Annotated in this window: 51 protein-coding genes, 1 other RNA gene, 5 pseudogenes and 1 riboswitch (1 of these 58 running past the window's edge); of the genes and pseudogenes, 35 read left to right on the plus strand and 22 right to left on the minus strand. The window is 40.4% G+C overall.

Features of this window, described 5'->3' with window-relative positions; all coding sequences use genetic code 11:
- Positions 1–257 precede the first annotated feature (257 nt).
- The 6 genes and pseudogenes from MFLO_RS10555 to MFLO_RS10575 all read left to right on the plus strand — a co-directional run bounded on the left by MFLO_RS10555 (position 258) and on the right by MFLO_RS10575 (position 6,032).
- Positions 258–1,005 (plus strand): annotated as a pseudogene (locus tag MFLO_RS10555) (alpha/beta hydrolase).
- A 31-nt stretch (positions 1,006–1,036) separates the two neighbouring features.
- Positions 1,037–3,439 (plus strand): ribonuclease R, encoded by a 2,403-nt coding sequence (gene rnr, locus MFLO_RS10560; protein WP_036097941.1) that lies wholly within the window; start codon positions 1,037–1,039, stop codon positions 3,437–3,439.
- On the plus strand, positions 3,439–3,903 hold the full coding sequence (gene smpB, locus MFLO_RS10565; RefSeq protein ID WP_036097942.1) for an SsrA-binding protein SmpB: 465 nt from the start codon (positions 3,439–3,441) through the stop codon (positions 3,901–3,903). The genes rnr and smpB overlap by 1 nt, the downstream gene beginning before the upstream one ends.
- A gap of 89 nt (positions 3,904–3,992) precedes the next feature.
- Positions 3,993–4,359, plus strand: a transfer-messenger RNA (tmRNA) gene (ssrA, locus tag MFLO_RS15115).
- An 807-nt stretch (positions 4,360–5,166) separates the two neighbouring features.
- Complete coding sequence (locus tag MFLO_RS16490) at positions 5,167–5,358, plus strand: hypothetical protein (RefSeq protein ID WP_036097944.1); 192 nt, start codon at positions 5,167–5,169, stop codon at positions 5,356–5,358.
- 341 nt (positions 5,359–5,699) lie between these two features.
- Entirely contained in the window at positions 5,700–6,032 is a 333-nt protein-coding gene (locus MFLO_RS10575) for an arsenic metallochaperone ArsD family protein (protein ID WP_036097945.1), read from the plus strand.
- A gap of 278 nt (positions 6,033–6,310) precedes the next feature.
- Here MFLO_RS10575 and MFLO_RS10580 read toward each other — a convergent pair whose 3' ends face one another.
- From MFLO_RS10580 to MFLO_RS10590, 3 genes are all read right to left on the minus strand, one after another.
- Positions 6,311–6,607, minus strand: coding sequence for a WXG100 family type VII secretion target (locus MFLO_RS10580; RefSeq protein ID WP_036097946.1), 297 nt, complete (start codon positions 6,605–6,607; stop codon positions 6,311–6,313).
- A gap of 174 nt (positions 6,608–6,781) precedes the next feature.
- Positions 6,782–8,167, minus strand: a complete 1,386-nt coding sequence (locus MFLO_RS10585; protein ID WP_036097947.1) for an ATP-binding protein — start codon at positions 8,165–8,167, stop codon at positions 6,782–6,784.
- Positions 8,154–8,816 (minus strand): response regulator transcription factor, encoded by a 663-nt coding sequence (locus tag MFLO_RS10590; RefSeq protein WP_036097949.1) that lies wholly within the window; start codon positions 8,814–8,816, stop codon positions 8,154–8,156. The genes MFLO_RS10585 and MFLO_RS10590 overlap by 14 nt, the downstream gene beginning before the upstream one ends.
- A 572-nt stretch (positions 8,817–9,388) precedes the next feature.
- On the opposite strand from MFLO_RS10590, the gene MFLO_RS10595 reads away from it, so the two are divergent.
- The 6 genes from MFLO_RS10595 to MFLO_RS10610 all read left to right on the plus strand — a co-directional run bounded on the left by MFLO_RS10595 (position 9,389) and on the right by MFLO_RS10610 (position 14,043).
- Positions 9,389–10,303, plus strand: a complete 915-nt coding sequence (locus MFLO_RS10595; protein WP_051993609.1) for an L-type lectin-domain containing protein — start codon at positions 9,389–9,391, stop codon at positions 10,301–10,303.
- Positions 10,287–11,270 carry a hypothetical protein gene (locus tag MFLO_RS14745; protein WP_051993610.1) on the plus strand — a complete coding sequence of 328 codons (984 nt, stop codon included), beginning with the start codon at positions 10,287–10,289 and terminating at the stop codon, positions 11,268–11,270. The genes MFLO_RS10595 and MFLO_RS14745 overlap by 17 nt, the downstream gene beginning before the upstream one ends.
- Before the next feature lie 210 nt (positions 11,271–11,480).
- Positions 11,481–11,600, plus strand: a complete 120-nt coding sequence (locus MFLO_RS17250) for an LPXTG cell wall anchor domain-containing protein (protein ID WP_420912534.1) — start codon at positions 11,481–11,483, stop codon at positions 11,598–11,600.
- Positions 11,587–12,240 carry a WxL domain-containing protein gene (locus MFLO_RS10600; protein WP_036097951.1) on the plus strand — a complete coding sequence of 218 codons (654 nt, stop codon included), beginning with the start codon at positions 11,587–11,589 and terminating at the stop codon, positions 12,238–12,240. The genes MFLO_RS17250 and MFLO_RS10600 overlap by 14 nt, the downstream gene beginning before the upstream one ends.
- A gap of 25 nt (positions 12,241–12,265) precedes the next feature.
- The gene (locus tag MFLO_RS10605; RefSeq protein ID WP_036097953.1) at positions 12,266–12,967 is read left to right on the plus strand and encodes a WxL domain-containing protein; all 702 of its coding nucleotides are present in this window, start codon (positions 12,266–12,268) and stop codon (positions 12,965–12,967) included.
- Between the two features lie 62 nt (positions 12,968–13,029).
- Entirely contained in the window at positions 13,030–14,043 is a 1,014-nt protein-coding gene (locus MFLO_RS10610; protein WP_206538332.1) for a WxLIP family cell surface protein, read from the plus strand.
- Positions 14,044–14,098: 55 nt separating this feature from the next.
- On the opposite strand, the gene MFLO_RS10615 is transcribed toward MFLO_RS10610, so the two are convergent.
- The 8 genes and pseudogenes from MFLO_RS10615 to MFLO_RS10650 all read right to left on the minus strand — a co-directional run bounded on the left by MFLO_RS10615 (position 14,099) and on the right by MFLO_RS10650 (position 23,494).
- Entirely contained in the window at positions 14,099–15,154 is a 1,056-nt protein-coding gene (locus MFLO_RS10615; protein ID WP_036097955.1) for a type I restriction endonuclease, read from the minus strand.
- Between the two features lie 127 nt (positions 15,155–15,281).
- Positions 15,282–15,587 carry a helix-turn-helix domain-containing protein gene (locus tag MFLO_RS10620; protein ID WP_149023028.1) on the minus strand — a complete coding sequence of 102 codons (306 nt, stop codon included), beginning with the start codon at positions 15,585–15,587 and terminating at the stop codon, positions 15,282–15,284.
- 189 nt (positions 15,588–15,776) lie between these two features.
- Positions 15,777–16,445, minus strand: a complete 669-nt coding sequence (locus MFLO_RS10625) for a tyrosine-protein kinase family protein (protein ID WP_036097958.1) — start codon at positions 16,443–16,445, stop codon at positions 15,777–15,779.
- On the minus strand, positions 16,442–17,113 hold the full coding sequence (locus MFLO_RS14750) for a YveK family protein (RefSeq protein WP_338151522.1): 672 nt from the start codon (positions 17,111–17,113) through the stop codon (positions 16,442–16,444). The genes MFLO_RS10625 and MFLO_RS14750 overlap by 4 nt, the downstream gene beginning before the upstream one ends.
- A 493-nt stretch (positions 17,114–17,606) precedes the next feature.
- Positions 17,607–18,932, minus strand: coding sequence for an APC family permease (locus tag MFLO_RS10635; protein WP_036097960.1), 1,326 nt, complete (start codon positions 18,930–18,932; stop codon positions 17,607–17,609).
- Between the two features lie 94 nt (positions 18,933–19,026).
- A pseudogene (locus MFLO_RS10640) lies at positions 19,027–19,993 on the minus strand (L-threonine 3-dehydrogenase).
- 140 nt (positions 19,994–20,133) lie between these two features.
- Positions 20,134–21,327: a glycine C-acetyltransferase gene (locus MFLO_RS10645; protein ID WP_036097961.1), complete on the minus strand. Its 1,194-nt coding sequence runs from the start codon at positions 21,325–21,327 to the stop codon at positions 20,134–20,136.
- A gap of 61 nt (positions 21,328–21,388) precedes the next feature.
- Positions 21,389–23,494, minus strand: a complete 2,106-nt coding sequence (locus MFLO_RS10650; RefSeq protein ID WP_036097962.1) for a BglG family transcription antiterminator — start codon at positions 23,492–23,494, stop codon at positions 21,389–21,391.
- Between the two features lie 505 nt (positions 23,495–23,999).
- Here MFLO_RS10650 and MFLO_RS10655 point away from each other — a divergent pair.
- The gene (locus MFLO_RS10655) at positions 24,000–24,464 is read left to right on the plus strand and encodes a hypothetical protein (protein ID WP_036097964.1); all 465 of its coding nucleotides are present in this window, start codon (positions 24,000–24,002) and stop codon (positions 24,462–24,464) included.
- Between the two features lie 57 nt (positions 24,465–24,521).
- Here MFLO_RS10655 and MFLO_RS10660 read toward each other — a convergent pair whose 3' ends face one another.
- The 3 genes from MFLO_RS10660 to MFLO_RS15590 all read right to left on the minus strand — a co-directional run bounded on the left by MFLO_RS10660 (position 24,522) and on the right by MFLO_RS15590 (position 25,674).
- Positions 24,522–25,004, minus strand: coding sequence for a ClbS/DfsB family four-helix bundle protein (locus tag MFLO_RS10660; protein WP_036097965.1), 483 nt, complete (start codon positions 25,002–25,004; stop codon positions 24,522–24,524).
- 46 nt (positions 25,005–25,050) lie between these two features.
- Positions 25,051–25,452, minus strand: coding sequence for a VOC family protein (locus MFLO_RS10665; RefSeq protein ID WP_036097966.1), 402 nt, complete (start codon positions 25,450–25,452; stop codon positions 25,051–25,053).
- Positions 25,453–25,521: 69 nt separating this feature from the next.
- Complete coding sequence (locus tag MFLO_RS15590; protein WP_156065853.1) at positions 25,522–25,674, minus strand: hypothetical protein; 153 nt, start codon at positions 25,672–25,674, stop codon at positions 25,522–25,524.
- Positions 25,675–25,970: 296 nt separating this feature from the next.
- On the opposite strand from MFLO_RS15590, the gene licT reads away from it, so the two are divergent.
- The 6 genes from licT (at position 25,971) to MFLO_RS10695 (ending at position 30,393) form a co-directional block, all read left to right on the plus strand.
- Entirely contained in the window at positions 25,971–26,801 is an 831-nt protein-coding gene (gene licT, locus MFLO_RS10670; RefSeq protein WP_036097967.1) for a BglG family transcription antiterminator LicT, read from the plus strand.
- 574 nt (positions 26,802–27,375) lie between these two features.
- On the plus strand, positions 27,376–27,660 hold the full coding sequence (locus MFLO_RS10675) for a TIGR04197 family type VII secretion effector (RefSeq protein WP_036097968.1): 285 nt from the start codon (positions 27,376–27,378) through the stop codon (positions 27,658–27,660).
- A gap of 20 nt (positions 27,661–27,680) precedes the next feature.
- Complete coding sequence (locus tag MFLO_RS10680; protein ID WP_036097969.1) at positions 27,681–28,010, plus strand: hypothetical protein; 330 nt, start codon at positions 27,681–27,683, stop codon at positions 28,008–28,010.
- A gap of 3 nt (positions 28,011–28,013) precedes the next feature.
- Positions 28,014–29,447, plus strand: coding sequence for a T7SS effector LXG polymorphic toxin (locus tag MFLO_RS14755; protein ID WP_051993612.1), 1,434 nt, complete (start codon positions 28,014–28,016; stop codon positions 29,445–29,447).
- 20 nt (positions 29,448–29,467) lie between these two features.
- Positions 29,468–30,067, plus strand: coding sequence for a DUF443 family protein (locus MFLO_RS10690; protein WP_277619788.1), 600 nt, complete (start codon positions 29,468–29,470; stop codon positions 30,065–30,067).
- 38 nt (positions 30,068–30,105) lie between these two features.
- The gene (locus MFLO_RS10695; protein WP_036097972.1) at positions 30,106–30,393 is read left to right on the plus strand and encodes a DUF4176 domain-containing protein; all 288 of its coding nucleotides are present in this window, start codon (positions 30,106–30,108) and stop codon (positions 30,391–30,393) included.
- 80 nt (positions 30,394–30,473) lie between these two features.
- On the opposite strand, the gene MFLO_RS10700 is transcribed toward MFLO_RS10695, so the two are convergent.
- The 7 genes from MFLO_RS10700 to MFLO_RS16495 all read right to left on the minus strand — a co-directional run bounded on the left by MFLO_RS10700 (position 30,474) and on the right by MFLO_RS16495 (position 36,523).
- Positions 30,474–31,661, minus strand: coding sequence for an amidohydrolase (locus MFLO_RS10700; protein ID WP_036097973.1), 1,188 nt, complete (start codon positions 31,659–31,661; stop codon positions 30,474–30,476).
- Positions 31,662–31,680: 19 nt separating this feature from the next.
- Positions 31,681–33,102, minus strand: a complete 1,422-nt coding sequence (locus tag MFLO_RS10705) for an MFS transporter (RefSeq protein ID WP_036097974.1) — start codon at positions 33,100–33,102, stop codon at positions 31,681–31,683.
- Positions 33,102–34,292 carry a M20 family metallopeptidase gene (locus MFLO_RS10710; RefSeq protein WP_149023029.1) on the minus strand — a complete coding sequence of 397 codons (1,191 nt, stop codon included), beginning with the start codon at positions 34,290–34,292 and terminating at the stop codon, positions 33,102–33,104. Before MFLO_RS10710 ends, MFLO_RS10705 begins: the two co-directional genes overlap by 1 nt.
- Positions 34,293–34,546: 254 nt before the next feature.
- Complete coding sequence (locus MFLO_RS15135) at positions 34,547–34,837, minus strand: helix-turn-helix domain-containing protein (protein WP_162148157.1); 291 nt, start codon at positions 34,835–34,837, stop codon at positions 34,547–34,549.
- Entirely contained in the window at positions 34,815–35,255 is a 441-nt protein-coding gene (locus tag MFLO_RS15420; RefSeq protein ID WP_036097975.1) for a hypothetical protein, read from the minus strand. Before MFLO_RS15420 ends, MFLO_RS15135 begins: the two co-directional genes overlap by 23 nt.
- A 109-nt stretch (positions 35,256–35,364) precedes the next feature.
- Positions 35,365–36,306 (minus strand): ROK family protein, encoded by a 942-nt coding sequence (locus tag MFLO_RS10720; protein ID WP_241433627.1) that lies wholly within the window; start codon positions 36,304–36,306, stop codon positions 35,365–35,367.
- Between the two features lie 64 nt (positions 36,307–36,370).
- Complete coding sequence (locus MFLO_RS16495; RefSeq protein ID WP_241433628.1) at positions 36,371–36,523, minus strand: hypothetical protein; 153 nt, start codon at positions 36,521–36,523, stop codon at positions 36,371–36,373.
- A 149-nt stretch (positions 36,524–36,672) separates the two neighbouring features.
- Here MFLO_RS16495 and xylA point away from each other — a divergent pair, with 149 nt between their 5' ends.
- The 6 genes and pseudogenes from xylA (at position 36,673) to MFLO_RS10750 (ending at position 45,808) form a co-directional block, all read left to right on the plus strand.
- Positions 36,673–37,980, plus strand: a complete 1,308-nt coding sequence (gene xylA, locus MFLO_RS10725) for a xylose isomerase (protein WP_036097976.1) — start codon at positions 36,673–36,675, stop codon at positions 37,978–37,980.
- A 31-nt stretch (positions 37,981–38,011) separates the two neighbouring features.
- Positions 38,012–39,506, plus strand: a pseudogene (xylB, locus tag MFLO_RS10730) (xylulokinase).
- A 38-nt stretch (positions 39,507–39,544) separates the two neighbouring features.
- Positions 39,545–41,011 (plus strand): glycoside-pentoside-hexuronide (GPH):cation symporter, encoded by a 1,467-nt coding sequence (locus MFLO_RS10735; protein WP_077913221.1) that lies wholly within the window; start codon positions 39,545–39,547, stop codon positions 41,009–41,011.
- Between the two features lie 24 nt (positions 41,012–41,035).
- Positions 41,036–43,276 (plus strand): alpha-xylosidase, encoded by a 2,241-nt coding sequence (yicI, locus tag MFLO_RS10740; RefSeq protein WP_051993613.1) that lies wholly within the window; start codon positions 41,036–41,038, stop codon positions 43,274–43,276.
- Between the two features lie 187 nt (positions 43,277–43,463).
- Positions 43,464–44,504: pseudogene (locus MFLO_RS10745) on the plus strand (bifunctional transcriptional activator/DNA repair enzyme AdaA); the annotation flags it as partial.
- A 314-nt stretch (positions 44,505–44,818) separates the two neighbouring features.
- Positions 44,819–45,808, plus strand: a complete 990-nt coding sequence (locus MFLO_RS10750) for a hypothetical protein (RefSeq protein ID WP_051993615.1) — start codon at positions 44,819–44,821, stop codon at positions 45,806–45,808.
- Here MFLO_RS10750 and MFLO_RS10755 read toward each other — a convergent pair.
- Positions 45,796–47,258: pseudogene (locus MFLO_RS10755) on the minus strand (amino acid permease). The gene MFLO_RS10750 and the pseudogene MFLO_RS10755 overlap by 13 nt on opposite strands.
- 118 nt (positions 47,259–47,376) lie before the next feature.
- Positions 47,377–47,564, minus strand: a riboswitch (Lysine riboswitch).
- Positions 47,565–48,020: 456 nt separating this feature from the next.
- On the opposite strand from MFLO_RS10755, the gene MFLO_RS10760 reads away from it, so the two are divergent.
- The 10 genes from MFLO_RS10760 to MFLO_RS10805 form a co-directional block, all read left to right on the plus strand.
- Positions 48,021–49,916 (plus strand): endonuclease MutS2, encoded by a 1,896-nt coding sequence (locus MFLO_RS10760; RefSeq protein ID WP_036097977.1) that lies wholly within the window; start codon positions 48,021–48,023, stop codon positions 49,914–49,916.
- A 224-nt stretch (positions 49,917–50,140) separates the two neighbouring features.
- A complete protein-coding gene (locus MFLO_RS10765) occupies positions 50,141–51,139 on the plus strand; it encodes a YeiH family protein (RefSeq protein WP_036097979.1) in 999 nt (332 codons plus the stop codon).
- A 15-nt stretch (positions 51,140–51,154) separates the two neighbouring features.
- Positions 51,155–51,976: a LysR family transcriptional regulator gene (locus tag MFLO_RS10770; protein WP_036097981.1), complete on the plus strand. Its 822-nt coding sequence runs from the start codon at positions 51,155–51,157 to the stop codon at positions 51,974–51,976.
- 97 nt (positions 51,977–52,073) lie between these two features.
- Complete coding sequence (locus MFLO_RS10775; RefSeq protein WP_036097982.1) at positions 52,074–52,442, plus strand: winged helix-turn-helix transcriptional regulator; 369 nt, start codon at positions 52,074–52,076, stop codon at positions 52,440–52,442.
- 50 nt (positions 52,443–52,492) lie between these two features.
- A complete protein-coding gene (locus MFLO_RS10780) occupies positions 52,493–53,140 on the plus strand; it encodes an endonuclease III domain-containing protein (protein ID WP_036098011.1) in 648 nt (215 codons plus the stop codon).
- Positions 53,141–53,236: 96 nt separating this feature from the next.
- Positions 53,237–53,767 carry a YbhB/YbcL family Raf kinase inhibitor-like protein gene (locus MFLO_RS10785; protein ID WP_036097983.1) on the plus strand — a complete coding sequence of 177 codons (531 nt, stop codon included), beginning with the start codon at positions 53,237–53,239 and terminating at the stop codon, positions 53,765–53,767.
- Positions 53,768–53,788: 21 nt separating this feature from the next.
- Positions 53,789–54,877, plus strand: a complete 1,089-nt coding sequence (locus tag MFLO_RS10790) for an L-dopachrome tautomerase-related protein (protein ID WP_036097984.1) — start codon at positions 53,789–53,791, stop codon at positions 54,875–54,877.
- Positions 54,878–54,934: 57 nt separating this feature from the next.
- Positions 54,935–55,984 (plus strand): zinc-binding alcohol dehydrogenase family protein, encoded by a 1,050-nt coding sequence (locus MFLO_RS10795; protein ID WP_036097985.1) that lies wholly within the window; start codon positions 54,935–54,937, stop codon positions 55,982–55,984.
- A 257-nt stretch (positions 55,985–56,241) separates the two neighbouring features.
- The gene (locus MFLO_RS10800) at positions 56,242–56,880 is read left to right on the plus strand and encodes a GTP pyrophosphokinase (protein ID WP_036097987.1); all 639 of its coding nucleotides are present in this window, start codon (positions 56,242–56,244) and stop codon (positions 56,878–56,880) included.
- 86 nt (positions 56,881–56,966) lie between these two features.
- Positions 56,967–57,671 carry the beginning of a Na+/H+ antiporter gene (locus MFLO_RS10805; protein ID WP_036097989.1) on the plus strand. Its footprint extends 1,344 nt past the window's final position, so only the first 705 of its 2,049 coding nucleotides appear in the window; it begins with the start codon at positions 56,967–56,969; its stop codon lies beyond the right edge, outside the window.

A 57,671-nucleotide genomic window follows, 5' to 3' on the forward strand; every position in this document is an offset into this window, starting at 1 on the left:
CTGCCATGAACCTGAAAAAACTAGCTTTATGGACGTGGAAGAAGTTCTTGTTCTTCTTCGAGTTTTTTTCATTCTGAGAGCTTAAAAACGACAATCCCGTCTTTTTTTCATTTTGGAATTGTCGTTTTTCAACAGTCTGAAGCATTCCCAGTTTTGGGAATGCTTTTTTGATTCGTGGAAACTTTTTTTAATTGCTAGATGGTCGGTTTTCTCGTAAACTAGAAGAGAAACAAATGTAGTAAGGAGCGTTTTAATAGATGAAATTTACACCACCAAAGCCTTTTTTATTTGAAACGGGCAAACGTGCGGTTCTCTTGCTTCACGGTTTTACGGGAAGTTCTGCAGATGTAAGAATGCTTGGACGCTTTTTGCAAGATCACAATTACACGGCCTATGCGCCGCAATATAAAGGCCACGGTGTTTCACCGGATCTGCTTCTTAAGACAGGGCCGACTGATTGGTGGCAAGACGCCTTAGACGCGTATCAGCATCTCCAAGATTTGGGGTACAGGGAAATCGCGGTTTGCGGGCTCTCGCTTGGCGCACTTTTTTCACTAAAAATGGGTTTTACAAAGCCGGTTAAGGGAATTGTTTCGATGAGTGCACCAACACGAATGGACAGCTCGTCGCCAATTATCGCCGGATATATGGAGTATGTCCGCAATTATAAGCGACTCGAAGGAAAAACGCCCAGAGCAGATTGAAACGGAGATAGTGGAGTATGCGCACAAATCGACTGATCAAATTGCAAAACTAAAGGATGAAATTAATTCGGTGATGCAAGATATTGATATGATTTATGCACCGATTTTTGTGGTGCAAGGGAAACTGGACGATATGGTAGATGTTTCCGGCGCTGACTGGATTTATGAGACGGTGCAGTCGAATGATAAGCATATTAAATATTACGACCATTCTGGGCATGTCATTACGATTGATAAGGAGCGAAAGATTTTGCAAGATGACATCCTGCGTTTTCTTAATCAACTTGACTGGCAAGAATAGGAGCAGAAGGAATAGAAAGGAGGGGTTCTAGGTGAATGTTAAGGAAATAGAAGCACGGCTGCTAGAGATTTTAGGGGGAAACAAGGATAAGGCGTATTCGCTCGATGATCTTGAACTTGAGTTTAAACCGCATGATGCGGAGGACTTCAAGGAAATGGTGAAGGCACTTGTGCGGCTTGAGGATAAGGGGCAAATTGTGCGGACGAAACGAAACCGCTATACGCTTCCGGCTCAGTCTGATACCATTGAAGGGACGTTTCGAGCGCATGAGCGCGGCTTCGGTTTTGTCTTGCCGGATAATAAGGAACTGGATGATATTTTTATTCCGCCGAATGAAGTGGGCGATGCGATGAACGGCGATACTGTTCTTGCGGAGATCACAAAACGCAAAGGCGACAATTTGGCGGAAGGGATTATTCATAAGATTGTAGAACGCAAGACGTCTCAAGTTGTCGGGACTTATATGGAAGATTTGACGGGTGAAGGGGTTGTGATCCCAGATGATAAACGAATTTCTGGGGAAATTGATGTCGACTTGGATGACGGCTTAAAACCGGTTGATGGACATAAGGTTATTGTCGAACTGACGGCGTATCCACATTCGCATGAACGGGCGCGAGGAATTGTCAAGATGATCATCGGGCACCGGAATGATCCTGGGGTCGATATTTTGTCGATTATTCATAAGCTCGATATTCCGATGACGTTTTCTGAGGATGTCATGAAGGAAGCGGCGGCTGCGCCAAGTGAGGTTGATGCAAGTGATATTGGGAGCCGCCGCGATTTGCGCGATCAGATGATCATTACGATTGATGGGGCAGATGCGAAGGATTTGGATGATGCGGTTACGGTTCGCGAACTTCCGAATGGAAACTTTGAACTCGGTGTACATATTGCGGATGTGTCGCATTATGTGACGGAAGATTCGGCGCTCGATAAGGAAGCTTTGGAACGAGGTACGAGTGTCTATTTGGTGGATCGGGTTATTCCGATGCTGCCGCATAAACTGTCAAACGGAATTTGTTCGCTTAATCCAAAAGTGGATCGGTTTACGCTTAGCTGTGTGATGGAAATTGATGAAACTGGGCATGTTGTGAATCATGAAATTTTTGAAAGTATCATTAAGACGACGGAACGGATGACGTATTCGGATGTTAATGATATTTTAGTGGAACAAAATGCGGCGCTTAGAGAAAAATATGCGAACATTGTGCCGATGCTTGAAGATATGCTGAAACTCTCGAAGCAGCTTCATGAAAAGCGTGAAAAACGCGGTGCGATTGATTTTGATGCCAAAGAGGCGCGTGTTGTCGTTGATGAAAATGGTCATCCGGAAAAAGTGGTTCTTAGAGAACGTTCAGCTGGGGAGCGCTTAATTGAAGAGTTTATGCTCGCTGCGAATGAAACTGTGGCTGAACATTTTCACTGGATGGATGTTCCGTTTATTTACCGGATTCATGAAGACCCAAAGGAAGACAAATTGGCTCGTTTTTTCGAGTTCATCACGAACTTCGGTATTGTGGTGAAAGGGACGTCGAATCAGATTCATCCGGCGGCTTTGCAGCAAGTGCTTCTGGATATTAAAGGAAAGCCTGAGGAAATGGTGATTTCAACGGTGATGCTCCGCTCGATGCAGCAAGCGAAATATGACACGGTTTCGGCAGGGCACTTTGGGCTAGCGACGGACTTTTATACGCATTTCACTTCGCCGATTAGGCGTTACCCGGATTTGATGGTGCACCGCTTAATTCGCGAGTATTTGATTGATGGGGATGTCAGCGAGGCAACGATTGAAAAACGTGCGGAACAACTGCCTGATGTGGCGGAACATGCTTCGAAGATGGAACGCCGTGCGATTGAAGCAGAACGTGAAACGGATGAACTGAAGAAAACGGAATTCATGGTCGATAAGGTCGGCGAGAAATTTGAAGGGATTATTAGTTCTGTAACGAATTTTGGCTTATTTATTGAACTTCCGAATACGATTGAAGGGCTTGTTCATGTTAGCGCAATGAAGGATGACTTTTATCAGTTCCATCAAAATCTGCTTGCGATGATTGGTGAACGGACGGGGCGTGTTTACCGAATCGGCGACGAGGTTGAGGTCGAAGTAACGAAGGTCGATGTGGATGCCCGAGCGATTGACTTTAAGCTGCTCAGTGAAGGTAAGGAAATTGAACGGCCGGCAAAAGGCGGCAGACAGCGCCAAAAACCGATTGATAAAACGCGCGGTTATAAGAGTACAAATAAGAAAAATAAGGATAAAAAACCAGCTCAAAAGAGCAAGAAACGTGAAGCTGAGGACGACTGGTCTACGAAACCGAAGAAGAAAAAGAAGAAAAAAACATTTTATGAGGGTGTCGCTAAAAAAGGGCAGCCGAAAAATAAGAAAAAAGAAAAAAACGGTAATGAAGCAGAAAGGAGGCGGCGGTAATGCCTAAAGGAGAAGGGAATTTAGTTGCTCAGAACAAAAAAGCCCGTCATGATTATGCGATTGAAGAAACTTTTGAAGCGGGCATTGTGCTTCAAGGAACGGAAATCAAATCGGTTCGGAATGCGCGTGTGAATTTGAAGGACGCTTATGCACGCGTTGAACGAGGCGAGGTATTTCTGCACAACATGCACATTAGCCCCTACGAGCAAGGCAATCGTTACAATCATGAGCCGCTTCGGACGCGGAAACTTTTGCTGCATAAAAAACAAATCAGCCGCTTGATCGGTGAGACGAAGGAAGCCGGTTATTCGATTGTGCCGCTTAAAATGTATATCAAAGATGGCTATGCCAAGGTTTTGATTGGTGTTGCGAAAGGTAAGAAGAAATACGATAAGCGGGAAGATTTGAAACGCAAAGAAGCGAAACGCGATATTGAACGGGCGTTTAAGGAAAGGCAGCGTTAATTTGCTAGGGAGTTCAGGATTAATTTTAGTGTCAATCTGGCTGGGCTCTCTTGCTAGAGCTATGTTTTTTTAGTATAATGGTTAAGTTCGGGGCTGTTACGGATTCGACAGGGATAGTTCGAGCTCTGGTTGCGCGTCGGGGGTGTCGTCCTCGTTATCAACGCAAAAGCCAATAATAACTGGCAAAGAAAACAAATCTTTAGCTTTCGCTGCGTAATAGTAGCTTAAGCTGATCCTCCGTGCATCGCCCATGTGCTACGGTAAGGGTCTTACTCTAAGTGGGGTACGCTTTTAGGCTTACGTTTGGAGTCGGAAAGAAGAGATGAATCAAGCTAGCTCGAGGGAAGCCTGTTGCAGGGCTGAACTTCAAGCGAAATTCTAATACTGCGACTACACGCGTAGAAGCTGGAGTGCCGATGTTTCTGGACGCGGGTTCGACTCCCGCCAGCTCCATATTTTAAAACAGGATAAATACTGTTTGAACTTCTGAATGGTTGGTATAAAGCCGTTTAGAAGTTTTTTGATTTGCTTAGAATTAGTAAAAAATACATTGTTTTAGATTTTTTTTGCCACCGATTTGCCACCAATTTTATATAACTCCATAAATTTCGTACATTACATTGTCTGCTTCTCTCGCCTCTTTTTGCTCTAACTCGTCAACAATATGCTTGTAAGTTTCTAAAATGGTAATAAGTGTATTGTGACCTAAACGGCGAGAAACATTTTTAATATTTAAACCTCGATAAAGTAGGATTGATTGAGAAAAGTATAGAAACTTTTATAATGGGGCTTGAAATTTATAATAAACCAGCCTGTTTAAGAACTGAAGGTTGGTCTTTTCTATGTTTGAAAGACTAAAGTTATAACAAAAAAAGATTTAATATTCTTACTAAAATGTGAAAAAACATAAAATTTATTGATTTCTAATCATTCACGACAAGAAACAGACGTTTCATTACTTTTTTGGTTTTTCAGAATATTTTTATGGTACAATTTGAAAATTAATAGAAAGGGGATGGATTATGAAAAAATCTAAATTATATTTTGGACTTTTTTAGTGCTATGCTTAACGGTGATGGTATTCCCGATAGCTCATGCAAATGAAATGGGGAGGATCGTCAAAGAAAGTAAAAAAACAGATTTCGCGAAATTAGATAAACAAACACAAGCATTTTTCAGATCAAATGGGTTTGATAGAAAAAATGATCACTATCAATCAACAATTATCGAAAATAATTAAGACATCAAAAGAAGGGAAATCTCATGAAAAAAATAACTACTTTGTTCTTAGGCTTAATGATTGCGATTATTTTATTACCACAAGATTCTGTTTTTGCTTCTGGAAGTTCAGCTACAGAAAAAGTTAATTTTGAAAATCTTTCGAGTGTAGAAAAAAACTTTTTTTTTAAAAAGAAGGTTTTGATGATAATCAAGAATATTACACTACCGCTGTAATTGATATGTCACAAAACGGAGTTGCTGCCACAAGATCTGTTAATGTGATTTGGTATACAGCATCAACAAAAAAAAATTAATAATACAACAGGATACACTACTTATATAATTACTGCGACAAAATCAGGTTTTTATGAATTAAATACGATGTTGACTTATGGTTCAAAATCTAAAAAGTCATCGGTACTTCCTTATAAGTCTCCTAAAAGTTGTGGCGGGGGAATTTATTTTAATCATTATGGTAAGAAAAGATATCTTGCATGTAGTGCTAGTACACAATATTGAACACGAATGGGACTGGGAACAGCTAGTTTAAAAGCAGGAGGAGTAACTCTAGGAAAATGATAAAATTAGAATACTTTTGCTATAAAAATGATAAAAAGTATGAAGTTGAGATGGAAGTTTTCAGAAGCTTAATGAATGAACAATTTCGAGATACATATCTCTCTATGAAAGGGGTAGAAACAGAAATAACCTTGTATTTCTATGAGAAAGACAGCTATGTTTTTCAGCATAGAAAAATCATCAAAAATCAGATTGAGAGTAATGGTCTTAACATGTTACCAATTGTAGTGCTAAACGGTAAGATAATTAAACAAGGCCGCTTACTAACTAATGAAGAATTAGAAGAGATTTTCGAAATCGGACTAGATGTTCAAATCGATGGTCAATAATCTGTTTTAGAGGTATGTTATTTTGTTATTTTTGAACGATCATAAAAAATACCCTCAGCTCTCGCTGGGGGGCGTTTTTTTAATATTTTACGACGCTCACTAATATAAATTGCTCAAACTCTTCTAAGTCTTCATTAGTTGCTTGCTTACGGATAAATGAGCGCAGTTACAGGGATTCAAATGGTGATGGAGATAGTTAGAAATAGAAGGAATGATATACGCGATTCAATGAAAAAGCAGTTCGTTTTTTTAACGAACTGCTTTTTCAATTTCATTATTTAATTTAAACCAAAATTTTGTGATAAAGCTTGATCTTGTTCTTCCACCGCAGTAGCAGTTTTAGTAAGTTGCGCTTCGATTTGATCCATCAAATGTGCAAATTCTGTTACTTTTGGTTTCAATTGGTTGAATTGATCGTCAAAACGTTGGAACGCTTGACCTTCCCATTCGCTTCTCAATTGTTCTTGTAATTGGGAAAGGCGTTGTAAAAGTTGTTCGATTTCTCGACCGCTTTGTCCGTAAGTTTTCGCACGTGAGCGAAGTTCCTCAGGACTCATTCTGATTTGTCCAGCCATTTCTTCATCTCCTTTAATATGTATACTTACACGTCTAGTATACCATACAGAAGCTCAAATATTTATGAACGTTTTGTGAAGGTTTTCTGGCTTTTTCGTCAATAAATGCCCCATTTAACCAAAAAACCACTAAAACAGATGTCTATTTCTGCTCTAGCGGTTTAAGCAAAATTCTTAGCGTTCTTGTGTTAAATAAATGATGAATGAAAAATGAGCCTTTTCCTGACGTATTTCATAGAGATACTCGTAATTACTCAAAATATTGTCAACGACGAACAAGCCGAGGCCATGACTTTGAAACTCTTCACTCGATTGATCTTGGGTGTGGAAAGGCCGGATAATTTCTTTTACATCCAACTGAACGGAACTTGCCATTTTGTTTCGGATATAGAAAACAAGCGGGTTCGCCCCGTAGCCGATTTCAATGGTCGAATCGTGCGGCGAATACTTCAAAGCATTGCTAACTAAGTTGGAGCAAACTTTTTTCAAGTGTTTACCCGGAATATTAATGATGGTATCCGGATTCGAATTTTGAAGGCTGATGGTCACATTTTGATCGAGAATAATTGGTTCAAAAAGATCAACTGTGTTTTGGATGGTTGTTGTTAAATTAGAAGAGCCTTCAACGAAATCTACTTCAAGCCGAGAAGCGTCCATAATTTCATTGACTAAGTTTTTCATTTCATCGAGTTTTTTTATTGAAACATGTAAAAAGTATTCTTTATCTTCATATTCTGGATAGTTGTATAACATGCCTTCAAGAATCAGTCGAAGCGACATGATCGGTGTTTTCAGTTCGTGATTGCTGCCGCGAATGAAATCAATGCGATCTTTTTGCTGTTTTTGTTCTTTGGCATACTGCGCTTCAAGCTTTTTAGAAGTTTGATCGAGCTTCGTGAAAACATCGGAAATATTGGTTTCAAGCGCTTTAAATTCTGTATTAAGCGTCCGCTGTTTTGGCGCCTTGGATTCAGGCGTATCGGTAAACGACTCGATAAAGGTATTGACTTGGTTAAATTGTTTGCGCATATTTCGTGAGTAAATGACGGAGAGGATGAAGGAGACAATCAAGCCGAGAATGGAGCCGTATAAAATTAATTTTTTAGTTAGTTGGAAGATTGCTCGTGGTGAAAGGTCATTAATAGTAGAAACAAAAATGTGATAGCTACCGTTTTTGTTTTCGTAGCTGAGATAGTCTGAGTTCAAATGGTTGAAGTATTTTTGTTTGTAGACCGAGGCTGTAAGTTCTTGACCGTGTTGGTCTTTATGGATATTTAAGTTCGAGTACTCAAGTTGTCCATTCTTGAAAATGAAGATTGTATAATCTTGTTTCGTTGACATATCATCCGTGGATGCGTTAAATTCCTTTTTTTTATAGGAAGCAAATATTTGATCCGCCTGCTTCTTAAAAACAGCGCGCTGATGCTCCTGAATGCTTGCAATCAAAATAAGTGCGGTGACGATGAAAAAGAGAAATAAAGTGATACCAATACTTATAAACATGACAAACCAGTTGCGGTAGAATAAATTCAGTTTTTGCGTCCACTTAATTTCTTTCAATGCGATAGCCAACTCCTTTTACTGTAGCAATCAGTTCTGGGAATAGCTTCTTACGTATATTTTTGATGTGCATATCGATAGTCCGTGTGTCGCCAAGGTAGTCATAACCCCAAATAAGGTCGATTAATTCTTCACGCGTGTAGATTTTCCCTTTTCCAAGCAGCAGCGTTTGAAGTAACTCAAATTCTTTAGCTGTTAAATCTACAAGTTCACCATGATAGAACACTTCATAGTTATTGACAATTAAACGAATATCTTTGTATTCAATTTCAGTTAAAGCTTCAGTGTATGTACGGCGAATGATGGCTTCAATTTTGTAAATTAAAATATTCATTGAAAAAGGCTTACTGACATAGTCATCAATTTTATATTCATAGGCATTGATTTGAAACATTTCATCTGTAAGTGCGCTGATGACGATGATGGGAATGTCGCTTTCGGCTCTAATTTTTTTTATAAGTTCTTCGCCTGACAATCCGGGAAGCATCATATCCGTTAAAATAACGTGAAACTCCTCTGTTTGAAAGCTTTCCCACGCTTCCTCTCCAGTTGCAACAGAAACGACGTCGTAGCCTGAGCGCGTAATGAACGCTTGAATGGCTGTACGAATGTCCGATTGATCTTCCACTACTAAAACCCGATATTTCAAAAAAATCCCCTCCAGATGTATCTTTTTATCTTGAAAGTTTCCGTTAGAAAATTTGTGACTCCCCGTTTTGCAATACTAACGTGCTTGATGTGAACAAAAGTTTTTGAGCAGTTCACTGGGATAAAAATGAAAACAAAATCATGCTGCTTTTAGTTATAATACCGCACTATGAGGCTTTTTACAAAGAAATCGCGGATAAAAATACATTTGAAAATAAAAAATAAAGATACATTATTGCTGGTTATAAAAATGCTTGGTTGGCTATTGAAAAGCGCTATTAGGTTGGGGATTCCCTTGAGTTTATTCATATTAAAGTAAAATTATTTTGTCTTTGATTTTATAAGAATATACTTTTTATCCAAAACTTTACACAAATTATATATTAAGGTCATTCATAGATCACAAGCAACTGGCAAAATAATGACTGTAGCAATCAACAGGCAAGAAACGACACACAGGAATCAAAAATACACAGGGAGGTGTAATGGTGAAACAAGTTTGGATGTTTTTTTTTATTTGTATGTTCCTTCAGTTTCTTACTACCGCTGACAGCCTATGCAAATGAGGAAAGCATGCCGCCTGCTGGAATTAAGCTGACAGATGTTTTTCAAGTGCCAAGCGGTGCAAACAGTTCAGTCATTGAATCAGATGACTTGGATATTGTAGAAATTACAGCTGACAGAAAAAACCAAGCAGGTGCGATCTGGAACACAGATGGCAACATGATGGATTTGACGAAAGATTTTAAAACGTCGATGTACCTTTATTTTGGGGATAGAGGAGAAAAGGCGGCTGACGGCATGGCATTCGTTATGCAGGCAGATAAGAATAAAAATAAAGCTTTCAGAACAGGTGAAGGAGCACGTCTCGGGGTTTGGGATTCAGCGAGTTATAAGGACTTCGGAATGGCGATCATGAACTCTTTCGCAGTCGAGTTTGATACACATTATAATAGTGAGTTTGATGCAGCAATTCCAAAAGGAAAAAATCACATTGCATGGGGATATCCGGGAAAGAAGTCAACTTATCATGATGAATGGAAATTAATTGGCTCTTACCGGTGGCTCAATCATGAAGATCCGATTTTTCCAAAAAATAACTATCTATCTGATGGAAAATGGCATCATTTTGTAGTGAAGTGGGATGCTGAGCGATCAACGCTCACGTATCAATTCGATACAATGAGAACGATCAGTATTCCGATTGATGTGAAGGATGTATTTGGAACTTCGCAAGTTTACTGGGGTTTTACAGGTTCAACAGGAAGTGATTATGCGAATAACCGCGTTGTTTTCGAAGAAATTCCAGAACTTTTGGAAGGTGAAACCAAAGAAAAAATTGTTGATCAACGAGACGGCAAAAGCATTGAAGGCAAAGAAGTTCATGCAGAGGATGTGTTGACTTACGAAATTGATACGCAGTATTTGAAGGGTAAGACTGCTTGGAAGGATGTTTTTCTAAAAAAAAAGATTGAATCCTTACGTTAAGCATCTTCCTGGTTCGCTTCGTGCGGTGGATCAAGATGGTAATGAAACAGGGTTAGATGAAAGTTTTTTTACTGGCGAAGTTTTAAATCTTCCGTTTGGCGACTTGACTGAGAAATCTGGGATTAAAAAGATTCGTTTTGAAGCTCGGGTAAATAAAGTGGATATGGATCAAGAGGTAACTGAAAAGTCGGCTTCTGTCGGCAAAAACTTAATAACAAATTCAGACCCCATTGACTTTACGATTGCAAGTAATCGCCCGCCAGTTGTTGAACTGATGGATTCTGGAAAGATTGTTGGACTTGAGACTCCGAATGCACCAAGTATTCGAATTCCGGGAAGTTGGCGCGACCATGACAGCGGTTGGGTAGAACTTTACTACCAAATTGATAATGGAACTCCGCAGAAGTTTCTTGGGAAGCAAGAGAATAATCCAACAAATGTGAACTATAATTTCAATCTATATGTAAAACCTGAAACTTTAGAACTGGGTAAACATCGCGTGAATGTTTATGCGATGGACGCGGAAGGGGCTAAATCGAATGTCGATTATGTCGATCTATTAGTGGAAGGAAGATTGAGTTTTTCTGAGATTTCAGATTTTGAGTTTGGTTTGCAAGAAATCCCAACGGAAAATACGCTTATTTTTGCAAATAAGAATAGGGGTATTACGATTTCAGATACACGAGGAGCTGGAGGCTCATGGTCGCTTAAAGCACGTCTTAAAAAGCCACTTGTTTCAAAAGAAGGAAATCAGCTTAACGGTTTGGTTTTTGTAGATGAAAAAGGGAATTCGCAACCGCTTGATACTGAAAATCTTATTCAAATTAAATCAGGTGAAACAGGTACTGAAAAACTTCAAAAAATTGAATGGAATGAAAAGCAAGGACTTGGCATTGAACTGCTACCTTCTTCTTACGTTGGAGAATATAGTGGAGCGGTTGAATGGGTTCTTGAAGACACGCCTTGAGTAAAGGAAGGTTAAAGATGAAAAAAGTAATAGGTGTAATGATTTTTACTGGTTATCTCTTTTGTTTTTCCTTCGGTAAGTTCTCTTGCGGCGACTAATCAGTTTGAAAGCAGCGGACACATTCGTTTTGTTGAAGGAAATGCTCAAGAAGAAGAAAAAACGATTTCTTCTAAGAGCAAGGAAAGTGATAGGAAAACAAAGTTTGAGAAAATCCCGCAAACGGGCGATCAAGCGAATGAAACTTTTATTGTGCTGACAGGCGCTCTTGCACTGGCAGCTGCATATATACTATTAAAACAAGAAAAGAGGAAAAGAAATGAAAATGAATAAATTAGTAATCGGAACGGTAGCAGCAGCAACACTGCTTACTTTTGGAGCGAAAACAGGATTTGCAGCAGAGGCTGACAATGCAACATCGAAAGCAAACGTCAAACTTCAACAAGGTGAAAAGAAAGATCCAGTTAAACCAATCGAGCCAGGTGAACCAGGCGGAGAAACAGGAAATGTCGGACCGCTTACGATTGATAATGTAACACCATTTAATTTTGGAATGCACGATATTGATTCAGCTACACAAACGTATACGATCTCAGCAAAAAATGCGAATATCCAAGTATCAGACCGTCGCGGAGAAGGCCAAGGATGGATGCTGCAAGTAGGTTTATCTGCTTTTGCTGAAGCGAAAGATAAAGAAAAGGTATTAAAAGGAGCTTCGCTTACAATTCCACAAGGTCAAATGAAAACGACGGCAGGAAATGTTTCTGTAGCACCAAACAACTTTGGAATTAAACTTGAAGCTGACGGCGAAGGAGCTGCTACTTTGATGCAAGCAGATGAAAAAACAGGGATGGGTTCTTGGGCTGATGTGCTAAACAGCGATGAAGTTAAATTGACAGTACCTGCCGGTAACTTTGCAGGTGAATATAATGCAACGCTAAGCTGGAGTCTTGTAGACGCACCAACTAAATAATGTTTAAAAAGGGAGAAAAGAAATTATGAATAAAATTAAATTTGCCACACTTACTTGTGCTTTTGCAGTGACGCTTACAGGAACTGCGCAAACTGCTTTTGCAGCATTAGCTGATTCTGCTGAGTCTAACAATCACATTTCATTTGAAGCGGGGGAAGATCCGACTAAACCACTTAACCCAAGGAACCCTAACGACCCTAAACCGAGTGATCCTGCTGATCCAGAAGATCCAACGAACTCTGGTACTGGGAATGAGGGGCCACTTACTGTCGACTTTGTATCGAATATCGAGTTTGGTACGAAAAAAATCTCGGCTGATACAACGATTTATAATGCAAAAAATGCAGATCCGTTTGTTCAAGTTACTGACACTCGCGGAACTGGTGCAGGATGGACACTGACAGCTAAGGCTTCTGAATTTAAAAGTAAAGATGGTACTGCAATATTAAAGGGTGCTGAACTTTCTTTTACAGATGGCGAACTGAAGACACAAACGGCAAATATTTCGAAGGCACCTAAAGCTTTTGATGTTAAGTTTGATAATACAGATTCAAAAATGATTCTTCGTGCTGATGAAAATACAGGTCGTGGTACATGGCTCGACGTATTTAATGGTAAACAAGGCGATAACCAAAAAGTACAATTGAAAGTTCTTCCAGGAACGGCAGAAGCAAATGTGGATTATACAGCTAAAATCAGTTGGGAATTAACAGACGCACCGATGTAAAAACAGAATGGCAATTAGTCTTGCGAGATTAATTGCCATTTCAAAAAGAAAGGAAATGGACGATGAAATTAAAAACAATGATTGTCGGATTGACGGCAAGTGCAGCTCTTATTTTAGGAATGCCGCTTAACGGTGAAGCAAGTGATATGAAATATAGTGTGAAAGCAAATATTCCAGAGAACCAAGTGGACAAAACGAAGACATATTTTGATTTGCGTGTTAAACCTGGCGCGGTTCAAACAATTTCGCTTACTCTACAAAATAATGCAGCGGAAGAAGCTGTTATTGAAGTAGAACCAAATAGAGCGACAACCAATCGCAACGGGGTAATTAATTACGGGAAATCAATTGACAAAAAAGATAAGACACTTAAGGCAGACTTTGAAGAAATGGTTTCAAAAAAACAAGAAGTCGTGCTAAAACCGAATGAAGAAAAACAAGTGAAATTCACGCTTACAATGCCGAAAGAGGCGTTTAAAGGAACGGTTTTGGGTGGGTTTTATGTGCACAAAAAGGAATCAGATAAGGAAGCAAAGCAAGAAAAAGATGTACAAATTAAAAATGACTATTCTTATATTATCGGCGTAAAGCTGACCGAATCAGATGAAAAGGTGGAACCAAATTTACAGCTTGGTCAAGTCAAACCCGGCTTACAAAATTATCATACAATCGTTTCAGCGAATTTAGAAAATACGGCGGCTACGATTATTTCTGGTATGACGGTGGAATCCAAGGTGTATAAAAAAGGGAAAACGAAGGTTTTGCATGAAGCAAAGGTTGAAAATCAAATGATGGCACCGAACTCGAACTATGATTTGCCGATTTCGTGGAACGATCAGGTTCTTGAACCAGGGAAATATACGTTAGAGCTGAAGGCGCAAGATATGGATGGGCATAAGTGGAAGTTCACAAAGGATTTCGAAATTCGGAATCATGACAAAAAATATAATGATGAAGCTGTCGGTTTGGAAGAGGGAAATGATTTAGTTCAAAATAGTGTGGTTGCGGCATTATTTACTGTCTTAATTGCTTTATTGATCTTTGCATTTGAACGCTATCGCAGAAAAAGACAATAAGAGAAAATAGAAAGAAGCGCGAACCTCGTTCGTGCTTCTTTCTATTTGGACAGGTTTATATAAATCTTTCTGCTATCGGTATGATTTTTTCTTTATAATTGAAAATATCAGTTACGCTCACGATTTCAATTTCGGTCTTTTCCTCGTCATTTAAAATAATGAATTTTCTTGTATTGTTAACATAAAGCCGTAAAATCCATCTGCGGATATTATTGTCAATGATAATGTTGAAATAAGACTTGTTATCACGATAAAAAATCCGCTCTAGATCTATCGTGTTTTTTAAAATGAGTTTTGTTGTAGCAAAGGCTTCAATTTCTTCCTCAGTAGTAACAATTTGTTGCTCATCTTCCACATGAACAACACTTTCTTCTTCTTTACTAGAGGTTACAGATGAATTAAGCGCGGCGGTTAGCTTGCTGTTAACTTGTTCAGAGATAAATTGGCGAAAGCCTCGCTTAACTACAGGAGTAAATTTATCAATAACAGTTTTAGTTTTACTTCCTTCATAAATTTCAGTAATGACAAATTTTACAAACTCTTCACTGGGATCGTTTAATTGAATGGTTAAAAATTCTTTAATGAAGCCCAAGTATTTAAGGTCTGAAGCAGCTTTAGAAATATTGTTTAAGTCAAAGTTTATTTTGTGAAATTTAAAAATTTCAGTAGCTTGTCCATCTTTAAGTTCTGTTAAGTGAAATGAAAAGAAGGGAGTGCTATCCATTTTGTTCGGCTCATCAAGGTCAGTGTAAAATCGGTATTCATTACCGTTAGTGAGGATTCCAATTTTAGCTGAAGTTGTTCCAAAGTATCTAAACAGTTGTGAGTCATGCTTATTTAGCCGTTCAGTGATTGATTTAGCTTCGACTAGTATAAGAGGACACCCATCTTCAAGAACAGCATAATCAACTTTTTCTCCTTTTTTAATACCAACATCTGCAGTAAATTCTGGTGAAAATTCTAGTGGATTAAAAATGTCATAACCAAGAACTTGAAAAAAAGGCATGATTAAAGATGTTTTGGTGGCTTCTTCGGTTGTAATGTTTTCTGTTAGTTGCTCAACTCGGTTACTAAGAGTTTTCAATGATTTCGAAAATTGTTCAAATTCCATGATGTTCATCTCCCGTTTTTGAAATATGTATTAATATTGATAAATTCACGCTTTTCAGTCGATAGATCAAATCATTTGCTTGATGTTCTCGCTTTTCTATTACTTATGGGACCCAACAATAGAATCCTTAAAAAGGGGACTGCTTTTTTTTTATTTCTGCCGATGACAGTCTTTTTGCGTCCTCCTTTCGGTCTAACTGTGCAGTAAACGACTCTTCTTTGTTAGCATTAATACTTCTAATATTTCTATCTAACAAAAAATCAGTCGATACCTGAAAATGATCAGCAATCTTGGTTAGGGTAGCAAAATCCGGTTCTCTTCTGCCGATTTCATAATTTGCTAGTGTGTTACGTGTGACTCCAATTTTTTCAGCTAGTTGTTTCTGAGTAAGATTTTCGATTTTCCGAAGATTTTTTATCTTATTTGCAAACAAAATCATTCACTCCTCTCTTCATCCTCATTTTAAGTGACAATGAGTCACTTATCAATCTAAAAATGTGAGGTTGACGAAAAGTCACATAAACAGAACTTGAAACTGAAAAATATGAATGTAAAAGGGTAAATAAAAAAGATGTAAAATAGATAAATTATTTTTACATCTTCTCAAATAAATAATTTCTAACTAACTCCCATAATAATCATATCGTCTTTTATCGTATTTACTATTATTCAACACAGCCCCAATTGCACGAACGCCTGAATCAGCTAGGAAGTTGCGCGCTTGAATGAAATCGTCTTCCATCGTTTTGCCGCTATTCACAACGAGGATACCTAGATCAGATAATGCTGCGTAAATTCGAGCATCTGTGAAAATTGTGATTGGGGGACAGTCAAAGATAATCATTTCATAGCGTGTCAGTGCATCTTGAATCAGGCCGCTTAGATCGTGTGTTTTAATCAGTTCAAGCGGGTTTGGCGGAATCACTCCAGTTGGAATCAAGTCAAGATAGTCATCAAGCGGCTGAGCTGCCTCTTCAAAAGTTGCATCGCCGATTAAATAGTTGGAAAGCCCTTTGGATGTTGTAGCATAGTTTTCACGCGACAGTTTCGGTGAATAAAAATCTGTATCCACCAAAAGAGTTTTTTGCTTAAACTGAGCATAAGTAGACGCGAAATTTGAACTGAAAAAGGTTTTGCCTTCTCCTTTACTAGCAGAAGTGACAGTTATTGTCTGCACGTTTTGACCATTTGCACGCATGAACTGGATATTGGTTTGGATGGAACTGAATTTTTCATTTGCAACTTCATTACTTTGAATGATGGACGATTTCTTGCTACGCTGTAATTTCATGAGTTTTCTCCTCTAGCTTTAACATGTACTTCTTCAATCCGAGGAATATCGCCGATGTATGTGACGCCAAGGTCAATAAGCTGTTCTTTCGTTTTTATGCTCCGGTCTTTCATGCAGAGGATAAGCAAAGAAATAAATGAAAACAGTAAAGTAATCAAGAAGACTAAGATATAGTTCGTGAAGCCAAGTTTTACTTTGGCCGTAGTCGGCTGATCAAGAATGGTAGCTGTATTATTTGGAAACAATGCCGGAAAATCCTTTTGAATAACCGTGATGTAAGCTTGGCTGATTTTGTCGGCTTCTTTTTTATCTGTCGTTTCATAAGTGAAATGGAAGGCAAGTGAGTTTGTATCAGAAGTCACCGTAAGCTTTTTCGCAATGGCTTCAGTTGTTAATTGAACGTTTGCTTCATTTTTAACATCCGACAAAATTTTTTCACTTGTTAAAACAGAAGAATACGTGTTTAAAAGTTGAATATTGCTTTGGACTTCACTTTGCGAACTAGCAGTATTTGAATTTTCCTTGTTACTGAGGAGTATGCCAAAGTTTGCTTGATATTTTGTGTCCGCTATAAAATTTTGATAGATATAAACACATGCCTGACCAAGCAAAATAAGCGCCAGAATCCAAATTATTTTTTGCTTAAACATTGTCCAAATATTTACGATCGTTTAAATTTTTTATATTCATTTTTTCCACCTATCATTTGTAAGATCTTATGAGGCCATGGGCAACAATAACAGTTTAGCAGGATTACTCGATGCGAATAAACCCTCGTTCTTTACTTTGAAGCAGGCTTTTCCATCTTTTTAGAGGTTTTATTAGTTTAATTTTTTGAAAATTAAACATAAATAACAGCCTAAAAAGTCATCAATGACAGTATACCATGAAAAAAAATTTGCTTCTACTTTTTTTTGAAAAAGGTATACTGAAAAAAACAATTAATTTAGAGGCAGTGGGAGATACGTTTGAGAAAACAAAAGTTTTTTAAAACAGAAAAAACCGGAACTCTGAGAAGAAATAGAGATCCGGTTTTTCTGCAGCTATTTATGTTTTTTTTTGTTCATCGAGCTCTGCGAAAATAAGTACGATCAAGACGAGGGCGATGAGGAGCCCCCAAAGTATCGTGGACATATCTTTCACTCCCGAGTGTGGTTGTTTTTAGTCGTCTGTCATGTGCCCCTTGCTTTTCTTGTAGAAGTAAATCGGTAAACCGATTGCTGTAAGAAGCAGGCCAACACCGGCATTAAGCGGTTGCGTAAATAGCGTATTGAGTACAATGAAAACCCCGCCGAGAATCGCGATAAGCGGAATGATCGGATAAAGTGGTACTTTATACGGACGAACAAGTTCCGGCTCGCGTTTTCTGAGAATAAAGACAGCGATAAAGATCATCGTGTAGAAAATCCAAATTACGAAGATCAACATGTCGGTCAACTGGTTGAATTGTCCAGAGAAGATCATGATAATCGAGATAATTAAAATAACGATTCCGCTGTTATAAGGAACGGCAGTTTTTCCAAGTTTGCGGAACCAACCGCTGAATGGAAGTTGATTTTGCAGTGACATTGCGTAAGGAATACGAATACCAGTCATCGTATATCCATTGATTGTTCCGAATACAGAAATTAAGATACCGATTGTAATTAATTTACCACCGATGGAACCGAAGATCACACTTGCAACATCAGCAGCTGGTGTTGCAGTTGCAGCAAGAGCCGCAGCTGGCATAACCATTAGATAAGCAATGTTAATTAAAAGATAAACGCCCATTACGATTGACAAACCAAGCACGATTGCTTTTGGTAAGTCTTTTTTAGGGTTTTTCATTTCGCCGGCAATATTTCCAACGTGAATCCAGCCGTCATAGGCGAACATTGTTGCAACTAGTCCTGAACCAAGGCTTGTTAGAAACGGATGATCTTCAACGCTCATTGGGAACAAGCGGAAAGCAACATCTCCTTGGTGGAATAAACCGAAAACAATAATAAGTGCTAAAGGAATAAGTTTACAAACGGTTGTAATTGCTTGGAATGATCCGGCAGCTTTTGCCCCAAGGAAGTTCATCAGCATGATGAATACTGCTGCAGCAATTGCAACTGGGATAATCACTGCGTCGCTTGTACCGAATAAGTTTGCGACTTGCGTTCCGAAGATGATCGAAAGCGCTGCGATGTTAGCTGGGAAATAAATAACGGTTTGCGCCCAGCCAAGCATGTATGAAGCTAATTTGCCATAGGTTTTGCGAAGATAAACAATCATGCCACCAGTTTCTGGGATAGCTGCTGATAGTTCTGCTGCTGTCAGTCCGCCGCAAATCGTGATGACGCCCCCAAGAACCCATGCGAGGAGACCAAGGCCGGCAGTTCCTGTTGCAGAGAAGACGGCTTCGGGTTTAAAGAATACCCCCGAGCCGATAACCGTTCCGATAACGACGGTTAAGGCAGTGAAAAAGCCAATCTCTTTTTTCAATTTTTGATTTTCCATGTTTTTCCCCTTACTGCCCAGAAAGGAAGAACAAATTTGTTCACCCTTTCTAGACCCTTTTTTGTTGATTCAAAATGCTGTTTCAAAAAACAAATTATTTAGCTACACTTTTATTTTCCAGTTTTTCTGCTAATTTAGCAAGCATGTCTTTTGTCATTTTATCTAGGTCATATTGAGGATCGAAGTCCCATTCTTCTTTCGCACAAGTCACATCAAGTGAATCTGGCCAAGAGTCGGCAATGGCTTGACGAACAGGGTCAACATCATAGGACATCGTGAAGTCAGGAATTTCTTTTTGAATGGATGCTGCGATTTGTTCAGGGTCAAAACTCATAGCTGTAATATTGAAGGCGTTACGGTGTACAAGACGCTTTGGATCAGCTTCGAGCAGCTTAACAATCGCATCAATCGCATCTGGCATATACATCATATCCATATAAGTGCCTTTACCAATAAACGAATCATAATGTTTATTTTTTAATGCTTCATAATAAATATCCACTGCATAGTCCGTTGTTCCTCCGCCAGGTAAAGTTGTGTAGGAAATTAGACCTGGGAAACGAACGCCTCGCGTATCGACACCAAACTTCGTGAAATAATAGTCACATAGAAGTTCTCCGGCCACTTTTGTGACACCGTACATCGTTGTTGGACGTTGAAGTGTATCTTGCGGTGTGTTTTTTGCAGGAGTTCCAGGACCAAATGATCCGATTGAGCTTGGAGTGAAGAATTTCAAATTAAGTTCGCGAGCCACTTCAAGGGCATTAACAAGACCACCCATGTTGAGGTCCCAAGCCAGTTGTGGCTTAGCTTCGGCAACAGCAGAAAGAAGTGCAGCCAAGTGAATTAACGTATCTACTTCATGTTTTTTAGCGAGATCGAGCATTTTTTTCTTTATCCATTACATCTAAAATTTCGAATAAGCCTTCATCGCAAACAGGTCCATCTACATGACGAATATCTGTAGCAATTACGTTGTCGACACCATAATCTTTGCGAAGACGCATTGTGAGTTCAGAACCAATTTGACCTAAGCAGCCAGTAATAAGAATTTTTTTCATTAGAAAACCCTCCATAAAATGAATTAGTTTCGTTCGCTTTTTTTTTGTTTCCATGATAGAATAGAAGTATTAATAATTTCTTGAGCGGCTGAACTCATTTTTGCGGATGAGCGTTCAGCCCGCTTTTTTTTATGCCAAAATCAGCTGATCACGTTTAGTTCTTTGCCGACTTTTTCATACACTTTAAGTACTTCATCAAGCATTTCCTTCGTGTGCACGGCTGTTGGCATGTTGCGGACACGCCCAGTTCCTTTAGGCACAGTAGGGAAGACGATTGATTTTGCATAAACGCCTTCTTCGAGTAAACGACGCGAGAATTTTTGTGTTAAGTTTTCGTCGCCGATGATACAAGGTGTGATCGGTGTTTCTGAATGACCAATATCGAATCCTAGATCTTTAAGACCCGCTTTTAAGTAGGTTCCGTTTTCCCAAAGTTTTTCAATGGTTTCCGGATGACTGTCCATCACATCAATTGCTTCAATACAAGCAGCGGCTGCGCCTGGAGTTAAGGAAGTCGAGAATAAGAACGGCCGAGCACGTACTTTCAACCAATCAATTAATTCCTGTGAACCGGCTACATATCCACCAACTACGCCGATTGCTTTTGATAACGTCCCGATTTGGAAATCAATTCTATCGGACAAGCCAAAATGTTTCACTGTTCCGGCTCCTTTACCCATAACGCCAGAACCGTGCGCATCATCGACATAAGTAATTAAACCGAATTCCTCTGCAATTTCCACAATCTCAGGAATTTTTGCTACATCGCCGTCCATCGAGAAAACGCCGTCGCAAATGTACATTACTTTTTCATATTCGCCGCTCGTTGTAGCTTCTTTTGCAAGTTCGCGAAGGTGATCCATATCTTGATGGCGCGCACGGATAATCTTAGCACCTGATAAGCGACAGCCGTCGATGATTGATGCGTGATTCAGTTCATCTGAAATAATGGCATCTTTTTTTGTCATAACGGCTGAGATTGCGCCCATGTTACAGTTGAATCCAGATTGGAAAGCAATCGCTGCTTCCGTGTGCTTGAATTCAGCAATGCGTTTTTCAAGCTCATCGTGGATTTTCATTGTGCCGTTAATCGTACGAACAGCTCCTGCACCAACACCGTATTCTTCAGTGGCTTGGATACTTTTGGCTTTTAAGCGGGCATCATTTGAAAAGCCAAGATAGTTATTTGATGAAAGGTTAATCAAAGTTTGACCGTTAATCTTGATTTTTGGACCATTTGGACCTTCGATTGAATCGATGACATTATAGAGACCTTGTTCACGAAGCGCCTCTAATTGCGGTTGTAAAAATTCATGTAAAACTTTGCTGGACATAATGTTGATTCCTCCTAAAAGTTTTTATATTATCACGCGTCAATGCGCGGTAATGACAAGGTTAAGGTAAAAATGGATAGCCGTTTTCGCTGTAAGGATTTTTCTGCGCAAGAAATTCACGCAAGCTGATGGCAAAAAGCGACTCGATTTTCTTTTTATCGCCCGATTCGGCGAGTAAAATTAGTGCATCGTCTTCTGTCAGAACATTGAGCAGATAAGTGACAATTTCGAGCTCTTCCGCACTGAGTTCATAGGGAAGCAAGATGACCATGACCGTTGAAACACCGGTTTTGATACCTGCTTCGATTTGGAAGTCGATCAAATGCGTCAAAGTGAAAATATGCGCTGAAGCATGATCCACATTCTCATTCACAACAAAAATGCCGGTACTCGTTCCGCCAAGAATCATTTTCTGCTTGGCTTCAAGGGCATCAAGTTTCTGAAATAAACCTTCCGTTTCGATTCCCCTGTGCTTCTCTGCGATTTGCTGACTGAAGTTGCGCAAGTTATCTTCCACGTTACGCGTCATTCCGCTAGCTCCTTCAATCGAAAGCGATTCGAGGAATGAAATGACGAGGCCGTAATAAAAGTGTGCATTTTTCAAATCCGAAACCGTTTTGGAAAGATCAAGATCGAACTGGCTTGTGAGCGAAAGCGGATTGCTTTTTTCTGCACTGACTTTTTTCTCAAGTTTTTGCTCGATTGACGCAATTTCTTCATCGGAGATAAAGATGCTAATCCATTCGTAATCAAATCCAAAATCACTAAGTTCCGTTGTGGAGAGGATGATGTCGTACTTGGCGAAATCAGTTTCCTTAACGAGTTCGAGTGGCGTAACAAATTTGATTTTCGTAAGCTTCGGCAGTTGCTTTTTAAATTTCGCTTTTAACCAAGTGCTGACCCCATTACTACGAGAAGTAACGACCAGTGCGCTGTAGGGACGTAAATTTTCTGACTGAATCACGGCGGCTTCGAAGTGAAGCACAATAAAGCCGGTCTCTTCCTCAGGAAGCTTTTCAAATGGATAAAGCTCGGAAGCAATGCGGTGAACCGTGTCAAACAGTGTGCCAAATTCATTTCGGATTAGTGCGAGCAGCGGATTGCTGAGCGGCATGTTTTTCTTCAGCCGAATCAGCGAATACTGGATGTGCTCGGTTAAGCCTTTCAGCAAGGTAAGCTGTGAAAGTGGCAAGTCCATTTCTTTGGTCACGCGTGTTATGAGCTTTTTTGCAATCCGAATAGCTTGTACTTTTTCGTTGCGATAAAAAACCGCTTCGCCAGTTTGAATTTCTGATTCTAAAATTTGCATCGTCATTTCTGTTATTTCAGTTTCAGGAATTTTCACTTCTGGAACAACATCTTGCAAGATTCGCGCGGCAATATCATATTCAGGATAATCTTGAAGAAAAATTGGATTGTCGCTTTTTTTGGCGATAAATTCGCAAGCCGCAATTTGTTTCATTGCAAGTAAAAGATAAAGTAGCAGATGAACGTAAGAATCATTTTTGATTTCATAAGACAGCTTTTTCATCCAGCGAGTGAGCGCGTAATCAGCATCAGCGACTTCTGATAAGTCGATAAAGTCGCTTAGAAAAGGGAAGTCTTGTAGCAGTTCTTCACTGTTTCCCGGTTGACTGAAAAACTTTTGCAGCTTAATTTTCGGAACGGATGAAAGAATTAGCTCGCGAATTAGTTCGCGTCTCGCTGCTGTTGTAGCCTCAAGCACGACACCGATACCGCGTTTTCTTTGAATCAGAATTTTCCCATTCCAATCTTCTTCCAACTTAGAAAGATCATTGCTGATTGTCGCAACTGTAACCGCTAATTCATTTGCAAGTGAAATCAATTTGACGGGTTCTGTATTCCGAAGCAGAATTTGTAAAAGGTGCTGCTTTCGTTCAAAGGGAGTAAATTCTTGGCTGACGAGATCAAGTAGTGAATGCATCATGGTTTCACGGTTTAAATCTGAACCAACAATTGAAAGCTTGCCGCCTTTTTTATCGAGCGACAAATCAAATTGTGTCAAAATCTGTTTCACTTCTTCTAGATCGCGCCTTACCGTGCGTTCACTGACATTGAGCTGGCTGGCAAGTTCTGGAACCGTAAGTTCCTGTTTGGTTGGAAGTATTTTTTCCAATATAATGCGAGATCGTGCAGAGAGATACATAGAATTTCTTCCTTTCTAAAAACGTCAGCCATTTCTAGTGATTAAAGGAGCAATACATACAGTTTTTTACGTTTTTCTTAAACTGCTTTGATCTACACCTTAATAGTATGACTGCGCTTACAAATAAGCAATATAAACAAATGTTCAATTTGTCCAAAAAAATTTGACAAAAATGGACAAAACTATGTGAAGAAACGAAAAGTCGATTTTCAAATAAAGGCTAATCCATTTAGCTGCAATGGTTCAGTCGTGCTAAGCAATCAAAGTTTGTGAAAACATTCTCAAACTTTAACAAAACAATAGATAGCCAAATGGAACAAAAAAATAGTTCTACTCTAGTATAACTGATCTTGTTTCAAAAATGTTTGAATTCAAATAAAAGAAGGTACTGTGGGAAGTAGTGAATAAAATGACAGTTTTGTTCTTAAATGGTATAAATTGTTGTAGGTTTCTTTCGAAACGTGTAAGATGGTGATCTGCGAATAAAAGGAAAAGAGGAATCAAAATGGCTTATAAAGTAGATTTCAAAACAGTATCAGAAGAAGGCTTGGAGAGTTCGCCATTTAAGAGTGCGCTTGCAGGGCTACGCGCCAATGAAGCACGTTATTTTTGGAACAAATACAAACATGAATTTATCACAGTTCCAGCAAGTGAGGATTCGGATACACTAAACTGGATTGAAACGATTCTAAAAGAGCGCGATATGATTTTTCCTTACAAAGCGCTTGAAGTATCCAGTTTTGAAGTAGAGGGAATCAAAATGGCTTACGTTTTTTATGAAAACGGTTTGTCGGTTAATGTGATGTATAGTATAGAGGACAGCGGCAAACGAGCAGTTGGCTTTAAACTTTCAGAAGGAATGGAGATTCCGCCAGAGTTTGAAGGAAAGTTCAAGTTTGCTCGGCAAAAATCAAAACTTGCCGGTGAAATACGCGGTTCTTTCTTCGTCATCAAAGGAAGCTATCTTTAACCAAAAGTTGAAACGCGCCGAGTTTACTCGGCGCGTTTCAATTCTCTTTTGTACTTTTTAATTTTTTTTTATAGCCCAATCATAGTGACTTGATGTGCTGGAGATAAAATAGGCACCGAGCGAAGTCGAATTCGTCCACTTATAATACTTTTTGGTGAATAATTCTTCATCACTGTGTGAGTTGATTAGCTCCATGATCCGCTTATGGCTATTTCGTAACCGCTCCTTTGCTTCCGGAAGCTCGACATCTTGATAGGCTTTCCAAATCTCAAGGTTTAGTGCTGGAAGTGTCTGGAAAGTATAGCCTGCTTTGGGGATAGCTGGCTTTTCACCGCGCATTCCGACCTCGTACCAAGTTTCCATCATGTTGTGCCATTCGTGTAGGTGAATCAAAACATCGCGAATATTTTTGTCACGGTCATCAAATGGAAAGCTACCATTTTGCTGCTCAAGCGGCATCGATTCGACGAGAGTCGTTAGGGCGTCCCAATTTTTCCCACTTAAATCTAAAAGGTCTTGTTTGTTCGTTGGTCTTGCCATCTGTATCACTCCTTTAGTCTAGTATAAAGGCTGACACAGGGGAGAGTCAACTTTCTTCCATATAGAGAATTTCAAATAAGTGACCATTAATATCATAAAAACTGCGATTGTACATGCCATATTGATCCATCGGAGGGACGGCTTCACTCGCTCCGGCAGCAATCGCTTTACTGTATATCTCGTCTACTTCTTCTCTTGATGCGGCTAATAATGTGAGAATTGCCGACGTTTCATTTTGAAAATTCCCAATCGGCTTTTTCGTGAATTGTTTCATGAAATCCTGAACGAGTAACATTACAAAAATGTGATCACTTACGATCATACAAGTGGCGTTTTCATCTGTATATTTCGGATTAAATTCGAATCCAAGTGCGGTGAAAAATTCAACCGTTTTATCTAAGTCTTGAACAGGTAAGTTTACAAAAATCATTTCAGAACGTCTTGCCATATTACTTCGCCTCCAATTTAAAAGCCCAAACAGTAAAGTTGCGTCTGCTTGGGCAATTTTAGTTTACTCTTAATCAAGAATTTTACGATGGAACTGTTGTTTCACATCTTTCGGCGGCTGCGGCTTCTTTTGATTTTGCTCGGTAAATGATCTTTCGTGTTCGCTTTGCCTAATAACATCTTTAATGTCCGGCTTTTTCAAGTTGGGTTTTAATTCTGTCATGGTTTAAAATCCTCCTTAAAAGAACAAGTTATTTCTTTTTTACCCAAATGGAAGACTTCAAAACCTAACAATAATTGACTTTTTTTTCAGTAAACGAGAATAAAGATTCAATCTTAAAAAACATGTGTAAACTATCTTGCAAACGGTTTCGCTGTATAATATAATGAGGATGGGAAGCATGAAGGATTGTTACTGTTCGGCAGGCAAAACCTGAGTTAATTCGAGAGCTGTTTTTGGGATGGACAGTTTTGGAATTAATTTAGGTTTTTTTCTTTTGAAAGGATGGGGAAAACCCAATGAAAATCAAAAAGGTACTCAACAATAATGTGATACTAGCAGAAAATGAAAACGCTCAAGAAGTTGTTGTAATGGGGAAAGGTATTGCTTTTCAAAAGAAAGCTGGTGACGAAGTTGAGGAGGGGAAAATCGAAAAGACATTTGTAATGCGTTCAGATGAACTTTCTTCCAAATTAACGGAACTATTAAGCGAGATTTCACCAGAAACATTTCGAGCGGCTGATGATATTGTTCAGTTTGCGAAAGGGAGCTTAGATGCTGAGCTGAGCGACAATATTTACATTACGCTGACAGACCATATCAATTTCGCGATTTCTCGCTATGAGCAGGGAATTAATATGAAAAATGCCTTGCTGTTTGAAATCAAGCGTTTCTATCCGCAAGAATATCGAATCGGGCTAAAGGCGCTTGGGATCATTCAAGAACGTCTTGGCGTACTGCTTGGCGAAGATGAAGCGGGTTTTATTACCCTTCACATTGTGAACTCACGCCAAGATGGGCAACAAATGCGGACTACTTTTCAAATGACACGCATTGTACAGGATATCTTAAACATCGTGACGTATCATTATGGAATGGTTTTAGATGAAACTTCGCTGAATTATACGCGTTTTGTGACACATTTGCAGTACTTTGCTCAGCGAATGCTGATAGATGAAATTGTGGATTCAGGCGATGATTTTTTGTATGAACAAGTGCAGCTCAAATACCCAGAAGCATTTAAGTGTGTACTTAAAATAGATATGTATTTGCAAAAGACGCATCAAGCACAGTTAACACGTGATGAACAAGTTTATTTGACGATTCATATTTACCGAGTGACAAGTTAGCGGAGTTGTTTCATGCAAATTGATAAGACTTTTAAGAAGCGACAAGTTTCACGTGAATAATCGAAACTTGTCGTTTTTACCTTAGTACACTGCGATAAGATAAAGAGTTTGATAGGATTCTGTTGGCGAATCAAGTAACAAATACAAGTTTAATTTACTGAAAAATTCACTAAATAGACACATGTTAACATCTAAATTGATGATATACTTAATGTGAAAAGCTCTACAAAGAAAAAAGTCGAGACGACGAGGTTGCCCAGATAAGTAAAAATGAGTCTAGCAGAGTTTTGTGATAGAGCATAAACTTACGTATAAAGAAGTCAAGAAAATGAATGTTTGCCAGCGCAATTGTAGGAATAGCTAAGAAGTAAACAGAAGGGGAAGTTATTTGAGTACTTTGATGATCAATTTAATTAGCTGAAACTAAAAGTAACGGATTTTGTACATATGATAAATCAATTGAAGGTAACCATGGTTTTAGTGGTGGGGGAGATTAAGTTTTGTTGCAAAAGTTTGTATTAAAATATAAATTAACGCTTTAATAAAGGGTTGGTTTGTAATAGAGGTGATATTGTTGGGAAATGGAATTACTAGTCAAGTTGATATTGCAGAGCAGTCAGCGGCTCTTTTTGAAAACAGTCTTTCTAGTTTGACGAAAAATGAAACTGCTCAAATTGATCATAGCACAACACTTCAAGGGAATAAAAAAGCACAAACTTATATTTTGGACGAAGAACGGGTAGTTGAACTTTTTGTATCGGCGATGAAGAAAGATATTGCTAACATTAACCGAGTTGCTTGCGAATTTGAAGCAATAGATCAAAAAATTGGAGAGGCTTTTGTGTCACCAAAATTGTAAACGGAGCAGGAGGAAACATAATGGGATTGGACCTGCATTTTGAAAAACTTCAAAACCTGAAAAAAATAGAAGAAGATCTGTTGGAACAAGAAAGTACAAATAAACGATCTGAAGAAGCTTTTGAGGAACTAATATATCAACAAAGACGTATTTTTCTAGAAATGAAAGAAATTTGGAAAACGGGGTCGATGGCTTTGTTTATAGCTGATAATGAAATCAGTTTGCAACGACAGCAGAACCGAATGTTCGAGGCTTGGGATATTGAAAGAGAGCAAGGGAGCCGTCAAAAAGCGAGTTGTATAGAAAAGCAGGAAATGCTTTTGCGACAAGTAAAAGAAGGAGAGAGTTAATCGATGAGTGTGAACATGTTCATAGGAAAATCAAATGGTCAAGCAGATTCGGTAAGCAGTATCTGTCAGTCGCACATTCAAGGGATGCAACTTGTTAAATCAGCAATTCGACATTTTTCTGGTGAACCCTCATTAAAAGGGAAAACGTATGATTCAGCCAAAGAATATTTTAAAATGGTGTATTTGCCTCTTGCTGAAGGTATAATTTTAGTCGCCAAACACTTAGAACAATCAGTGAAAATGATTCCGCAAGATTATCAAGTTGATGTTGACAGCAACTCTTTACAAGAGGATGTTCTTCGAAGTCAAATTAATCAATTAGAAGCGTTAGCAGGAAGAGTTGAAGAGTTAGTGACTCCTGATGGAAACGACGCTTTAGGAATTGGGAAGAAACAAATGGCAGAGTTGTTCCGTTCTAGTGCTCAAGCGAGTCAAGAAAAATTGACGAAGCTGCTAAATTATGATGTAAAGTCTGCTCAGTTTTTTACTGATTTGGAAAATCTATTAGCAGATGTGGAGGCAGGGTTAAACGCAGCTTCAAGCGGAAAGGGCTTTAATAGTCAGACTGGAACTTTTAGTATAGATGCTTTTGAGATGGATTGGTCGAAACGATTATTAAAACAAGCAAATGAGGAGAGCAAAGCAGAGTTAGAAGGGCTTTTGAACAAATATCCAGATATTAGCGAGCAAGAATTAAATGAAATTTTAAATATAATGAGGAATAATCCAGATTTGACTGTTTCAGTAGCTTTGGGGAATAAAATTTTAAATATATTTGAAGGCTTTGGAAGTGAAATTGGGCAGGCTCTTCAAACAGCGGGTGGTTTCCTAGGGACAGTTGGGAATTACATTAAAAATGAAATTCGACTAGAAGATATTTTGATTTCTAGTGCGGAAGCATTCGGAATGGGTTTGGTTCGTTTTGGCGGTCAATTTGGTAGTGCATTCGGACCCGCTGGAGCAAATAGTTTTGTGATGATGTCGCCTCGAGGTGTGACCATTAGCAATGCAGGACGAGGTTTCATAAAATATGCGAAAGGTGCTGGATGGGCAGTTGCTGGTGTAACTACTGTTTGGGGGATCTATGATGATATTTCAAATAATGATAAAACTGTTGGCGAAGCGATTACACACAATGTGGTTTCGACTGGTGCTACAATGGGAGGAGCCTTTCTTGTAGGAGCAATGGTCAGTACAAATCCAATTGGTTGGGGTTTTGCGGCAGGTGTTGCAATTGGAGCTGGGTTTAGCTGGGCATATGACAATAATTTTCTTGGACTGCAAGATAAGCTTGATTGGGTTGGCGGAAAAATTGATGACGGCATAGATTGGGCAGGAAGTAAAATTAATGATGGGGTTGATTTTGTAAGCGATAAATTAGATGATGTTGGTGAAGCAGTTTCAGGAGTGTTAGATTTTATTAATCCATTTAATTAAAAGAGGTGTGAGCAGTTATTATTAATCTAAAGAATAGCCGTTACAAATTAGTCAATCAGCTGGGGAAAAGCTATATACTAGATATGGATTCAAATAAGTGGTTGTGGTTTTGTCCTGCCTTCAGATGGATTTTATTTCGTATTCAAGTTTATGGCCTTGGACAAAGAGGTGACGAGCTGTTAGAACAGTTGCGTCCTCAAAAGACATTTAATTCTGGAGTGCTCATTTTTATCTTTACTGGATGTGTGGTCGTCTTTGCCAACTTGTTTAGTTATTTGATGGAACAATTTGTTTGGAACGGCTTAGCGGTTACTGAGCGGAGTGTAATTGTAATTTTTCTTTTCATAGCTGCGATAGCTTATAAGATCTATATAAGTCTCCGGAGCAAGGCTAATCTAGAACGAGAACTTGGGTGCTCGCTTGGTTCAAAACAAGTGGTTATTAAACTTGAAAAAAAGCAGTCTATTAAGTACGTTGCTCAAGTACTCTTGATTCAGCTGATTATGTATGGTTTGCTTTTGTTATTTACATACATTTGTCTTGTTCAACCAAGTGTTTTTTTCGTATATGCTCTTGTTGTTTTAGTCTTTATTTTTTCTTGTTTTTTCACACGGTTATAAAAGCACCGCCTATTCAGATAATCAAAGGAGGAATGTAAATGTTGCCCGTCGGTTCCATTGTTTATTTAAAAGAAGGTAAAGTGAAAATTATTATTATGAACCGCTATCCGCTGATTGATCAAAATCAGAAAAAGGTGTACTTTGATTACAGTGGCAGTGTCTATCCAGAAGGATTAGACCCAAAGAGAATCATTTACTTCAATCAATCCAATATTGATCAAGTGGTGTTTGAAGGCTATAAAAATGAAGAAGAGGAACGATATCAGACCATACTAGCGGATTTAATACAGAAGAATCAGTATGCACAAGGAAAAGTTAGAGAATAGAACAAATAAGAAAGCCTAGATAAGCTCCATTTAAAAACTCGCCAACAAGAGAATAACTCTTGTTGGCGAGTTTTTTATTTTTAAGCGAATAAATCAGCTAATGCTGCATCAGCGACAGATTTTGCCGCAATCAGCAAAGCATCTTCATCGATATCAAATTTTGGATGGTGATTGAAATAGGGATTTTCAACACCTTTAGGAGCAGCTCCGATGTAGAAGAAACAGCCGGGGATTTTTTCAAGGTAATAAGCAAAGTCTTCGGAACCGGAAAGCTGATCGAATTCGGTTACGGAAGTGAGGTAGTCGCCCACACCTTTTTCTTCAAGTACTTCTCTGATTTGTTCTGTGATTTTTTCATCGTTATAAAGTGGCGGATAGTCACGAATTAAATCGAGTTCACAAGTAACGCCGAATGTGGTTTCAATGCCGCTTGCGATCAAACGAATTTTTTGATCAATTTTATCTGCGACTTCATTTGTCATGTAACGGATATCGCCTTCAAGCGTAACATGGTCTTTGATGACATTAAATTGTCCTTTGCCATCGAAAGAGCCAATCGTGACCACGCCCATATCAAATGGATTTAAAGAACGTGAAACAACGGTTTGGATTGCCGAGACAAACTGGGATGCTGCCACAATTGCGTCGTTTGCCATGTGCGGTGAGGAGCCATGACCGCCTCGTCCTTGAACGCGCAGTTTGAAGTAGCTGCGACCAGCCATTGCGTATCCGGATCTATAGGCAACTTCTCCTGTTTTTTTGAAAGGGAAGAAGTGGATACCGTAAATATGTTCAACATCATCAAGCAAGCCTGATTCGACAATGCTCTTTGCACCGCCTGGAGGAGTTTCCTCAGCATGTTGATGGACAATTTTAATCGTACCTTGTAGTTCACTTTTTAGTTCGATGAGACAATCGGCAAGAATGAGCAAGTAAGCCGTATGTCCGTCGTGGCCGCAGGCATGCATCACCCCACGTTCTTTAGAAGCAAACGGAAGGCCAGTTTCTTCTTCGATCGGAAGAGCGTCAAAATCGGCACGTAAAGCAATGGTTTTACCAGGTTTTTCACCTTCAATCGTGATGATAATTCCGTGGCCGTTTCCTACTTCGCGGTCAATTTTTACCGGTTTTCCTTCGTAAAAGTCTAAAATATATTGTGCGGTTTTATCTTCTTTAAAAGAAAGTTCAGGATGACTATGAAGATGACGCCGAATAGCTACCATTTCATCTTGACGTTCTTCAAGCATTTTCATTAATTTTTCACGCATTTTGAACAACTCCTTGTTTTTATTCATTAGCCTGTAGTTTCTGAGCAACTTTTTGGGTACGTGGAGTCATAAAGACGACCGCAAGGAATGAAAGTACACAGAAAGCTACGTTTGTTAGAAGTCCGACCATTGCTGCGATCTCAACATTTCCGCTCGCCGCGATGACGCCATAAACGGTTGCGGAGATTGCGACGCCGAATGATCCGCCAAGCGAACTTGCCATTTTATAAATCCCAGATGCAACGCCAACTTTATCTTCAGGTGAATTTGATACGGCAGTGTCTGTTGATGGAGTTGCATAAACGCCGAGTCCTAGCCCGAATAGGGCATAGCCGATGAAAACGAAAATGATATAAAGGACGTCAGGCAAGAACGTTAAGGCCATCATCGCAATTCCAATTGCCGTAATGAGCGATCCGAAAATCATGGGTTTTCTTGCTCCAATTTTTTGGAGTAGTTTTTCACCAACACGGATCATCGCGAGTACACAAATGACATATCCAAGTGTCAATAAGCCAGATTGAAACGAAGTAAAACCGCGTCCCACTTGAACATAAGTATTGGCAACAACAAGTGTTCCAGCAGCGGCATTGAGAAGGAAGTTCGATAAGGTTGCCCCGCTATATGCCTTATTTTTGAATAAGCTAAAATCAATGAAGCCATTTGCTTGGCGGAGTTCAATTCGGAAGAAAAGAAAAGCACTGACAAGAAATACAAGTGTCATAATGATTGTTGTCAAGCTTGTCCAGCCGAATGTAGAGCCGCGAGTGATGACGAGGTTTAAGCAAACCATTGCGATAATAAATGTGAGTAAGCCACCAATATCAAAGCGTCCTTTGCTTTCATTTGCTGTTTGAATGACTTTACTTTCAGGCGTCCCTTTGATAAGAAGCATACCAAGCAAGGCTACGATGATCGAAATGATGAAAATCCAGCGCCAACCCATGTAGGTTGCGATCGCACCACCAATAAATGAGCAGAAGCCTGAGCCGCCCCATGAACCGATCGACCAGTAGCTAAGTGCGCGTTGACGGTCTTTGCCGTCAAAATACGTTTTCATGAGTGAAAGTGTTGCTGGCATGATACAAGCTGCGGAAAGTCCTTGAACAATCCGCCCGATGATAAGAAGTGCTGCACCGTGTGAAAGCACGATGAGAAGCGAACCGATGATGCTTAAAATAAAGCCGATATAGGTAAGCTTCATTCGCCCGAATTTGTCTGCCATTCCACCGGCGACAACAATGAAGATACCGGAGAAAAGAGCAGTAAGACTAATTGCAATGTTAAGTAAATCTGATGAAATGCCGATGTCTTTTTGGATAGCTGGAACGATGTTGACCATAGACTGTGCGAACAGCCAAAATGTTAAAACACCGAACACGATTCCAAAGACTAATCGGTTTGTTCCTTTATAGTTTTCTGAGGTTTGCTGTTGTGCCATTATTCTGCACGTCCTTTCAAGTATTCAGCGACGACGGCTCCCATTGCTTTAGCAGCAATAAGCAGGCAGTCTTCATTGATATCAAATTTGGGGTGATGATGAGGATAAAAATTGCCGTTTGCCGGTTTTGCACCAACGTAGAAGAAGCAGCTTGGCAGTTTTTCGGCGTAGTAAGCGAAGTCTTCGGAAGGTGGCTGCGGTTCGCAACGTGTGACCTCAGAAACTTCATTGATGTTTGCCTCTTTTAACGTTTCGGAAACAAAAGCGGTTAATTTTTCGTCGTTCATCAAAACGGGATAGTCATTTTGATAGTTTAAGTCATACGTGATGCCGTACATGGTTTGTAGGCCGTCCAAGATGCGGGTAATTTCTGTTTGGATTAATGTGCGGGTTTCCTCGGTCATGGCGCGTACATCGCCTTCAAGGCTGACGGAGTCTTTAATCACATTAAATTGGCCTTTTCCGTCAAATGAACCGATCGTAACTGTTCCGACATCAAATGGGTTTAAGCGGCGGCTAACGACGGTTTGGACGGCTGTGACAAAGTAACTGGCCGCAACAATTGCATCATTCGCCATGTGCGGTGAGGAACCGTGTCCGCCTTTGCCGTGAATGGTCACTTTGAAGTAAGAACGTCCGGTTTGAATAGCGCCTTCTCGGTAAAAAACGCCGCCTGTGTCCATCGTACTCATTACGTGAATGCCAAGGACATTATCCACTCCGTCAAGCGCGCCGTCTTTAATCATTTGAAGGGCACCGCCTGGGGGAACTTCTTCCGCTGGCTGATGTAGCACAACAATTTTGCCGTCCAACTGGTCTTTCATCTCAATCAGCGTTTCTGCCAAAATCAGCATATAAGCCGTGTGCCCGTCATGTCCGCAAGCATGCATCACGCCTTTATTTTTGGAAGCGAAGGGCAAGCCGGTTTCTTCTGTGATCGGAAGCGCATCGAAGTCAGCGCGGATCGCAAGGGTCTTTCCGGGTTTGCCGCTGTCGATTGTGACACGGACACCGTTTCCACCAGTGTAAGTTTCGACTGTGCAGTCTTTGTCTTTGTAAAAATCTTGGATGTACTTAGATGTGTTGGTTTCGTGGAAGGACAGCTCTGGATATTCATGCAGATGCCGTCTAATACTGATGATGCGATCTTTTTTGTCAGTTAAGCGTTTAAAAAGTTCTTCTTTGATCATCTTTATTTCCTCCTGTTAGTATGAAATGAATGATAACGCTATTATTATAGCCATCAGACATCACGGAGAGGGTTGTTTTTTTTGTGGAATTTAGCACGGATTTTTGTTTAGTAGTGAGCATGAAGAAGATGGAGGATAATTTTTAGGAGAGGATTTTTGACATGAAGATTAAATAAAGTTAGTTATTATTTTTTCTATGAAATGAAGCATCAAAAAAACTCCTGCCTTCTAGCTAGAAGGCAGGAGTTTTTTGCTTACATCGCAATAAAAGTTATTTTTTCGCTAAGTGAGTTTGCTAGGTCGGTCTTAAAACGCGCGAAGTCGCGTATGATGATTTTGCGCCCCTTCTTTTCCAAATATCCACGCTCCTCAAGTTCTTGAAATACGTGGCTGACGGTGAATTTTTTAGAGCGTGAAAAACTTGCGATTAGGGTGAGTGTAACATAGCTTGGGAGCGTAAAACTATTTCCGCTTTGGTGCAGGTCAAGCCGGTAGCAAATCATATATAGAAAGTAAGCTACTTTATAGGTCGGCTTTAAGCTCAATATGGAAGTGCTTTCCATCAAATACTGGTTGTTCCGCTCGTAAATTTTTAACAACATGCGAAAAAAAATCGGTTTGTTCGTAAAAACGATCTGCTACAAATTCATAATCAATTTGATAGATGACGCTGTCTTGCAATAATCGGTTTGTGAATTTGTGACGATCTGAACTTATATGACAGAAACATTGATTATCATGGAAAAGAATAAAAGGTTGTGACATGGTTTTATCGCACACCACTTCGGATAGAACTACACCACTTTTCATAATATAAAATGCTCCCGGGCGTGTCTCAAAACGATCTCCTTTTTTTAATTTCCAGATGGTTACATAGTTCTTTGACTTTTTAGTGTTGGCAGCGAGATAGCATAAAAATTTAGATACGATTTCTCTGTCTGCTGGAACAGTTGTGTTCATCATTTTTATCCCCGCCTTTCATATTCATTGTATACGAAAAACGGGGAGTAAAATTATCTCTGCTGATGATTTGCTTTTAAAAAAGATGACAAAAAGTTAACAGATGTTAAATTTATTTAGCTTGGAGCTTCAACTCTTCAATATTAAGGTATTTTTGCGCAGAAAGTGCTAAGGCACCATAAAGTGTTGAGTTTTCTTCAAGGTAAGTGTTTCGAATGCTTACCCCCGCTGTGAAGCGGCTCGTAAGTCGCGCTGAAATGAGCTCAATGGTTTGCGGAATTTTACGGGCAACAGAGCTGTTAATAACAACAATTTCGGGGGCATACATCATGATGATATTATTGATGCCGGTACTTAAAATATCAGCGTATTTTTGAATAAGAATAGCTGCATCGGGATCATTTTCTCGGTAATAGCTTCGAAGCACGTCTGAATCGACTTTCGTAAGCCCCTTCATCGTCGCGAACTCGTCATAAATTACTTTATTTGAGCCATATTGTTCAAGACAGCCTTTGTTTCCACAGGGGCAAGTGCGGCCGTGTGGTTGAAAAATCATATGCCCAATTTCGCCTGCTTTCCCGTTATTTCCGCTTTGCAACTTGCCGTACTCGACAATTCCAGCCCCAATTCCGCTGTGCATACTGATTGAAATCAACTTTTGATATTCCGAGGAAAAGGTATATTCGCCTAGTGCAGATAAATTGGCTTCATTTTCCATATAAACCGGGAATTCATAGCGTGCATCCAGTTCATCTAGCAAATCTATTTGATCTAAATCATAATAAGGTGTAAAAATGGCTTTTCCGTCATCTACTTGTCCGTGAATCGCAAGCGTCATCCCGACAATGCCATGCGGTGACGCGGGGCATCCCGATTGAAGTTCTAAAACGATTTTTTCAATCTGTGAAATGACATTGGTTTTCGACACGTTTAGATCTCGTTTGCTGATACTTTTTATCACGGTTCCGTCAATATAGGCTAGAAGTGCTTCGATATAGTTGTAGCCGATATCAAAAGCGATTAAAAGTGCCGCTTTTTTATTGAAAGTAAGCATAATTGGTTTTCTTCCGCCAACGTTAGAGGAATCGCCGATACGCGTTTCAAATACAAGCTCCGTATCAATCAGTTTTTTTTGTAATCGAAGAAACGGAAGCCTTGTTTAGTTTTGACAAGTTCGATAGTTCGGCTCGCGATACTTCTTTTTCTTGGATGATGATATTTAAAATTTTAGCTTCATTTTGCTCACGAATGGTGTATTTACTTGAAATCATAAATCTGCTCCTTTTTTTAATGTCTACTATTAGAATATTTTATTTGAAAGCGGTTGACAATTATTTTGTAATCGTTTACTATTCTTTATGTAAGTTAGTTTAACGTACAAATAAACCTAAGTCAAATTTATTCCGAGGAGGAAGTTAAAGTGAATTATTATCCAAATATCGAGAAAATCAAGTTTGAGGGAACAGAATCAAAGAATCCATTTGCGTTTCGACATTATAATCCTGAAGAAGTAGTTCTGGGGAAAACAATGAAAGAACATTTGCGTTTTGCGGTCTGCTACTGGCATACGATGACACAAGACGGTTCTGATCCATTTGGAAACGCTGTCAACAAGCGACCTTGGTTTGGTAAAACTGCAATGGATACGGCAAGAAATCGTGTGGAGGCATTCTTCGAGCTGTTAGAGAAACTCGGTGCGGAATACTTTTGCTTCCATGATGTCGATATTGCACCGGAAGGCAACTCGCTTGAAGAATTCTTTCAAAATATTGATGAAATCACAGATTTGATCAAGCAAAAAATGGATGAAACGGGGATCAAGTTGCTGTGGAATACGGCAAACATGTTTTCAAATCCACGTTTTGTAAGCGGTGCCGCGTCGACCAATCAAGCAGAGGTTTTTGCAATTGCTGCTGCGCAAGTGAAGAAAGGGCTTGATGTTTCGAAAAAACTTGGTGGCGCAAACTACGTTTTCTGGGGTGGGCGTGAAGGCTATGAAACACTGCTTAATACGGATATGAAGTTTGAACAGGATAACATCGCCCGGTTGTTTAAGATGGCCGTAAATTATAGCGAGAAAATTGGTCATAAACCGCAATTTCTAATTGAACCTAAACCAATGGAACCTTCGAAACATCAATATGATTTTGATGCAGCAACCACACTTCAATTCATTCAAAAATATGGTCTTGAAAATGACTTTAAATTAAATTTGGAAGCCAACCATGCAACACTTGCGGGACACACATTTGAGCATGAGCTCACTGTTGCACGAATTAATGGTGCGCTTGGATCAATTGATGCCAATCAAGGAGATGTTTTGCTCGGTTGGGATACAGATGAATTCCCAACGAATATTTATGATGTTACTTTGACGATGCGCGAAATTCTTGAAAATGGTGGAATTGCACCTGGTGGGATTAATTTTGACGCTAAGGTACGTCGATCTGCTTTTGATGTGGAAGACTTATTCCTTGCTCATATTGCAGGAATGGACACGTTTGCAAGAGGGCTTAAAAATGCAGCTAAACTTAAACAAGATGGTTTTTTAGAAGAGCTTATAGCTGAAAGATATGCTTCGTTCCAAACGGGAATTGGTGCTTCTATTCTAGCAGATCAAGAAGATTTGGAATCGCTCTCTACATTTGCGCTGGAACACGAAGATGCGGAAGTGAAATCAAGCCATATCGAATATGTGAAAAATGTTTTGAATGATTATATGAAATAAATTAAAAACGGGGAGGAAAGGAGGACATAAAATGAGTTATGTGCTTGGGATTGATCTTGGGACTAGTTCGCTAAAAGGTGTTGTCATGACTAAAATAGGAACAGAAGTAGCTTCTGCCACATCTAGTTATCCGCTTTTGGTACCTGAGAAGGGTTATTCTGAACAGGACCCGCTTGAATGGATTACAGCTTTTCGTTCTGTCATACAAGAGCTTTTAAGTAAATGGCCTGATTTAAAAGGCGAACTTGAAGGGATCAGCTTTTCAGGGCAAATGCACAGTCTTGTCTTGTTAGATCAAACAGGAAACCCGCTTCGAAATGCTATTTTGTGGAATGATGTTCGAACGACAGAACAATGTGACCAGATTGCAGCGGAAATGGGCAGTGAATTGATTTCGCTAACGAAGAACAGGGCGCTGGAAGGTTTTACTTTGCCGAAAGTGTTGTGGGTGCAAAAACATCAACCAGAAATTTGGCGGGAAACTAAACATCTGCTTTTACCGAAGGACTTTTTGGGTTATTATTTAACAGGAAACTTTCAAATGGATTATTCGGATGCAGCTGGAACGCTTTTGCTTGATGTCGCAGAACAAACTTGGTCTGAACCGATTTTAACGAAATTTGGAATTGAAGTGGGGATACTGCCTGAGCTGATTGCGGGCGCAGATCTTCGTGGAATGATGAAGCCGGAGCTGCTTGCTGAATTTGGTTTTACGAAGCCGATCAAGATTTTTGGTGGTGGTGCGGATAATGCTTGTGCGGCACTAGCTGCTGGGATTGTAACGCCGGAACTCGGTCTAGCTTCCATCGGAACAAGCGGTGTCTTCCTTTCCTGTGAGCCGGATGGAAATGTGGATTATCAGGGGAAACTGCACTTTTTTTAACCATGTTTCAAAGAACAAACATTATTCAATGGGCGTGACGCTTGCAGCTGGGAATAGCTTGGAGTGGTTCAAGCGGACTTTTGCAGATGGCGTTAGCTTCACAGATTTGTTAGCGGAAATCGGGTCCGTCAAGCCGGGATCGGGCGGATTGCTTTTTACCCCATATATTGTTGGAGAAAGAACACCATATGTGGATAGCCGCGTGCGAGGAAGCTTTGTCGGAATCGATACGCACCACGAGCTGAAACATTTTACGCGGAGCGTGCTTGAAGGGATTACGTTTTCGCTTAAAGATAGTCAAATGATCATGAAAGAAACAGCAGGAAAACAATTTAGCAAAATTATTTCAGTGGGTGGAGGTGCGAAAAATCGGGACTGGCTACAAATGCAAGCGGATATTTTTGACACACCGATCGCTACACTGCAAACGGAACAAGGACCGGCTTTTGGAGCCGCGATGCTTGCCGGGATCGGATGCGGTTGGTTTAAGTCGGAAGAGGACGCCGCACGCGAACTGATTCATTACCGAGAAACGATTTATCCCAATTCAGAGAACAGCCAGATTTATCAGAAGCTCTATCAGATTTACAGGCAGGTTTATCCGCAAACACGGACAATTTGCCACGAGTTAGTGAAGTTTTGAACTTTTAGTAGAGAAGATAAGAGAAAGAAGGAGCGAAAATGGAACAAAAAAGTGAAAATCTGGCTGGTGGAACGGTCAGTATTGGCAAAGCAAGAGCTGTAAAAGGAAATCAAGTTCCTTGGAAGGAGCGGATTGCCTATGCGATGAGTGATTTTGGCTGTAATACGGTTTTCCAAATTTTAGGAACCTATTTCTTAGTTTTTTGTACGGATACGCTTGGAGTGGCTGTAGCAGCAACCACTGGACTATTTGCTTTGACGGCAATTATTGATTCGATTGATGGGGTTTTCTGGGGACAAATGATTGATCGGACGCATACGAAATGGGGCAAGTCCCGTCCGTATTGGCTATGGTTTAGTATCCCGTTTGCTGTTTTTTGTGTGATGGCGTTTTCGGCACCAAGCTTCATTATGGGAAGTGAAACGGCCAAAATTATTTGGATTTATATCGCCTACATCGGCGCGAAAGTTTTGTATTCAGCCATTAATATTCCAGTAACTTCAATTTTGCCAGCTTTGACATCAAATCCGAAAGAACGTGTAACGTTATCTACGATTCGGCAATTTTTTGGAAATTTTGGTTCTGCTTTGTTCTTGCCGCTTACTCTGCCAGCAGTTGCATTTCTTGGTACGATGGTGGGAGACGGAGAAAGTGGTACGAAATCAGCGCCCGGTTGGACGATTTGGGCGATCATTTTAGGGGTTATCACTGTAATTGCGATGTTCACAGCATTTCGAGGTACGAATGAGCGTGTCGTAACACGAGACTCGAAGCGTTCTGTTCCAATGCGTGAGAGTGTAAAAGCGATTAAAGGAAATTATCCATGGTTTATTATTATCTTTATTAACTTTGTATTCTGGGGAGCTTTTGCCATTCGTTCAAGTGCGCTTCCTTATTATTTCAAATATAATCTGGGTCAAGAAGCACTTGGCTCGCTGACGTTGCTTGGAACAGTTTTACAACTGGCAACAACTGCCCTTGTTCCATTTTTCGTTGGAAGAATCGGAAAGCGTAACACGATGATGATCGGGATGGTTGGAACGATTCTTTCACAGCTACTTTTATTTTTATCAGAAAAAACAGGCGGCAATGTGCCGATTATCTTAATTGCAGTCGCTTGTTTCTATCTCAGTCAAGGTTTGATCGGTGCCCTTATTGCCGTTATGCTCTCAGATGCAGTTGACTTTGGCGAATGGCGCAACGGTATTCGGGCAGAAGGTTTTGTTACTTCTTTTTCATCATTTTCAGCGAAACTGGGTATGGGAATTGGCTCGATGATTTTAGCTGCTGTGCTTGCGATGGGACATTACATTGAATCAACAGGTGGAAGTGCTGTGACACAACCTGATTCGGCTCTTAATTCGATTTCACTTGGGTTCATCTGGATTCCGCTTTTAGGTTATGTTTTATCAGCTGCGGCACTAGCGTTTAATAACGTGGACAAATTTGAAGATCAAATGGCGAGAGAATTGGAAGAAAAACATGCACGTGAACTTGCTGAATAATATAGAAGTTAAAGGAGAATTAAAATGAAATTTACTGATGGATACTGGTTAAACAGAGAACAATATGTAATTGAAAATCCGGCGGAAGTTTATGAAGCAAACATTGTGAAAGACGAAGCTGGTCATGATTCACTACTGGCTTACGCCACTTACCGTAAAATCATTGAACGCGGGAACACGCTGAATGTTGGAAATACAACGCTACGTGCTTATTCCCCAATGGAAGATGTCATCGGAATTCGCTTAACACATTTCGATGTAAATGATAAAAATCCGCGCTACGAGCTTTATCCAGATCAAGCTGTTAATCCAGAAGTAACGATTGATGAAGGTGAAGTAGATGGTCAAGGTGCTGGTGTTCGGACGGGAAAAGCAACGCTTCGGTCAGGAAGTCTAAGTGCTAGTTTGCCGCTTCATGGCGGATTTAGATTGGCATTTCACTATACCGATGCAGAAGGTAATGTGAACGAGCTAACGGCTTCTGAGCATGCGGCGCAAGCTTCCATCGACGACCTAACAGCTGGTGCGATGTATCCAGGCAGCGTTTCCGGTGCGCAAGCGAACTACGGAGATGCGCGCCAAGCGGGACTTCACTTGAGACGTTCTAAACACTTTATGCGGGAAATGTTAAATATTGATGTCGATACTAAAATTTATGGGACTGGTGAACGTTTTACGCCATTTGTTAAAAACGGTCAAACAGTGGATATTATCAATAAAGATGGAGGAACCGGATCAGAACAATCCTATAAAAACATTCCGTTTTATCTGGCTTGTAAACCGGGGATAAACGGAAAAGACGGACTTTACTACGGCGTTTTTGTGAATCATAGTCAGCCAGTAAGTTTTGAAATTGCATCAGAAAACGTTCATCGCGTCCAATTTTCAACAGAAGGCGAGCATTTGGAATACTATATTGTGGCTGGTAAATCCGCCAAAGATGTGCTTGGTAAATTTAACAAGCTGACGGGCGGAGGAACACTTCCACCAGCATGGACATTCGGACTTTGGCTCTCCACTTCCTTTACGACCGACTACTCGGAAGAAACAGTGATGAAATTCATTGATAGGATGGAGGAGCGCGAGTTACCACTAGATGTGTTCCATTTTGATTGCTTCTGGATGAAAGGATTTGAATGGAGTAACTTTGAATGGGATCAAGATGCGTTTCCAGATCCAAAAGGTTTGCTTAGCCGTTTGCATGACCGCAACTTAAAAGTCTGTATCTGGATCAACCCTTATATCGCGCAAAAGTCGCCGCTTTTTAAGGAAGGGGCAGAAAAAGGCTACTTTATTCAGCATGAAGATGGTACACCTTGGCAGTGGGACTTATGGCAAGCAGGCAATGCTTATGTTGATTTTACCAATCCAGATGCAGTTGCGTGGTATCAAGGCTACCTTGATCGTTTGCTTGATATGGGTGTGGACTGCTTCAAGACGGATTTTGGTGAACGTATTCCAATGTATGATGCGAAGTTCCATGACGGGTCGAATCCGCAAGGGGCACATAATTTCTATACACATCTTTATAACCAAGCGGTTTATGATGTATTGAAGAAGAAAAAAGGCGAAAGTGAAGCTGTTGTATTTGCAAGAAGTGCTACGGTTGGCGGACAGCAATTCCCGGTGCATTGGGGAGGAGATAATGTTTCTAGCTACACCTCAATGGCAGATACGCTACGTGGCGGATTGTCGTTCCTTGTTAGTGGCTTTAATTTCTGGAGTCATGATATCGGCGGCTTTGAAGAAAGTACTCCGGCCGATCTTTACAAGCGCTGGACACAGTTTGGGTTGCTATCTTCACATTCGCGCTACCACGGCAATATTCAGTACCGTGTTCCTTGGCTTTTTGACGAAGAAGCTGTGGAAGTCACACGCAAATTTACGAAACTTAAGATTCAAATGATGCCTTATCTCTATCCGCAAGCAGAAAAAGCTGTGCAAGAAGGGATTCCGCTTATGCGCCCGATGTTCCTTGAGTTTCCGAATGATCCGAATACGTATACGCTTGATTTGCAGTATATGCTTGGCGACAGCCTGCTAGTTGCTCCGATTTTCAACAAGGAAGGTGTTGCGCGTTTCTACTTGCCAAAAGGAACCTGGACGCGGCTTGTAAGTGATGCGGGAATGGAACAGACGGTTGAATCAAGTGGCGAATGGTTTGAAGAAACACACAGCTTCCTGAGTTTGCCTTTATTCGTACGAGAAGGGCACGAAGTGAAGCTTGATAAGACACTGAAACGGGCGGCAGATTTTAAAGGATAAATAAAATGGCAAGAAGCTGAACGGGGTTTCTTGAAGCCGAATTTAAGCTGGGCAAACTTGTTTGCCCAGCTTTTTTTCAAAAAAATAGTTGTTCAATTTTCGTAAGTAATTTCTTCTGAAAAAGGTATAATAACACCATAAAGTTTATTTTTGGGAAGGAGCGCTCGAGAAATGGTGATTTCAGAAGGAAAGAAAAAAGGAATTTTATCAAGCGCTTGTTGAAAGGAACCCGCAATATGACGGCATATTCTTTGCGGGAATCAAAACGACAGGAATTTTTTGCCACGCGACGTGTACGGCTAGAAAACCGAAGTTTGAGAACTGTGAATTCTTTTTATCGGCAGAGGAAGCGCTTTTAGCAGGGTTCAGACCTTGTAAACGCTGTACGCCGCTTTTTTATCCGAACAGTATTCCAAAAGAAGTAGAGGAACTTGTTGCAGCGGTTGAAAAGCACCCAGAAAAGCGCTGGAAGGAGGCTGATTTTCACGAGCTTGGAATTCATTCGGCAACAGCGCGGCGTAAATTTAAAGAGACTTATGGGATGACTTTTGTGCAATATGCGCGTTCGCGCCGGATGGGGCTTGCCTTTAAAGAAATTTTAGCAGGGAAAAAAGTGATTGACCAACAAGTTTCGTTTGGATATGAATCGTCGAGTGCATTCAATGATGCGTTCACAAAGATTATGGGGAATCCGCCAAAGCATACGGATGTAACACTTATGAGTGCCAAAGTTATTGCAACGCCGATTGGACGAATGCTTAGCTTGACAGATGGAGAGAGGCTTTATCTGCTTGAATTTATGGACCGGCGGGGCTTGGAACGTGAAATTGAAAAGCTAAGAATACGTTATAATGCTCGAATTTTATTTGGCGAAACGAAGCTTGCTGTGAAGCTCGAAGAAGAACTGGAAGAGTATTTTCATGGTGCGCGCAGTACATTTACAATACCGCTTCAAATCGCGGGAACGTCGTTTCAAGAGCAAGTTTGGCAGGTTTTGAAAGAGATCCCACCGGGTGAAACTTGGAGCTACCAAGATATTGCGAACAAACTTGGGAACTCGAAGCTTGTAAGAGCAATCGGGAATGCCAATGGAAGGAATCAAATCGCCATCTTGATTCCTTGTCATCGTGTGATTAAAACTAATGGAGAAATTGGCGGTTATGGAGGCGGTGTTTCACGGAAGAAGTATTTGCTTGAGCTTGAGGCGGTTAATGTTGATGCGAAATGAAGCTAAGCCAAAAAGCAGTTTTCTATGGTATTTAATTACATAGGGAACTGCTTTTTTTTATTATTTCTTGTGCCATCAAGCGGGACAGATTTCTTTTCTATATCTGATAAGAGAAAAGGATTTATTTTGTGAAAAGTTCAACTTTTAATACGCTGAGATATCAAGGCTTTTAAAAAAGTTGTATAAATGTAACTATATTAAGTGAATATCGGGGGTTTGACGAAAAATTTCACGGATTGGACACAGAGTTTTATTATGTGTTTTGCTAAAATTGAAAGTATAGAAACAGAATTCAGCATAGAGGTGAGTGCGTAATGAAAGACATAGACTATCATGAGGGTGATTTTGATCGTGCGCATGACAGCATCGGGAACTTGATTGGGAAAGGTGTCTGGGGTAAGGGCGCGATTGATGAGCTGAAAAAAGCGTCGAAGAACTTGGATGAAGCGGAGGAAGACATTCGGAACTTGGATCATGATGGAGCGATTTCATTCAGCCATACAAGTTCAGAGAAAGAACTGCAGGAGCTGTTTGAGGATTTTGAGGTGTTGCACCAGTTTTCTGAGCGGGTGGATGAACTTGTTCATACGAAAATAGATCGGCCGTTTTTTGAAGACTTGGATCAGTTTGTGGAAGGCATGCGGAATTTGGATGCCTCTAAGTTTACGACCACAAATCGGATTGGAGCGACGAAAACGGAAACGGTTTTTGTGAATAGTTATACGCAGGAACAGCGGGAAGTGCCGAAAACTGAAGTGACCATGGATGATTTGTTTAGCGGGAGTAATGTGTACGCGGATCGGTTGAAAAACCAGTTTCAGGCGTGGAAGAAGTTGAATCCGGATGAGACGGTTTCAGAGAACGATTTTCGAGCGGCGATGCTGAACACGCGTGCGTTTGCGTATACGTCGATTCAGGATGAACAGGAGAAGAAGGAGTTTTGGGTGAATGTTGCGGCGACGGTTGCGATCGTCGGGGTTGCGATTTTTTGCCCGCCAGCAGGACTCGTGCTTGGGGCGGCTTATGGCAGTCTAGAAATGAGCGCGGCAGTGACGGGAAAAGATTGGCTGACGGGGCGTGAGATGGCTACGTCGGAACGCGCAGTACGCGGGGCGTTTTCGCTGTTTGACCTAGTTCCGGGCGTGAAGGCGCTGTCTGACGGGACGCGAGAGGCGGTGTCGCAAGCGGAGGATTTGGCTCGGATTGAGAAGAATCAAATCATTCCTTATTTCAACACAAACAAAAAACCGTGCGAACAACTCCACATTCGGAGTCATTCACACGATTTTCATCATTTCTTATGATCAAACTTCGCTTCGTCAAGCGGGACGATTTTCGTTTTCCTAGCCAGTTTATACGACAGCCAGAAAATCAGGAATATCGGAAGTCCGATATAGGAAATCCCAATTTTTTGCCACCAATCAGGGTTTGTCAGTTCAGGGTTTAAAAACGACTGATAATCCTGACCAACGATAACGAGAATGCACAATATAAGAGCAAGAATCGGACCGAATGGGAAAAACTTCGCCCGGTATTTCAGCTCGGAAAGGTCATGGCCTTGTTTGATAAACGCTTTGCGGAATCGGTAGTGGCTGATGGCAATTCCAACCCATGCGATGAAGCCTGTTAAACCGGATGCGCTTAAAAGCCAAGTGTAAATCACAGTCCCGTTTTCGCTTAATGTCGTGACAAAGGTGAGCGCACCGACAATTGTTGTCACAACGAGAGCAGCCATCGGGATACCGCGCTTGTTGACCTGAGCAAGGAACTTCGGCGCTTTGCGATCTTTTGCCATCGACCAAAGCATCCGCGTTGATGCATATAAACCGGAATTCCCAGCCGATAATACGGAAGTCAAAATAACGGCATTCATAACGGAAGCGGCAAAGGCAAGCCCCGCTTTCTCAAAAACAAGCGTGAATGGCTGATCGCAACGTCTGTTGCTTCTCCGCCAAGAAGGTTCGGACTTGTATAAGGAATAATTAAGCCAATTACGAAAATCGCAAAAATATAAAAGAGCAAAATCCGCCAGAAAACTTGTTTGATCGCCTTTGGAACACTTTTTTCTGGGGTTGCACTTTCGCCGGCTGCGATACCGACAAGTTCGGTTCCTTGGAAGGAAAATCCAGCGATTAAGAACGTTCCTAGAATTGCAAAGAATCCGCCTTTAAATGGTGCTTCTCCTAGTGTAAAGTTTTTAAAGCCGATGAATTCACCGCCGAGGATACCAAAAATGGTTAAAACACCGATGATCAAAAAGACGATAACGGTGACCACTTTGATGATCGAAAACCAATATTCGCTTTCACCGTAAGCTCGAACTGAAAGAGCATTAAGTCCAAATATTAAAATGAGGAAAATGCTGCTCCACAGCCACGCCGGAGTGTGGGGGAACCAAAATTGTACGATGATTGCGGCTGTAGAAATGTCAACCGCGAGGGTGATCGCCCAGTTAAACCAATAGTTCCACCCAAGTGCAAAACCGAAAGCCGGATCAACGAAGCGGGTAGCATACGTACTGAACGAACCGGAAACCGGCATATATGTAGCCATTTCGCCAAGGCTTGTCATTAAAAAGAAGACCATAAGTCCAATTGCCGCATACGCAACAAGCGCTCCACCCGGTCCTGCCGTTGCGATCGCATTTCCGCTCGCAAGAAACAGCCCTGTTCCAATCGAACCACCGATCGCGATCATCGATAAATGACGCGTCTTTAGCGAACGCTTAATTTCTCCGCTTGATTTGTTTGCCATAATAAAACTCTCCCTCGTTGTATGATTATTCGCACTGCAACAGGATTTTAGTGAATAAAAAACCACCCGCTTCGCTATCAGAAGAGGGTGGATAAAATTTAATCAGCATCATTCATCCTTGTCAGATAGCGCACCTGCTAAAAATGACTTTTTTAGCAGCAGTCCAGCCGTTTTCACGTACTGTCCCAGCAAAATAAATCGCCAAAATTTATTTCACTTCGGCAAATCTCCTGTTCTGTTCCCATCAATGGTGTTTCGCGCACCTCAAGAAGCATACTAGTGATCTTTGCAACCTCTACCTCACCGTTTAATAGGATGAGGATTTGTTTTCAGTTGTCAGGGTTCAAATGCAAGAACCTTTTTCTATAGTAAAGCAAATAGCCGGATAAATCAACCCCGATTCGTAAAAATTTAGGCATTCATCAAGTTGACAAACCAGAGTGATGCCTTTAAACTTAAATGTATAGAAAGTCATTTTTGCGTCCTTATATAAAATTAACCGAGGTGCTTTTTGTGAGTGTTGTTAAATCTTAATTTAGGAACTGAATAGCAGAAGTAAAAAAAATTCTCGTTTTGAGGCTTATTTCTGCTCGCCTAAAGAAGATACCAACACTTTCTAAAATACGCATCTATTTTTATGCCCTTTTTTGGAGCAAAACGATTTATAGATGATATTTAGAAACTGCAGGGAATCTGAACTGCAGTTTTTTTGTGGACGCAAACGGAGGTGTCTTCCGTTTTTTCTTGAAAGGAGAACGAAAGATGAATACAAATACCTTTGAAAAATTAGAATATCCTAGTTTAATCGAACGATTAGCTGAAAATTGTGTTAGCGATATGGCAAAAGAACGGGCAGAAGAACTTCTCCCTTATAAAAATAGTCGCGTAATCAAACAAAAATTGGCTGAAACAACAGAAGCCCGTAAAATTTTAGATACGGGGCAAAATTTGCCGCTATTTGGTGCGAGTAAAATCAAACAACTAATCACAAAACTTGAAAAAAGTTTTGAACTTACGCCGCAAGAATTAACAGAAATTGCGGATTTTCTAAGAAGTACTCGTCGCGTCGGTCAATTTTTAACAAAAAATGAAGGAATTGCCCCAAGCCTTGCCGGGTACGCGTCAAGCATCACAACTTTTCTTGAGATTGAAGAAGAAATATACGCAGCGATTAGAAACGGCGAGGTAGATAGTGCTGCTAGTTCGGGCTTACGCAAAGCAAGAAAAGCGCTACTCGACAACCAAGCAAAAATCACAGGCAAGCTTGATAAATTTATGAAGAATAGTGAAAACAAAAAATACATCCAAGAGTTTTTTGTAGCCAACAAAAATGAACGCTATACAATTCCAATCAAAGCGAGCTTTCAAAAATTTGTCCGCGGCACGATCATTGAAACCTCAAGTAAAGGAACAACAGTGTTTATTGAACCAGAAAGCGTGACAAAACTAAACGACGAACAAATGGCTTTAAAAGGTATTGAACAAGCAGAAATCTACCAAATTCTTTCAACCCTTGCCGGAGCAGTCTTCGCTGAATTAGCCGGCATCAAACACAACATTGATGTCATGACAGAATTCGATTTCATTTTCGCAAAAGGAAAATTGTCACGCCAAATGGAAGCTTCCGAGCCGAAAGTGAATCAAACCGGCATTATTGAACTTAAACAAGCACGCCATCCGCTGCTGGATTCTAAAAAAACGGTTCCGCTTGATTTCATCTTAGGCGAATCTTACCGCAGCTTAATTATTACCGGACCAAATGCTGGAGGAAAAACAGTAGTCTTAAAAACAGTCGGTTTGTTAACCTTAATGATGATGACAGGGCTCCATATCCCAGCCGAAAGTGAATCCAAGCTGTCCGTCTTTGAACGCGTCTTTGTAGACATTGGCGATAATCAAAGCATTGAAAATGCACTAAGTACCTTTTCATCACATATTCAAAATACAGCAAGCATTCTCTCACAGTTGAATGACCGTTCGCTTGTCTTGTTTGATGAAATTGGAAGTGGAACGGAACCAAACGAAGGGGCCGCTCTTGCGATTGCTATTTTAGAAGAATGCTACCGAAAAGGTGCGATCACAGCGGCGTCCACTCATTACGCAGAAATTAAACGTTACGGGGCAACACATCCCGACTTCATGAATGCACGAATGGCCTTTGATTCGGTTACGCTCGAACCGAAATACAAATTGATCATTGGTGAATCTGGCGAAAGCAACGCGCTTTACATTGCACGTAAAATGAAATTAAATCCCAAAGTGATTCGGCAAGCGGAAACGTACATTACGACGAAAGATTACCATTTCGAAAAAATCAATTTCCATCGAAAAACTGAGCAAATCGAAGAAAAGCCAGCATTAGAGCTTGAAAAAGGCGATCGTGTTCAGTTACTTGAAACGGGTGAAGTTGGTCTTGTGTATACCGCAAAAGATCACTTTGCTGTGATTGATGTAGACGGGAAGAAGCAGGAAGTTCAAGTAAAACGCTTAAAACTCGTGATGAAGGCAGCGGAACTTTATCCTCAAGGTTATGATCTTGACCAGCTTTTTACTAGTTTTGAAGAACGAAAAGAAGCACATGACTTTGCACGCGGATCGAAAAAAGCTTTGCGACGCGTCCAAAAAGAAATAAAAACTAGTTTGAAGGATCAATCATAAATACGTTTTACTGCTCAATTTAGACAAGTTCTGCTAATTGCTCAAATGGAAAAAACATTTCGCTTCAATTAAGGAGTGGAATGTTTTTTTGCTATTAAGAAAATTAATAATGAAGATTAATAATAACTATTTTTATTAATAATAATTCTCCCTTATAATTAAAAAAGTAAATAAGAAATCGATTATTCCTAAAGAATGTTTTAATTGAATTAGGGGGAAGAAAAATGTTAATGATAATGAAAAAGAAAAGTTTCTGGATAGCTGCTGTGACGACGCTTGCGTGCTCGCTATTAGGGAAATATTTAGCCCTTCTGCCAGGTTTTAGCTTGGTTGGAGCACTTGTGATTGCTTTGCTTGCAGGAATGTTGATGCAAACCGCGAGTCCTATTATTTATGCGAGTGCAGAAGGAATCGGCTTCATTTCGAATAAATTTCTACGCTTTGGTATTATTTTACTTGGATTTCGTTTGAACCTTTATACACTTGCAGAGTCAGGCGTAAAAACAATTTTACTTGCTTGTCTAGTCGTTACTGGAACGATTTTACTTACTTACTGGTTATGTAAAAAATTAGGCGTTGAGGATAAACTTGCGATACTAACTGCGAGCGGTACAGGAATTTGCGGGGCTGCTGCTGTGATGGGTGTTTCGCCGCAAGTTAAAGCAGATCGAGATGACTCCGTTTTGGCCGTTGCCGTCGTTTGCATTCTCGGAACCGTATTCACATTGATTGAAATCGGATTGAAGCCACTTTTAGGGCTCACGAATCAACAGTTTGGGGTAATGACTGGCGCTTCGCTACATGAAATTGCTCATGCGGTCGCAGCAGGCGGTTCTGCGGGAACGATTAGCCTAGATGCCTCTCTTATTACCAAGTTGTCGCGTGTCATTTTGCTAGCACCTGTCGCTCTTTTCATCGGCATTTGGTTTCAACGTAAAAATACATCTGGTCAAAAAGAAAAAGGGAAACTGCCAATCCCTTGGTTCATGGGTGGATTCCTTCTTTCAAGTGCAATCGGAAGCTTCCTGCCAATTCCTGATTCCGTAATCAACTGGCTTGTAAGTGCCGCTTATATCTTGCTTGGAATGGCAATGGCCGCGCTTGGAATGAGCGTGAACTTCAAAGTAATCCTTGAGCGCGGTGGCAAAGTTTTCCTTGCTGCTGGAATTAGCTCCATAGTGTTAATGCTGTTTTCGATTGGTGCAGCAAAACTATTCTTTTAAAAGGAGGTTTCCCATATGTTCCAACTACTTGAAACTTTTATCACGGTTTACGAAACCAATAATTTTACTAAAGCTGCAAATGCGCTCTATATTTCCCAGCCGACCATCTCCGTCCACATTGAAAAGCTTGAAAAGGAACTAGGTGTCAAATTGTTTGAACGAAACCGCCACAATCGTATCTCGAAAACAGCTGCGGCAGACTTGTTCTATCAGAAAGCCAAACAAATTTGTAATGACTGGGAAAAAACTAAACAAGATTTACTTGCTGCCTCAGGAGAAGCCAGAAGAACATTCAAGATAGCAGCTTCGCAAACCGTCGGCGGATATTTGTTGCCACAGATTCTTTCAAATTTACAAGCCCTCCATTCGGATGTAGACTTTGAGCTGATGCTCGACAATTCGACGAATGTCTACAAAACCGTGCATATGCTTGAAGCTGATATCGGCTTAGTAGAATCGCCCGAAGTGTATCCCGATATAACGCGTAAAGTCTTCATGCAGGATGAGCTTGTTGTGATCGGCGATCGTCATTTGACACGCTGGATTTTGCGTGAACCGGGTTCTGGGATTCGCCAGTATACGGATGAATATTTTAAGAATGAAGAAATTATTCCGGCTGAACAGATGATGGCGAGCAGCAATGCGATTATTTTAGATTTAGTGAAGCAGGGATTCGGTCGCTCTCTACAATCCAAACTTGCGATTGCGGGAATATCGGAACCAGTGCAACCGACGAATCTTACTAGACCGCTTTATTTAATTACACTCGATACTGCAACTGGAAATGAAGAAATTACGCAAGATATATTTGAATTGTTAAGCGGATTAGATCACTAATCCGCTTTTGTTTGTCGTTTAAGAAAGATAAATTATTTGACAAAAGGTCTGCTTCTACCTATGATAGCTATAAATTGATAGGGGGGCGGATTCTGTTATGTCAAGAAAAATCTATAATTGTGAAAACGGCTGCTCTGTTGAATCAACGTTGCAAATTATTTCTGGTCGCTGGAAAAGTGTACTTTTGTATCATTTAATTTTTGAAGGTGAACATCGTTACAGTGAGCTTCAAAGATTTATTCCTGGTGTCACAAGGAGAATGCTCTCGCTTCAACTGAAAGACTTGGAAAGCGATGGTTTGATTTACCGGAAAGTGATGCAAGAAAAACCGCTTCGTGTTGCTTATGGTGTAACCGAATATGGTTTATCGCTTAAACCTGTCATTGAAGTGCTCTATGACTGGGGCGAAACCTATAATAAGAAAAATGCTGGCAGACTTGAAGAAGAATGCTTGGTTTATTATTGACTAAAAAACGCCTATTTGGGCGTTTTTTTTATAAGGAGCGAGAACATAGTTTGATTACAAATATAAACGACTTATATGATAAGTTAAGCGAAGAAATGGATCACTCAACTTGGTGGGATACCGAAACCCAATGGGAGATCGTCGTTGGAGCAGTTCTCGTCCAAAATACCAATTGGAAGAATGTAGACTACTCGCTTGCGAACATTGCGGCTGCTACCCAATTTGATCCAGTAAAATTAGCTGCTGCAAGTAAAACGGAGCTGGAAGAGTGGATTCGTCCAAGTGGGTTTTACAAGAACAAATCGCAGACATTACTTGCACTTTTTGCTTGGCTTAAAACGTATCACTTTAATCTTGAAGCAATTGAAAAACAAGAACAATCCGTATTACGCGAAAAGCTTCTCGAAATCCGCGGGATAGGACCGGAAACGGCAGATGTTTTGCTGGTGTATGTCTTTAATAAGGTGGCATTTATTGCTGACCGCTATGCTCAGCGAATTTTTCAACGGCTAGGTGTGGAAGAGAAGCTGAATTATGACAAGTTGCAGCGCATTGCGCCGCTTCCTTCTGGATTCACAAACGGACAAGCAAGGCAATTTCATGGCTGGTTGGTTGATTACGGACAGATTTATTTGAAATCAGATGAAGCTTGGGAGCAAGGGTTTTTAAGGGATTTTAATTTGTTAGTCTCAAACTAGGCAGGAGGTATAAAAAAATTCCCTCATTTACTTTCCTAAAAAAACGACTTATTCTGTAAGTGTTAAAGAAATCCAACTCATTTAGGAGGAGATACCATGAATGATCCATTTTTAGGTTTAGAGGATGTGCCGTCTTTTAAAGTTGTGAGTAACGACATTAGTGACGGAGCGCTTTCAGATGTGAAATTTATGTCTGGTGATTTTGGAATCGAAGGCGGGCAAGATATATCGCCTCAATTTAGTTGGAGCGGGGCACCAAGTGAAACGAAAAGTTTCGTTGTCACTTTATATGATCCGGATGCGCCGACAGGTTCAGGGTTTTGGCACTGGGCTGTTGCAAATATTCCGGCAGAAATCAGTGAATTGCCGCAAGACGCAGGAAACAGCGACAATTCAAAACTTCCAGCTGGAGCTGTTCAATTTCCAAACGATGCTCGGGCGAAAAAGTATATCGGGGCTGCTCCTCCAAAAGGACATGGTGTTCATCACTATTTCTTGACGGTTTGGGCGCTAGATATTGAAAAGGTGAATATCTCGGAAGAATCTACACCAGCCTTTCTCGGTTTTAATATGTTTGGCCATGTGCTTGCAAAAGGTGTATTGAATTTTGAAGTAGAAGTTAAGTAAACATAGAAAGGAAGAGGTAGAATGACATATCCAACAGAAAACTATTTTGGCAAATTAGAAGCTGTCCACGCTTTTTATGATGAAATGCCAACTGGTGTGAGCGTATCAGAAACAGGACGCATTTTTATCAATTTCCCGGAATGGGGCGATGATGTGAAAGCGACGGTAGTTGAAATCGTCGATGGAGAGCTCATTCCTTATCCAAGTGCTGAGGCAAATCAGTTTATCCCTGAAAAACCAGAGCAGGGTTTTCTAAGTGTACAAAGTATTGTGGCAGACGGTTCTGGGACGCTTTGGATACTCGATACGGGCGCACCTAACTTTGATGTACCAATAAAAGGTGGGGCAAAATTAGTAGCGGTTGACCTAGAAACAAATAAAATAAAGCGGACATACACATTCTCGTCCGAGGTCGTGTTAGATACCACATATTTAAATGATGTTCGCGTCGATTTACGTCGTGGTTCAGAAGGAGTCGCTTATATAACCGATTCTTCGATTACAGGGCCAGGTGCTTTGATTGTCTTGGATCTTTCAAGCGGCGAATCTTTCCGAATTTTGGACGGAACGAAATCTACAGCTGTTGATCCCGATTTTATTCCTAAAGTAGAAGGCGAAATTTTGATGAACCGATCGGCAGACGGATCAACGTCGCCATGGCAAGTCGCAGCAGACGGCATTGCCATTTCTCCTGACGGCAAGACACTTTATTATTGCCCACTTTCAAGCCGTCATTTATATTCGATTGAAACGGACTTGATTTTTGATAAAACGATCAATGATGAAGAACTAGAAGCTCATGTGAAAGATTGGGGCGAAAAAGGTGCGTCTGACGGAATGATTACAGCGGCAGACGGCACAATCTATGCGGGCGATTATGAAAACAATGGAATTCGTGCTATTTATACAGACGGCTCAATGGAAACGATTGTACATGATCCGCGTATTCTCTGGCCGGATACACTGTCGATCGGACCTGACCAGTATCTCTATTTCAATGCCAATCAGTTGCAGAGACAAGCTGGCTTCCATAAAGGAAAAGATTTGCGAGAAAAACCGTACTATTTATACCGCATCTTTATTGGTAAAGCTCCGGCAAAAGTTGAGTAACAAGCGAAACGTCTTTTGATCGTGATAAGATCATAAAGAAAAGGAGGAGGAATTCATATGACAGAAGAAAAGCTGATGCAAGCTGTCGGGTTTTATGAAGGATTACCGATTGATGATCCCGAAAGCTTCATTGATTTAGAAAAGGAAATTCCAGTTCCAGGAGAACATGATATTTTGGTAAAGGTAAAAGCTGTTTCAGTAAACCCTGTAGATACGAAACTGCGTCAAGGAACAGAAAAATCGAGTGCATTTCGTGTTCTAGGTTTTGACGCTACAGGCGAAGTTGTAGCCACTGGTGAACGCGTATCCAAGTTCAAAGTTGGTGATCGTGTTTTCTACGCTGGAACGACGACAAGAGATGGAAGCAACCAAGAATATCAAGTAGTCGACGAGCGAATTGCCGCACATGCTCCAGCAAAACTTTCCGATGAAGAAGCCGCCGCATTGCCGCTCACTTCTCTCACTGCCTATGAATTGCTCTTCGATAAATTCGGCTTGATTCCAGAGAAAAATGCCAATAAAGGCAAACGAATTTTGGTAATAAACGGTGCCGGGGGAGTTGGTTCGGTCTTAAACCAGCTAGCAAATTGGGCTGGTCTTGAAATCTTTGCCACTTCAAGTCCGAAAACCTTTGATTGGCTTCAAAAAGTCGGCGTTGATCATCCGATTGACTATCATGATGATCTTGCAGCAAGCCTTGAAAAAGCTGGCGCCAAACAGGTTCACTATATCGCGGTTTTATTTGATATCACACGTTATTTTGATCAAATTCAAAACTTGATTGAGCCGTTTGGGCACGTTGGCACGATTGTCGGCATACGTGAACCGCTCGATCTCAGTGCATGGAAAAACTTATCCGTCAGCTTTGACTGGGAATATATGTTTGCAAAAACGGATCATGATTATCAGATTGAAACGCAAGGGAATGCACTAGCACTTATCGCGAAACTTGCAGATGATGGAGTTCTTGATACTACACTCAGCAAAGTATATACGGAGGGCATCCGAGCGGATACTTTGAAGCAAGCGACAAGGGATGTCGAAACAGGACATATGCTTGGTAAAGTGGTCATCAGCGGTCCCTTTAATGCAGCTTCACAGAAATAAAAATTTAAAACAGGCAGAAATTTGGTGAGGAAACTTTTTCTTACGACGCCAAATTTCTGCTTTTTATGTGGACAAAAAAGTATGTTTTATTTGTTAGGGGAGACAAATGCGGGTACAGCTTGCTTTGATCGATTTTTCACTAAGAAATTCATGAGAAAGCACTAAAAATTCGTTTATATTTATCCTCACAAGGGGAAAAATGTAGTACGATAGAGAAGTTAGGGTTGTAAAATTGTTTTTGAGAGGGGTTAAATATTTTGGAACAACCTTCAGTAGACGAACTAAAAGAATGGCGAAATCTTATGTTACTGCACCGTTTTGCACTGGAAGAAGTCAACACCAAACTCAAAATTTTGAATGAAGAATTTCAATTTCTGCATGATTATAATCCGATGGAACATTTGAAATCTCGGGTTAAATCGCTTGAAAGTATCGGAGCAAAACTTGAGAAAAAAGGTGTAGATATTACAACTGAAAATGCGCGCAAATATGTACATGATATTGCAGGGATTCGTATCACTTGTTCGTTTGTATCCGACATTTTTAAAATTAAAGAAATGATCGAGCATCAAGATGACTTGAAGATTTTGCGTATTAAAGATTATGTTACATACCCGAAAGGAAACGGCTATCGTAGTTTGCACATGCTCTGCGAAGTTCCAATTTTCCTTACGAACCGCTCCGAAAATATCGTAGTTGAAATTCAAATTCGGACTGTGGCAATGGATTTTTGGGCAAGTCTTGAACACAAGATTTACTACAAATATCAGCAGGAAGCACCTGAATATTTGACGAATGAGTTGCGAGAAGCTGCGGATATTGTGACACAACTTGATGAGAAAATGAAAAACTTGAATGATGAAATTAATAAATACAAAGGTCATTTAGAAGAATAGTTCAATGCGCAAATCTTTAACTTCGTTAATGATTTGCGCATCTTTTTATTTTCGTGCATAATAAATTCAGAAGGAGGAGAAACCATTTGGAGATGTTTTTATTTGTATTGCTGCTGCTCTTTGCAATACTCGTGTCTAACTTGCTGAACCGCTTTGTGCCAGTTGTTTCTGTGCCGCTTATCCAAATTGGTTTAGGCATTTTAATTGCACTTATACCGCTCGGCTTCGAGCTTGACTTAAATCCGGAATTATTCCTTGTCATGTTCATTGCACCGCTACTGTTTAATGATGGCAAGCGGACCGATAAGAAAGCCTTGTGGAAGCTGCGAATCCCAATTTTGCTTCTAGCACTTGGTCTTGTCTTTGCAACCGTTTTTGTGATCGGTTACTTCGTCAATTGGTTAATACCGACGATTCCGCTCGCGGCCGCATTTGCACTTGCCGCTGCGCTTGCGCCGACAGATGCCGTTGCCGTAAGCTCGTTATCCGGACGCATCCACCTGCCAAAACGTATCATGAGCTTACTCGAGGGGGAATCATTAATTAATGATGCTTCAGGCCTTGTTTCATTCCAATTTGCCATTGCAGCAATGGTAACAGGCACCTTCAGTTTGCTGAATGCATCCTGGAGTTTTCTTGTGATCGCGATTGGCGGAGCTGTAGTCGGAATTATTTTATCACTATTAAAGTTCCAGCTTTTGAAATGGGTGCGCGGACTCGGCATGGAAGATGTTACGTTCCACATGCTGATCGAAATTTTGACGCCGTTTCTCATTTACTTAGCGGCAGAA

Source organism: Listeria floridensis FSL S10-1187 (assembly GCF_000525875.1).
Classification (GTDB): domain Bacteria; phylum Bacillota; class Bacilli; order Lactobacillales; family Listeriaceae; genus Listeria; species Listeria floridensis.

Coding starts and splice junctions, on each gene's coding strand:
- smpB (WP_036097942.1), top strand. CDS start 3,439: ATGCCTAAAGGAGAAGGGAATTTAGTTGCTCAGAACAAAAAAGCCCGT.
- MFLO_RS16490 (WP_036097944.1), top strand. CDS start 5,167: ATGAAAAAAATAACTACTTTGTTCTTAGGCTTAATGATTGCGATTATT.
- MFLO_RS10575 (WP_036097945.1), top strand. CDS start 5,700: ATGATAAAATTAGAATACTTTTGCTATAAAAATGATAAAAAGTATGAA.
- MFLO_RS10580 (WP_036097946.1), bottom strand. CDS start 6,607: ATGGCTGGACAAATCAGAATGAGTCCTGAGGAACTTCGCTCACGTGCG.
- MFLO_RS10595 (WP_051993609.1), top strand. CDS start 9,389: ATGCCGCCTGCTGGAATTAAGCTGACAGATGTTTTTCAAGTGCCAAGC.
- MFLO_RS10600 (WP_036097951.1), top strand. CDS start 11,587: ATGAAAATGAATAAATTAGTAATCGGAACGGTAGCAGCAGCAACACTG.
- MFLO_RS10605 (WP_036097953.1), top strand. CDS start 12,266: ATGAATAAAATTAAATTTGCCACACTTACTTGTGCTTTTGCAGTGACG.
- MFLO_RS10610 (WP_206538332.1), top strand. CDS start 13,030: ATGAAATTAAAAACAATGATTGTCGGATTGACGGCAAGTGCAGCTCTT.
- MFLO_RS10615 (WP_036097955.1), bottom strand. CDS start 15,154: ATGGAATTTGAACAATTTTCGAAATCATTGAAAACTCTTAGTAACCGA.
- MFLO_RS10625 (WP_036097958.1), bottom strand. CDS start 16,445: ATGAAATTACAGCGTAGCAAGAAATCGTCCATCATTCAAAGTAATGAA.
- MFLO_RS10635 (WP_036097960.1), bottom strand. CDS start 18,932: ATGGAAAATCAAAAATTGAAAAAAGAGATTGGCTTTTTCACTGCCTTA.
- MFLO_RS10645 (WP_036097961.1), bottom strand. CDS start 21,327: ATGTCCAGCAAAGTTTTACATGAATTTTTACAACCGCAATTAGAGGCG.
- MFLO_RS10650 (WP_036097962.1), bottom strand. CDS start 23,494: ATGTATCTCTCTGCACGATCTCGCATTATATTGGAAAAAATACTTCCA.
- MFLO_RS10655 (WP_036097964.1), top strand. CDS start 24,000: ATGGCTTATAAAGTAGATTTCAAAACAGTATCAGAAGAAGGCTTGGAG.
- MFLO_RS10660 (WP_036097965.1), bottom strand. CDS start 25,004: ATGGCAAGACCAACGAACAAACAAGACCTTTTAGATTTAAGTGGGAAA.
- MFLO_RS10665 (WP_036097966.1), bottom strand. CDS start 25,452: ATGGCAAGACGTTCTGAAATGATTTTTGTAAACTTACCTGTTCAAGAC.
- MFLO_RS15590 (WP_156065853.1), bottom strand. CDS start 25,674: ATGACAGAATTAAAACCCAACTTGAAAAAGCCGGACATTAAAGATGTT.
- licT (WP_036097967.1), top strand. CDS start 25,971: ATGAAAATCAAAAAGGTACTCAACAATAATGTGATACTAGCAGAAAAT.
- MFLO_RS10680 (WP_036097969.1), top strand. CDS start 27,681: ATGGGATTGGACCTGCATTTTGAAAAACTTCAAAACCTGAAAAAAATA.
- MFLO_RS14755 (WP_051993612.1), top strand. CDS start 28,014: ATGAGTGTGAACATGTTCATAGGAAAATCAAATGGTCAAGCAGATTCG.
- MFLO_RS10695 (WP_036097972.1), top strand. CDS start 30,106: ATGTTGCCCGTCGGTTCCATTGTTTATTTAAAAGAAGGTAAAGTGAAA.
- MFLO_RS10700 (WP_036097973.1), bottom strand. CDS start 31,661: ATGCGTGAAAAATTAATGAAAATGCTTGAAGAACGTCAAGATGAAATG.
- MFLO_RS10705 (WP_036097974.1), bottom strand. CDS start 33,102: ATGGCACAACAGCAAACCTCAGAAAACTATAAAGGAACAAACCGATTA.
- MFLO_RS10710 (WP_149023029.1), bottom strand. CDS start 34,292: ATGATCAAAGAAGAACTTTTTAAACGCTTAACTGACAAAAAAGATCGC.
- MFLO_RS15420 (WP_036097975.1), bottom strand. CDS start 35,255: ATGATGAACACAACTGTTCCAGCAGACAGAGAAATCGTATCTAAATTT.
- MFLO_RS10720 (WP_241433627.1), bottom strand. CDS start 36,306: ATGCTTACTTTCAATAAAAAAGCGGCACTTTTAATCGCTTTTGATATC.
- MFLO_RS16495 (WP_241433628.1), bottom strand. CDS start 36,523: ATGATTTCAAGTAAATACACCATTCGTGAGCAAAATGAAGCTAAAATT.
- MFLO_RS10735 (WP_077913221.1), top strand. CDS start 39,545: ATGGAACAAAAAAGTGAAAATCTGGCTGGTGGAACGGTCAGTATTGGC.
- yicI (WP_051993613.1), top strand. CDS start 41,036: ATGAAATTTACTGATGGATACTGGTTAAACAGAGAACAATATGTAATT.
- MFLO_RS10750 (WP_051993615.1), top strand. CDS start 44,819: ATGAAAGACATAGACTATCATGAGGGTGATTTTGATCGTGCGCATGAC.
- MFLO_RS10760 (WP_036097977.1), top strand. CDS start 48,021: ATGAATACAAATACCTTTGAAAAATTAGAATATCCTAGTTTAATCGAA.
- MFLO_RS10765 (WP_036097979.1), top strand. CDS start 50,141: ATGTTAATGATAATGAAAAAGAAAAGTTTCTGGATAGCTGCTGTGACG.
- MFLO_RS10770 (WP_036097981.1), top strand. CDS start 51,155: ATGTTCCAACTACTTGAAACTTTTATCACGGTTTACGAAACCAATAAT.
- MFLO_RS10775 (WP_036097982.1), top strand. CDS start 52,074: ATGTCAAGAAAAATCTATAATTGTGAAAACGGCTGCTCTGTTGAATCA.
- MFLO_RS10785 (WP_036097983.1), top strand. CDS start 53,237: ATGAATGATCCATTTTTAGGTTTAGAGGATGTGCCGTCTTTTAAAGTT.
- MFLO_RS10790 (WP_036097984.1), top strand. CDS start 53,789: ATGACATATCCAACAGAAAACTATTTTGGCAAATTAGAAGCTGTCCAC.
- MFLO_RS10795 (WP_036097985.1), top strand. CDS start 54,935: ATGACAGAAGAAAAGCTGATGCAAGCTGTCGGGTTTTATGAAGGATTA.